The organism is Microbacterium sp. Leaf159 (genome assembly GCF_001423615.1).
In the GTDB taxonomy this organism is placed as follows: Bacteria; Actinomycetota; Actinomycetes; order Actinomycetales; family Microbacteriaceae; genus Microbacterium.
On the sequence record NZ_LMOU01000001.1, the window covers coordinates 1 to 50,945 of the forward strand.

The 50,945-nt window shown below is 68.3% G+C and carries 50 protein-coding genes, 1 tRNA gene and 1 pseudogene; 33 read left to right on the plus strand and 19 right to left on the minus strand.

What is annotated here, in order from left to right:
- Positions 1–99 precede the first annotated feature (99 nt).
- Positions 100–1,539, minus strand: coding sequence for a hypothetical protein (locus ASF80_RS18840; RefSeq protein ID WP_157520955.1), 1,440 nt, complete (start codon positions 1,537–1,539; stop codon positions 100–102).
- Between the two features lie 6 nt (positions 1,540–1,545).
- On the opposite strand from ASF80_RS18840, the gene ASF80_RS00010 reads away from it, so the two are divergent.
- From ASF80_RS00010 to ASF80_RS00085, 17 genes are all read left to right on the plus strand, one after another.
- Complete coding sequence (locus ASF80_RS00010; protein ID WP_056306882.1) at positions 1,546–2,436, plus strand: hypothetical protein; 891 nt, start codon at positions 1,546–1,548, stop codon at positions 2,434–2,436.
- Positions 2,436–3,473 (plus strand): HAD-IIA family hydrolase, encoded by a 1,038-nt coding sequence (locus ASF80_RS00015; RefSeq protein ID WP_056306884.1) that lies wholly within the window; start codon positions 2,436–2,438, stop codon positions 3,471–3,473. The genes ASF80_RS00010 and ASF80_RS00015 overlap by 1 nt, the downstream gene beginning before the upstream one ends.
- A 78-nt stretch (positions 3,474–3,551) precedes the next feature.
- Positions 3,552–3,728 carry a hypothetical protein gene (locus ASF80_RS19065; protein WP_164481733.1) on the plus strand — a complete coding sequence of 59 codons (177 nt, stop codon included), beginning with the start codon at positions 3,552–3,554 and terminating at the stop codon, positions 3,726–3,728.
- Positions 3,725–4,522 carry a TlyA family RNA methyltransferase gene (locus ASF80_RS00020; protein ID WP_056306885.1) on the plus strand — a complete coding sequence of 266 codons (798 nt, stop codon included), beginning with the start codon at positions 3,725–3,727 and terminating at the stop codon, positions 4,520–4,522. The genes ASF80_RS19065 and ASF80_RS00020 overlap by 4 nt, the downstream gene beginning before the upstream one ends.
- Positions 4,519–5,433: an NAD kinase gene (locus ASF80_RS00025; protein WP_056306886.1), complete on the plus strand. Its 915-nt coding sequence runs from the start codon at positions 4,519–4,521 to the stop codon at positions 5,431–5,433. The genes ASF80_RS00020 and ASF80_RS00025 overlap by 4 nt, the downstream gene beginning before the upstream one ends.
- On the plus strand, positions 5,430–7,121 hold the full coding sequence (gene recN / locus ASF80_RS00030; protein WP_056306887.1) for a DNA repair protein RecN: 1,692 nt from the start codon (positions 5,430–5,432) through the stop codon (positions 7,119–7,121). The genes ASF80_RS00025 and recN overlap by 4 nt, the downstream gene beginning before the upstream one ends.
- A gap of 17 nt (positions 7,122–7,138) precedes the next feature.
- Positions 7,139–8,836 carry a CTP synthase gene (locus tag ASF80_RS00035; protein ID WP_056306889.1) on the plus strand — a complete coding sequence of 566 codons (1,698 nt, stop codon included), beginning with the start codon at positions 7,139–7,141 and terminating at the stop codon, positions 8,834–8,836.
- Positions 8,837–8,850: 14 nt separating this feature from the next.
- Positions 8,851–9,429: an NUDIX domain-containing protein gene (locus ASF80_RS00040; RefSeq protein ID WP_056311552.1), complete on the plus strand. Its 579-nt coding sequence runs from the start codon at positions 8,851–8,853 to the stop codon at positions 9,427–9,429.
- Positions 9,430–9,431: 2 nt separating this feature from the next.
- Entirely contained in the window at positions 9,432–10,334 is a 903-nt protein-coding gene (gene xerD / locus ASF80_RS00045; RefSeq protein WP_056306891.1) for a site-specific tyrosine recombinase XerD, read from the plus strand.
- Positions 10,335–10,500: 166 nt separating this feature from the next.
- On the plus strand, positions 10,501–11,334 hold the full coding sequence (locus ASF80_RS00050) for a ParA family protein (RefSeq protein ID WP_056311554.1): 834 nt from the start codon (positions 10,501–10,503) through the stop codon (positions 11,332–11,334).
- Positions 11,318–12,205, plus strand: a complete 888-nt coding sequence (locus tag ASF80_RS00055; RefSeq protein WP_056306892.1) for a segregation and condensation protein A — start codon at positions 11,318–11,320, stop codon at positions 12,203–12,205. Before ASF80_RS00050 ends, ASF80_RS00055 begins: the two co-directional genes overlap by 17 nt.
- Positions 12,195–12,797: an SMC-Scp complex subunit ScpB gene (scpB, locus tag ASF80_RS00060; RefSeq protein ID WP_056306895.1), complete on the plus strand. Its 603-nt coding sequence runs from the start codon at positions 12,195–12,197 to the stop codon at positions 12,795–12,797. Before ASF80_RS00055 ends, scpB begins: the two co-directional genes overlap by 11 nt.
- Before the next feature lie 147 nt (positions 12,798–12,944).
- The gene (locus tag ASF80_RS00065) at positions 12,945–13,733 is read left to right on the plus strand and encodes a pseudouridine synthase (protein WP_056306897.1); all 789 of its coding nucleotides are present in this window, start codon (positions 12,945–12,947) and stop codon (positions 13,731–13,733) included.
- A complete protein-coding gene (locus tag ASF80_RS00070; protein WP_082488127.1) occupies positions 13,730–14,875 on the plus strand; it encodes a prephenate dehydrogenase in 1,146 nt (381 codons plus the stop codon). Before ASF80_RS00065 ends, ASF80_RS00070 begins: the two co-directional genes overlap by 4 nt.
- The gene (gene cmk / locus ASF80_RS00075; protein WP_056306899.1) at positions 14,868–15,542 is read left to right on the plus strand and encodes a (d)CMP kinase; all 675 of its coding nucleotides are present in this window, start codon (positions 14,868–14,870) and stop codon (positions 15,540–15,542) included. The genes ASF80_RS00070 and cmk overlap by 8 nt, the downstream gene beginning before the upstream one ends.
- Positions 15,535–17,055: a ribosome biogenesis GTPase Der gene (gene der, locus ASF80_RS00080; protein ID WP_056306901.1), complete on the plus strand. Its 1,521-nt coding sequence runs from the start codon at positions 15,535–15,537 to the stop codon at positions 17,053–17,055. The genes cmk and der overlap by 8 nt, the downstream gene beginning before the upstream one ends.
- Before the next feature lie 298 nt (positions 17,056–17,353).
- Positions 17,354–18,292, plus strand: a complete 939-nt coding sequence (locus tag ASF80_RS00085) for an NUDIX domain-containing protein (RefSeq protein ID WP_056306904.1) — start codon at positions 17,354–17,356, stop codon at positions 18,290–18,292.
- 161 nt (positions 18,293–18,453) lie between these two features.
- On the opposite strand, the gene ASF80_RS00090 is transcribed toward ASF80_RS00085, so the two are convergent.
- From ASF80_RS00090 to ASF80_RS00115, 6 genes are read right to left on the minus strand one after another with little or no spacing between them, the layout of a single operon-like run.
- Complete coding sequence (locus ASF80_RS00090; RefSeq protein ID WP_056306906.1) at positions 18,454–19,908, minus strand: HNH endonuclease signature motif containing protein; 1,455 nt, start codon at positions 19,906–19,908, stop codon at positions 18,454–18,456.
- Between the two features lie 37 nt (positions 19,909–19,945).
- Positions 19,946–20,332: an RNA-binding S4 domain-containing protein gene (locus tag ASF80_RS00095; protein WP_056306908.1), complete on the minus strand. Its 387-nt coding sequence runs from the start codon at positions 20,330–20,332 to the stop codon at positions 19,946–19,948.
- A complete protein-coding gene (locus tag ASF80_RS00100) occupies positions 20,332–20,997 on the minus strand; it encodes a lysoplasmalogenase (RefSeq protein ID WP_056306910.1) in 666 nt (221 codons plus the stop codon). Before ASF80_RS00100 ends, ASF80_RS00095 begins: the two co-directional genes overlap by 1 nt.
- Positions 20,998–21,035: 38 nt before the next feature.
- Complete coding sequence (locus tag ASF80_RS00105; RefSeq protein WP_056306912.1) at positions 21,036–21,491, minus strand: hypothetical protein; 456 nt, start codon at positions 21,489–21,491, stop codon at positions 21,036–21,038.
- A 20-nt stretch (positions 21,492–21,511) separates the two neighbouring features.
- Positions 21,512–21,709, minus strand: a complete 198-nt coding sequence (locus ASF80_RS00110) for a hypothetical protein (RefSeq protein ID WP_056306914.1) — start codon at positions 21,707–21,709, stop codon at positions 21,512–21,514.
- Positions 21,706–22,293, minus strand: a complete 588-nt coding sequence (locus ASF80_RS00115; RefSeq protein WP_056306916.1) for a GNAT family N-acetyltransferase — start codon at positions 22,291–22,293, stop codon at positions 21,706–21,708. The genes ASF80_RS00110 and ASF80_RS00115 overlap by 4 nt, the downstream gene beginning before the upstream one ends.
- Positions 22,294–22,411: 118 nt before the next feature.
- Here ASF80_RS00115 and ASF80_RS00120 point away from each other — a divergent pair.
- Positions 22,412–22,488 (plus strand) — tRNA-Pro (locus tag ASF80_RS00120).
- Positions 22,489–22,574: 86 nt separating this feature from the next.
- Here ASF80_RS00120 and ASF80_RS00125 read toward each other — a convergent pair.
- On the minus strand, positions 22,575–23,681 hold the full coding sequence (locus ASF80_RS00125) for a magnesium and cobalt transport protein CorA (RefSeq protein WP_056306918.1): 1,107 nt from the start codon (positions 23,679–23,681) through the stop codon (positions 22,575–22,577).
- Between the two features lie 49 nt (positions 23,682–23,730).
- Positions 23,731–24,345, minus strand: a complete 615-nt coding sequence (locus ASF80_RS00130; RefSeq protein WP_056306919.1) for a TetR/AcrR family transcriptional regulator — start codon at positions 24,343–24,345, stop codon at positions 23,731–23,733.
- A 120-nt stretch (positions 24,346–24,465) separates the two neighbouring features.
- Here ASF80_RS00130 and ASF80_RS00135 point away from each other — a divergent pair, with 120 nt between their 5' ends.
- Both ASF80_RS00135 and ASF80_RS19070 read left to right on the plus strand, forming a co-directional pair.
- A complete protein-coding gene (locus tag ASF80_RS00135) occupies positions 24,466–26,205 on the plus strand; it encodes a CocE/NonD family hydrolase (RefSeq protein ID WP_056306921.1) in 1,740 nt (579 codons plus the stop codon).
- 115 nt (positions 26,206–26,320) lie between these two features.
- Positions 26,321–26,488, plus strand: a complete 168-nt coding sequence (locus ASF80_RS19070; protein WP_164481734.1) for a hypothetical protein — start codon at positions 26,321–26,323, stop codon at positions 26,486–26,488.
- Positions 26,489–26,572: 84 nt separating this feature from the next.
- On the opposite strand, the gene ASF80_RS00140 is transcribed toward ASF80_RS19070, so the two are convergent.
- On the minus strand, positions 26,573–26,848 hold the full coding sequence (locus ASF80_RS00140; RefSeq protein WP_056306923.1) for a hypothetical protein: 276 nt from the start codon (positions 26,846–26,848) through the stop codon (positions 26,573–26,575).
- Between the two features lie 64 nt (positions 26,849–26,912).
- Positions 26,913–27,398 carry a MarR family winged helix-turn-helix transcriptional regulator gene (locus ASF80_RS00145; protein ID WP_235559835.1) on the minus strand — a complete coding sequence of 162 codons (486 nt, stop codon included), beginning with the start codon at positions 27,396–27,398 and terminating at the stop codon, positions 26,913–26,915.
- Positions 27,399–27,472: 74 nt separating this feature from the next.
- Here ASF80_RS00145 and ASF80_RS00150 point away from each other — a divergent pair, with 74 nt between their 5' ends.
- Positions 27,473–28,372, plus strand: a complete 900-nt coding sequence (locus ASF80_RS00150) for a VOC family protein (RefSeq protein WP_321163946.1) — start codon at positions 27,473–27,475, stop codon at positions 28,370–28,372.
- 66 nt (positions 28,373–28,438) lie between these two features.
- Here ASF80_RS00150 and ASF80_RS00155 read toward each other — a convergent pair whose 3' ends face one another.
- Complete coding sequence (locus tag ASF80_RS00155; protein WP_056306926.1) at positions 28,439–30,028, minus strand: amidohydrolase; 1,590 nt, start codon at positions 30,026–30,028, stop codon at positions 28,439–28,441.
- The gene (locus ASF80_RS00160) at positions 30,028–31,263 is read right to left on the minus strand and encodes an MFS transporter (RefSeq protein ID WP_056306928.1); all 1,236 of its coding nucleotides are present in this window, start codon (positions 31,261–31,263) and stop codon (positions 30,028–30,030) included. The genes ASF80_RS00155 and ASF80_RS00160 overlap by 1 nt, the downstream gene beginning before the upstream one ends.
- 182 nt (positions 31,264–31,445) lie before the next feature.
- On the opposite strand from ASF80_RS00160, the gene ASF80_RS00165 reads away from it, so the two are divergent.
- Both ASF80_RS00165 and ASF80_RS00170 read left to right on the plus strand, forming a co-directional pair.
- Positions 31,446–32,048, plus strand: coding sequence for a TetR/AcrR family transcriptional regulator C-terminal domain-containing protein (locus ASF80_RS00165; RefSeq protein WP_056306930.1), 603 nt, complete (start codon positions 31,446–31,448; stop codon positions 32,046–32,048).
- Positions 32,049–32,372: 324 nt separating this feature from the next.
- Positions 32,373–32,765, plus strand: coding sequence for a hypothetical protein (locus ASF80_RS00170; RefSeq protein ID WP_056306931.1), 393 nt, complete (start codon positions 32,373–32,375; stop codon positions 32,763–32,765).
- A 43-nt stretch (positions 32,766–32,808) separates the two neighbouring features.
- On the opposite strand, the gene ASF80_RS00175 is transcribed toward ASF80_RS00170, so the two are convergent.
- The 3 genes from ASF80_RS00175 to ASF80_RS00185 are packed head-to-tail and all read right to left on the minus strand — an operon-like array spanning position 32,809 to position 38,614.
- Positions 32,809–36,282 (minus strand): error-prone DNA polymerase, encoded by a 3,474-nt coding sequence (locus ASF80_RS00175; protein WP_056306933.1) that lies wholly within the window; start codon positions 36,280–36,282, stop codon positions 32,809–32,811.
- Positions 36,282–37,820 carry a DNA polymerase Y family protein gene (locus ASF80_RS00180; protein WP_056306935.1) on the minus strand — a complete coding sequence of 513 codons (1,539 nt, stop codon included), beginning with the start codon at positions 37,818–37,820 and terminating at the stop codon, positions 36,282–36,284. Before ASF80_RS00180 ends, ASF80_RS00175 begins: the two co-directional genes overlap by 1 nt.
- Positions 37,817–38,614 (minus strand): hypothetical protein, encoded by a 798-nt coding sequence (locus tag ASF80_RS00185; protein WP_235559836.1) that lies wholly within the window; start codon positions 38,612–38,614, stop codon positions 37,817–37,819. The genes ASF80_RS00180 and ASF80_RS00185 overlap by 4 nt, the downstream gene beginning before the upstream one ends.
- 132 nt (positions 38,615–38,746) lie before the next feature.
- Here ASF80_RS00185 and ASF80_RS00190 point away from each other — a divergent pair, with 132 nt between their 5' ends.
- The 5 genes from ASF80_RS00190 to ASF80_RS00210 are packed head-to-tail and all read left to right on the plus strand — an operon-like array spanning position 38,747 to position 42,018.
- A complete protein-coding gene (locus tag ASF80_RS00190) occupies positions 38,747–39,217 on the plus strand; it encodes a prepilin peptidase (protein WP_056306938.1) in 471 nt (156 codons plus the stop codon).
- A 35-nt stretch (positions 39,218–39,252) separates the two neighbouring features.
- Positions 39,253–39,465 carry a hypothetical protein gene (locus ASF80_RS00195; RefSeq protein WP_056306940.1) on the plus strand — a complete coding sequence of 71 codons (213 nt, stop codon included), beginning with the start codon at positions 39,253–39,255 and terminating at the stop codon, positions 39,463–39,465.
- Complete coding sequence (locus ASF80_RS00200) at positions 39,458–40,102, plus strand: CYTH domain-containing protein (RefSeq protein WP_056306942.1); 645 nt, start codon at positions 39,458–39,460, stop codon at positions 40,100–40,102. The genes ASF80_RS00195 and ASF80_RS00200 overlap by 8 nt, the downstream gene beginning before the upstream one ends.
- Before the next feature lie 54 nt (positions 40,103–40,156).
- Complete coding sequence (locus ASF80_RS00205; RefSeq protein ID WP_056306943.1) at positions 40,157–41,311, plus strand: type III polyketide synthase; 1,155 nt, start codon at positions 40,157–40,159, stop codon at positions 41,309–41,311.
- Entirely contained in the window at positions 41,308–42,018 is a 711-nt protein-coding gene (locus tag ASF80_RS00210) for a methyltransferase domain-containing protein (protein ID WP_056306945.1), read from the plus strand. The genes ASF80_RS00205 and ASF80_RS00210 overlap by 4 nt, the downstream gene beginning before the upstream one ends.
- 57 nt (positions 42,019–42,075) lie before the next feature.
- Here ASF80_RS00210 and lpdA read toward each other — a convergent pair whose 3' ends face one another.
- Positions 42,076–43,473, minus strand: coding sequence for a dihydrolipoyl dehydrogenase (lpdA, locus tag ASF80_RS00215; RefSeq protein ID WP_056306947.1), 1,398 nt, complete (start codon positions 43,471–43,473; stop codon positions 42,076–42,078).
- A gap of 9 nt (positions 43,474–43,482) precedes the next feature.
- A complete protein-coding gene (locus tag ASF80_RS00220) occupies positions 43,483–44,133 on the minus strand; it encodes a copper resistance protein CopC (protein WP_056306949.1) in 651 nt (216 codons plus the stop codon).
- Between the two features lie 99 nt (positions 44,134–44,232).
- On the opposite strand from ASF80_RS00220, the gene ASF80_RS00225 reads away from it, so the two are divergent.
- The 3 genes from ASF80_RS00225 (at position 44,233) to ASF80_RS00235 (ending at position 46,049) form a co-directional block, all read left to right on the plus strand.
- Positions 44,233–44,718, plus strand: a complete 486-nt coding sequence (locus ASF80_RS00225; protein ID WP_056306951.1) for an FHA domain-containing protein — start codon at positions 44,233–44,235, stop codon at positions 44,716–44,718.
- A complete protein-coding gene (locus ASF80_RS00230; RefSeq protein WP_056306953.1) occupies positions 44,718–45,404 on the plus strand; it encodes a MerR family transcriptional regulator in 687 nt (228 codons plus the stop codon). Before ASF80_RS00225 ends, ASF80_RS00230 begins: the two co-directional genes overlap by 1 nt.
- A 99-nt stretch (positions 45,405–45,503) precedes the next feature.
- Positions 45,504–46,049 carry a MerR family transcriptional regulator gene (locus ASF80_RS00235; RefSeq protein ID WP_056306955.1) on the plus strand — a complete coding sequence of 182 codons (546 nt, stop codon included), beginning with the start codon at positions 45,504–45,506 and terminating at the stop codon, positions 46,047–46,049.
- 81 nt (positions 46,050–46,130) lie between these two features.
- Here ASF80_RS00235 and ASF80_RS00240 read toward each other — a convergent pair whose 3' ends face one another.
- Positions 46,131–46,943 carry a ParA family protein gene (locus tag ASF80_RS00240; RefSeq protein ID WP_056311560.1) on the minus strand — a complete coding sequence of 271 codons (813 nt, stop codon included), beginning with the start codon at positions 46,941–46,943 and terminating at the stop codon, positions 46,131–46,133.
- Between the two features lie 93 nt (positions 46,944–47,036).
- Here ASF80_RS00240 and ASF80_RS00245 point away from each other — a divergent pair, with 93 nt between their 5' ends.
- On the plus strand, positions 47,037–50,444 hold the full coding sequence (locus ASF80_RS00245; RefSeq protein WP_056306957.1) for a pyruvate carboxylase: 3,408 nt from the start codon (positions 47,037–47,039) through the stop codon (positions 50,442–50,444).
- Positions 50,445–50,558: 114 nt separating this feature from the next.
- A pseudogene (locus tag ASF80_RS18990) lies at positions 50,559–50,945 on the plus strand (MinD/ParA family protein); the annotation flags it as partial.

The window sequence follows — 50,945 nt, forward strand, 5'->3', positions numbered from 1 at the left end:
AGCGCCGATGGTACTGCAGGGGGGACCCTGTGGGAGAGTAGGACACCGCCGGACTTCTTTTAAGCAAATGGCCACCCATCGTTGGGTGGCCATTTTGCGTTAACAACATCTAGAACAGGGAGCATCATGCCGGAAGACCAAGAGCGCCGTCCGCGTCGCAACGACGACAATGGATCGCGCGGTCACCGTCCTTCCGGCGGACGCCCCGACCAGAACCGCAGCAGCGGCCCCCGTCGCGATGACGCTCCTCGTTCGGGTGGGTACAACCGCGATAACCGTGATGGTGGTGCTCCTCGTTCGGGTGGGTACAACCGCGACAACCGTGACGGTGGTGCTCCCCGTTCCGGTGGGTACAACCGCGATAGTGGTGCTCCCCGTTCGGGCGGCTACAACCGCGATGGTGGTGCTCCCCGCTCGGGTGGGTACAACCGCGACGACCGTGACGGTGGTGCTCCCCGCACGGGTGGCTACAGCCGTGACAACCGCGATGGTGGTGCTCCCCGCACGGGTGGCTACAGCCGTGACGGCGGTGCCCCTCGCTCTGGTGGGTACAACCGCGACAACCGCGATGGTGGTGCACCTCGCTCGGGTGGGTACAACCGCGACAACCGCGACGGAGGAGCCCCTCGCTCCGGTGGGTACAACCGCGACGGTGCTGCTCCTCGCACGGGTGGGTACAACCGCGACAACCGTGATGGTGGTGCTCCTCGCACGGGTGGGTACAACCGCGATAACCGCGACGGTGGTGCTCCTCGTTCGGGTGGGTACAACCGCGACAACCGCGATGGTGGTGCACCTCGCTCGGGCGGGTACAACCGCGACAACCGCGACGGCGGTGCCCCTCGTTCGGGCGGTTACAACCGTGACGGCGGTGCTCCCCGTTCCGGTGGGTACAACCGTGATGGCGGTGCACCTCGCACGGGTGGCTACAACCGGGACAACCGCGATGGCGGTGCTCCCCGCACAGGTGGCTACAACGGGGACAACCGCGATGGCGGTGCTCCCCGTTCCGGTGGGTATAACCGCGATGGTGGTGCCCCTCGCTCCGGTGGGTACAACCGCGACGGCGGTGCTCCCCGTACGGGTGGCTATAACCGTGACAACCGCGACGGCGGTGCCCCTCGCTCCGGTGGGTACAACCGCGATGGCGGTGCTCCTCGCACGGGTGGGTACAACCGGGACAACCGCGATGGTGGTGCTCCCCGCACGGGTGGGTACAACCGGGACAACCGCGATGGCGGTGCGCCCCGTACGGGTGGCTACAACCGTGACAACCGCGATGGCGGTGCGCCCCGCACCGGTGGGTACAACCGCGACAACCGCGATGGTGGTGCGCCCCGCCAGGACCGTGACTCGTCTCGCTCCTACCCGCAGCGCGGGGGAGCGGGTCGCGAACGTCCCGTCCAGGCCGATGGTGATCGTCCGCGGTTCAACGACCCGCACATCCCTGATGAGGTCACTGCGCGCGATCTGCACACCTCTGCTCGCAACGAGCTGAAGACGCTGAGCAAGGAGAACGCCGACCTCGTCGCGCGTCACCTGGCCATGGCATCCCGTCTCATCGACGAAGACCCTGCACTCGCCCACGAGCACGCCCTCGCGGCGTCGCGTCGCGCAGGTCGTATCGCCATCGTCCGCGAGACGCTCGGCATCACGGCCTATGCGACCGAGGACTTCGCTCTTGCTCTCCGCGAGCTGCGCACGTACCGTCGCATCTCCGGCAAGGACGATCAGATCGCCCTCATGGTCGACAGCGAGCGCGGGATCGGTCGCCCCGACCGAGCGCTCGAGACCGGCCGCGCGATCGACCGTTCCGCTCTCACCACCCCCGTTCGCGTCTCGCTGGCGATCGCCATGTCGGGCGCACGTCTCGACCAGGGCGACCTGGAACTCGCACTCGGCGAGCTCGAGATCCCGGAACTCGACCCGGATCGCGCGTTCGAGTGGAGCCCCGCGCTCTTCGCCGCTCGCGCCGCGGTTCTCGAAGATCTGGGACGCACCGACGAGGCCGAGTTCTGGGCGCACCGCGCCGAGGTCGCTGCCGAAGCACTCGGTGTCGACGAGGCCGGCGACGAGGAGATCTTCATCGAGGACGGCCTCATCGAGGGCGACTTCGACGATGAGGATCACGCTGAGCAGCCCGGCGCTGACGACTCTCACGCTGATGCGGCTGAAGCCGTCACGGACGACGCAGATGCAGATGCAGATGCAGATGCAGACGCCAACGACGACGCAGACATCGAGCCCGAACCCTCGATCGACGACGAGGTGCGCGAGCTTCTCGGCGAAGACGACGATGAGTCCGAGTCCGATGAGTCCGAGTCCGATGAGTCCGGGTCCGATGAGTCCGGGACCGACGAGTCCGAGTCCGACGAGTCAGACGTTGCCCGGGAGGACGAGAAGCGCTCCGCGTCCGAGTCCTCCGAGGATGCGTAGTGGGGTTGTTCTCCAAGAAGCCTGCGCTTCGGACGCCTCTCGACGGGGTGGATGCCGTGCTGGCGGACCTCGACGGTGTCGTCTATGCGGGGCCGGGCGCTCTGCCGTACGCAGTGGAGAGCCTGAACGCCGCCGCGGCATCTGCGCGACTCGGGTACATCACGAACAACGCGTCGCGCACGGATGCCTCGGTCGCCGAGCACCTGACGAGCCTCGGCCTCGAAGTCGCGCCGGCCGATGTGATCACCAGCCCGCAGGCGGCGATGCGCCTGCTCGCCGGGATCGTTCCGCCACCGGCGACGCTGCTGATCGTCGGGGGAGCAGGACTCGTCGACGAGGCGGAGAAAGCCGGCTACACGGTGACCCGCAGCGCTGAGGATGCTCCGGACGCCGTCGTGCAGGGCTTCGCTCCCGAAGTGGCCTGGACCGATCTGGCCGAGGCCGCCTTCGCGCTGAAGGTGCCGGAGGAAGACGGCGGCATCCCCTGGATCGCCACCAACACCGACTGGACGATCCCGCGCGAACGCGGTGTCGCGCCCGGCAACGGGACGCTCGTGTCCGCCGTGCACACGGCCATCGGCCGTCTCGCGACCGTTGCAGGAAAGCCCGAGACCCCGATCTTCGAAGAGGCGACGGAGCGTTTCGGCGCGAAGAAGCCCCTGTTCATCGGAGACCGCCTCGACACCGACATCCTCGGTGCCGTCCGCGCAGGCATCGACTCCGCGCTCGTGCTCACGGGCATCGACCGCCCCAAGCACGTGCTCGCGGCTCCTGAAGGATCCCGGCCGACGTACATCCTCAGCGATCTTCGGGAACTGCATGAGCCGTACCCCGAGGTCACGTCGAGGGACGGCATCCATTCGGTGAACGGTGCATCCGTCCGTGTCGTCGGGGCTGACGTCGAGATCGTCGACGAGGGCGACTCGCAGATCGACCTGCTGCGCGCCGGTGCGGCCGCGATCTGGGCATCCGGAACTCCGGTGTTCGTGCTTCGCGTCCCCGAGCGTCTCTACGACGACCCGTTCCACCGTCCCTGATCAGCACCGGCGCGTGCCAGGTGGCTTCTGCCGCCGTGGCTCCGCCGACGTGTCGGCGCCGCCGCGTACAGTAGAACCGTGAGCGAAGAGACGACGAATGCACCGACCGACGGTCTGTGGAGTCGCCTGCGCCTGATCGAGGGTCAGCCTCTCGCTGCCCGGGCGGGCGCATACTCCGGGCTGCACGACGAGCTCTCCCGCCGCCTCGACAGCGGCACGAAGCTCGATCAGCGCGACGCGCCGGGTGCCCGATGACGCGACTCGACGCCGCCCTCGCCGCGCGAGGTCTCGCCCGTTCGCGCACCCACGCCGCCACTCTGATCGCAGAAGGCGTGGTGAGCATCGACGGCCGACCGGTGGTGAAGGCGTCGACGCCCGTCGCTGATTCCGCCGAGATCACCGTCGCGGCGACCGATCACTACGTCGGCCGCGCGGCCCACAAGCTGATCGCCGCACTCGACGGCTTCGCGATCTCTGTCGAGGGGCGCCTCGCGCTCGACATGGGAGCCTCCACGGGCGGATTCACCCAGGTGCTCCGCGAGCGCGGAGCTCGTCGGGTTCTCGCTGTCGACGTCGGGCACGACCAGATGGCGTCGTCCATCGCGGCCGACCCGGCCGTCGTGCTCGTCGAGGGCTACAACGTCCGTCACATGACGCCCGAGAACCTGACGGACGTCACGGGTGAGACCGAGGCTCCCGACCTGATCGTCGGCGATCTCTCCTTCATCTCCCTCGAGCTCGTGCTTCCCGCAGTCGCGGATGTCGCGGCTCCCACGGCCGACATCGTGCTGCTGGTGAAGCCGCAGTTCGAGGTCGGGCGCACCGCGGTGCGCGGCGGGCTCGTCACCGACCCCGCGACTCGCGCGGACGCCGTGGCTCGCACCGCATGGAGCGCATTCGACGCAGGGCTCGGGATGCTCGGCATCCTTCCCTCCCCGATCCTGGGGACCCACGGCAACTCGGAGTATCTTCTGCACCTCGCGCCGGGGCGCGGAAGCGATCCGTCAGAATGGTCGGACCGCATCAACACACTGGCAGGGAGACGATGAACGAGCGCAACATCCTGGTCGTCGCCCACGCCGGGCGCGAAGACACCGTCGACGCGGCCCGGAAGGTGATCGATGAACTCCGCGGCGCCGGTGCGCGTCCGGTGCTCGCGGCCGACGACAGCGTCGACCTGCGCGCGGTCGACCCTCGCTTCGCCGACGTCGACGTGCTCGGCGAGACGGTGCAGCAGGAAGAACTCGAACTCGCCATCGTCCTCGGAGGCGACGGTACGATCCTCCGCGCCGCCGAGCTCGTGCGCGGCTGCGCGGCACCGGTGCTCGGGATCAACATGGGCCACGTCGGGTTCCTCGCCGAGATCGATCGGGACGACATGGACGCTGCCGTGCGCCGCGTCATCGACCGCGACTACGAGGTCGAGGATCGTCTGGCGCTGTCCGTGCGGGTCAAGGACGTCGACGGCACGGTCGTCTACGAGACCTTCGCCCTCAACGAGGCGACGGTCGAGAAGGCCAGTCGTGAGCGCATGATCGAGGTCGTGCTCGAGATCGACGGACTCCCGCTGTCGAGTTTCGGCTGCGACGGCATGGTCGTGTCGACCCCGACCGGGTCCACCGCCTACAACTTCTCGGCAGGAGGCCCTGTCATCTGGCCGAGCGTCGAGGCCATCGCCGTCGTGCCGCTCTCAGCCCACGCACTGTTCGCGAAGCCGCTCGTCGTCAGCCCGGACGCCGCAGTGGCGATCGAGATGCTCGAAGGCACTTCGGGCGCCGGCATCCTCTGGTGCGACGGGCGACGATCGCACGATCTTCCGCCGGGCGCCCGCGTGGTGGTGCGGCGCTCGTCGCGCCCCGTGCGGCTCGCCCGTCTGCACCCCACCGAGTTCACGAACCGGTTGGTGCGCAAGTTCCAGCTGCCGGTCGCGGGCTGGAGAGGACAGGGGCCGACCGCATGATCGAGGAGATGCGGATGCAGGGGCTCGGCGTGATCGCCGATGCCGTGCTGCCTCTCGGCGCAGGGTTCACCGCCATCACCGGCGAGACCGGTGCGGGCAAGACCATGGTCGTTACAGGGTTGGGGTTGCTGCTCGGTCAGCGTGCGGATTCCGGTGCAGTGCGGGCAGGAGCGATGCAGGCATCGGTCGCCGGAGTCTGGATCGTCCCCGAGACCGGCGAGGTCGCCGACATCGTCGCGGACGCCGGGGGAGAGCTGGAGCCCGCAGGAGCGGGCGCTGCCGAGCTGTACGTGTCGCGCACTCTCAGTGCCGAAGGGCGCAGCCGCGCGAGCGTCGGAGGCCGCGCAGCGCCTGCCGGGGTGCTCTCCGCCCTCGCCGAGGAACTCGTCGTCGTCCACGGACAGTCCGAGCAGCTTCGACTGCGCTCGTCCGCGGCTCAGCGCGATGCTCTCGACCGCTTCGGAGGTGCCTCCATCGCCACAGCGCTCGAGGCTTACGCGTCGTCGTTCGCGCACTGGCGCGAGCTCGACGCCGAGATCATCGACATCACGGAGAACCGCGATCGGCGGGCCGAAGAGGCCGCGCGTCTGCGCGAGGCCCTCGCTCTGATCGAGGCCGCTGCGCCCGAGCCGGGCGAGGACGTCGAGCTGTCCGCGCGGGCCGAACGCCTGGCGAATGCCGAGGAGCTCCGTCTCGCCGCCTCCCTGGCCCACGGCGCGCTCTCGAACGAAGAGGGCGAGCCCGACGCATCCGCTCTGATCGCCGAAGCGCGTCGAGCGCTCGAGCGCGTCTCCGACACGTCTCTCACCGAGATCTCCGCCGGCCTCGCCGACATCGGCTATCGCATCGCCGATGTCGCAGGCCAGCTGTCCGCGTACCTCGCCGATCTCGACGAGACCGGCCCTCATGAGCTCGCAGCGGTCGAGGAGCGCCGCGCGGCCCTCGGCACCCTGATCCGCGCGCACGGTTCGCTCGACGAGGCTCTGGAGCTGTGGCAGACGGGTTCTGCTCGACTCGCCGAACTCGACGACGACGGCGAGCGACTGGATCGGCTCGAGGCGGAGCGCGACGCCGCTCGCACCGAACTCGACGCCCATGCGGATGCACTGACCGCCGAGCGCACGGCATCCGCCGCGAAGCTCGGCGTCGCCGTGAGCGATGAGCTGCACGCGCTCGCGATGCCCGACGCGCGACTCGAGGTCGCCGTCACGCCGGGCGCCGAGAGCGCGCACGGCCGCGATGACGTCGCGATCCTGCTCGCGCCGCATCCCGGAGCCGAGCCGCGATCGGTCGGCAAGGGGGCGTCCGGAGGAGAGCTTTCCCGTGTCATGCTCGCGATCGAGGTCGTGATCGCCGGGACAGACCCTGTGCCGACCTTCGTGTTCGACGAGGTCGATGCCGGCATCGGCGGGGCTGCGGCGATCGAAGTCGGACGACGACTCGCCCGACTCGCCGAGAAGTCTCAGGTCATCGCGGTGACGCATCTCGCACAGGTCGCGGCGTTCGCCACGAACCATCTGTCGGTCGTCAAATCCCACGATGGCGCGGTCACGGCGTCCAGTGTCCGCCGTCTGGAAGGGGAGGAGCGCGAGGCAGAGATGGCCCGACTGCTCTCCGGACTGACCGATTCGGATGCAGCGATCACCCATGCTCGGGAACTTCTCACCCTCGGCACCTCCACTGACTGATAGGATCGAAGCCCGTGATGAACTCTTCTTCTGCGGGGCCCAAGAACGACACGACCAAGCACATCTTTGTGACGGGTGGTGTCGTTTCGTCTTTGGGTAAGGGGCTCACTGCCGCAAGCCTCGGAAACCTTCTGACGGCACGCGGACTCCGCGTCGTCATGCAGAAGCTCGACCCGTACCTGAACGTCGATCCGGGCACGATGAACCCGTTCCAGCACGGCGAGGTCTTCGTCACGGACGACGGCGCCGAGACCGATCTCGACATCGGACACTACGAGCGCTTCCTCGACATCAACCTGTCGCAGGCCGCCAACGTCACGACCGGCCAGATCTACTCGCAGGTCATCGCCCGCGAGCGCCGCGGCGAGTACCTCGGCGACACCGTGCAGGTCATCCCGCACATCACCGACGAGATCAAGCGACGCATGCGTCTGCAGGCGACCGAGGATCCCCGTCCCGACGTGATCATCACCGAGGTCGGCGGCACGGTCGGTGACATCGAATCGCAGCCGTTCCTCGAGGCGGCACGCCAGCTCCGCCACGAACTCGGTCGCGACAGCGTGTTCTTCGTCCACGTGTCGCTCGTGCCCTTCATGGGTGCGTCGGGCGAGCAGAAGACCAAGCCCACCCAGCACTCGGTCGCAGCCCTCCGCCAGGTCGGCATCCAGCCCGACGCGCTCGTGCTGCGCAGCGATCGTCCGGTCAGCGAGAGCAACCGCAACAAGATCGCGCTCATGTGCGACGTCGACGCCGAAGGCGTCATCAACACCGTCGACCTGCCGAGCATCTACGACATCCCGTCGACGCTCAACGACCAGGGACTCGACACGTACATCGTGCGCCGCCTCGGCCTCGATCAGAAGGCCGCGGACGAGGTCGACTGGTCGCGTTGGAGCAAGGTTCTGCACGCGGTGCACAACCCCAAGCACGAGGTGACGATCGGCCTGGTCGGCAAGTACATCGACCTCCCCGACGCCTACCTCTCGGTCACCGAGGCGCTGAAGGCCGGCGGCTTCGCCCAGGAGACCAAGGTCAACATCCGCTGGATCCCCTCGGACCGCTGCGAGACCCCCGAGGGCGCGCAGGAGCAGCTCGCCGCACTCGACGGCATCTGCGTGCCCGGTGGATTCGGCATCCGCGGCATCGAGGGCAAGCTCGGTGCGCTGAAGTTCGCACGCGAGCAGGGCATCCCCACCCTCGGACTCTGCCTCGGCCTGCAGTGCATGGTCATCGAGTACGCCCGCGACGTGGCCGGCATCGCCGGAGCATCCTCGAGCGAGTTCGACCCCGAGACCACAGAGCCCGTCATCGCGACGATGGCCGAGCAGGTCGAGATCCTCGACGGCGGCGACCTGGGTGGAACCATGCGCCTCGGGCTCTACCAGGCCGCACTCGCCGAGGGATCGCTGGCGCGCGAGCTGTACGGAGCCCCGGAGGCCTCGGAGCGCCACCGCCACCGCTACGAGGTCAACAACGCGTACCGCACGCGTCTCTCCGAGGCCGGTCTCGTGTTCTCCGGGCTGAACCCCGAACTCGACCTCGTCGAGTACGTCGAGCTTCCGCGCGACGTGCACCCGTACTACATCGCCACGCAGGCCCACCCCGAGCTCCGCTCGCGTCCGACCGACCCGCACCCGCTGTTCCGCGGTCTGGTCGGAGCCGCGATCGAGCGTCACCGGTCGAGCGAGCTGTTCGACGTGGAAGCCGATGCATGAGTTCGGCGGAGCCGATGCCTGATCTCGACGCGCTGCGGGACGAGCCCTTCGAGCCCGAGGTCCTCCACAGCGAGGTCGGGTTCGAGGGCGTCGTCTGGAACGTGCGTGACGACCGCGTGCGCTACGGCGACGGCGAGATCCGCCGCCAGTATGTCGCGCACACGGGGGCCGTCGCGATCCTCGCGCTCGATGACGACGGGCGCGTGCTGCTGATCCAGCAGTATCGGCACCCGATCCGTCACCGCGACTGGGAGCTGCCCGCCGGCCTGCTCGACATGCCGGGGGAGGAGCCCGTCGAGGCTGCTCGCCGCGAGCTCGCCGAGGAGGCCGACCTGGTCGCCGCCGACTGGGAGCCCCTCGTCTCGTCGTGGACCACACCCGGCGGCAACGACGAGGTGATCCACATCTTCCTCGCTACGGGTATCTCGGCAGCACCGTCCGCGCATGCGCGGGAGGACGAAGAGGCCGACATCCGCGTCGAATGGGTTGCTCTCGACGACGCGGTCAGCGCCGTGCTCGACGGCCGCATGCGCAACGGCATCCTCAGCATCGGTGTGCTCGCGGCCGCGCAGAGGCTGCGCGACCGGAGCTGAGCATGCAGCTCGATCGTGCGTTGGACACGTACCTGCGTCACGTCACGATCGAACGCGGGCTGAGCGAGCACACGATCTCCGCCTATCGTCGAGATCTCGGCGGTTACCTCGAGTGGTTGGATGCTGCGAGCATCGTCGACACCGCCGAGATCACGCCGGCGGTCGTCGGACGCTTCATCGCAGATCGCTCCTCCGCCGACCCGGCACCGGCCGCGACGAGTCTCGCCCGACTGCAGTCATCCGTGCGGGGGTGGCACCGGTTCCTCGCCCGCGAGGGCATCGAGAGCGACGACCCCAGTGGCCGGCTGAGACCACCCAAGGCTCCGCAGCGCCTGCCCAAGGCGCTGACCATCGATCAGATCGAGCGGCTCCTCGCCGCCCCGTCGGGCGATGACCCCCTCGGCATCCGCGACCGGGCCCTTCTCGAGCTGCTCTACGCGACCGGGGCGCGGGTGTCGGAGGCCGTGGGCCTCGACGTCGACGACCTCGCCCACGGCGATGTCCTGCGGCTTCGGGGCAAGGGGTCGAAGGAGCGCATCGTCCCGATCGGATCGTTCGCCCGCACGGCGGTGGATGCGTACCTCACGCGGGTGCGGCCAGGGCTCGCGGCGAAGGGGAGAGCGTCGGCCCGCCTGTTCCTCGGTGCGCGCGGTGCCCCGCTGTCTCGGCAGAGCGCGTGGCTCGTGATCCGTGCGGCCGCCGAGCAGGCGCAGATCACCGCAGAGGTCTCGCCGCACACCCTGCGCCATTCTTTCGCGACGCATCTGCTGCAGGGCGGCGCCGATGTGCGCGTCGTGCAGGAGCTGCTCGGGCACGCGTCGGTGGCGACGACCCAGATCTACACCCACGTGTCGGTGGACACCCTGCGCGACATCTACGCGACCTCCCACCCCCGAGCACGCTGACCCGCCACGCGCGGGCGGCACGGCGAAAACGCGGGATCGCCGGGGCTGAGGCGTCGATCCCCCCGGGCGATCGCTAGAATCGACCAAGCACGAAGGAGCAGGAGAATCGGTGGCTGAGAACGCGGCGAAGTCCAGGGCGAAGACGTCGAAGACCGACGACACACCCATGGGACCCACCGGGCGTCCCTATCACGGCTTCGCGACCCCGGAACCGCTCGCCTCGCACGGTCCCGCTCGCATCATCGCCCTGTGCAACCAGAAGGGCGGCGTCGGCAAGACGACGACCTCGATCAACCTCGCCGCGGCACTGGCCGAATACGGGCGCAAGGTCCTCGCCGTCGACTTCGACCCGCAGGGTGCGCTGTCGGCCGGTCTCGGCATCCAGACGCACGACGTGCCCACGATCTACGATCTGCTGCTCGACACCAAGCGTGACGCACACGATGCGATCGTGCAGTCGGGCGTCGAGGGGCTCGACGTGATGCCCGCCAACATCGACCTGTCCGCCGCCGAGGTGCACCTCGTCAACGAGGTCGCGCGTGAGACGATCCTCGCCCGCGTGCTGCGTCAGGTGGCGGGGGAGTACGACGTTATCCTCATCGACTGCCAGCCGTCGCTCGGTCTGCTGACCGTCAACGCGCTGACCGCGGCGCACGGCGTGATCATCCCGCTGGAATGCGAGTTCTTCGCGCTGCGTGGCGTGGCCCTGCTGATCGAGACCATCGACAAGGTGCGCGACCGGCTGAACCCGTCGATCACGATGGACGGCCTTCTCGCCACGATGTACGACCCGCGCACGCTGCACTCGCGCGAGGTTCTCGAGCGTGTGGTCGAGGCGTTCGGCGACGATGTGCTCGAGACCGTGATCGGTCGTACGGTGAAGTTCCCCGACGCATCGGTGTCCGGTGTGCCCATCACCGAGTTCGCTCCGGAGCACGCCGCCGCCCAGGCGTACCTGCGGCTGGCGCGGGAGCTGGTCGCCCGTGGCGCTGTCGCCTGAGGTCGAGCCGTCCGACACAGCGGCTGAGGCCGCAGCCACGGCTGCCGAGGGACCGGCACCTGCCGATCTCAGCGATCCACCGGTCGCCGATCCGGGATTCCGGGTGTCGTTGACGAACTTCGACGGACCCTTCGACCTGCTGCTCACCCTCATCTCGAAGCATGAGATGGACATCACCGAGGTGTCGCTGAGCGCCGTCACGAACGAGTTCATCGCATATCTCAAAGAGCTCGACGACGACGAGGAGCTCGACCAGGCCTCTGAGTTCCTCGTGGTCGCGGCGACCCTGCTCGACATGAAGGTCGCGGGGCTCCTGCCGCAGGGCGAGCTGGTGGATGCCGAGGCTGTCGCACTGCTCGAAGCCCGCGATCTGCTCTTCGCGCGCCTCCTGCAGTACCGTGCCTTCAAAGAGGTCGCGTCATGGTTCGCCCGCTGCCTGCAGCGCGAGGATCGCCGCCATGTGCGGGCCGTGCGTCTGGACGAGAAGCATCGCAAGAAGACACCCGAGCTCGTCTGGTCGCTCAGCGCCGACGACTTCGCCGCTCTGGCGCTGCTGGCGTTCGCGCCGAAGGAGATCCCGCATGTCGGGCTCGACCACCTGCACGCGCCGCTCGTGAGCATCCGGGAGCAGGCAGCGATCGTCGTGACCCTGTTGCGCACTGCCGAATCGGTGAGCTTCCGCGAGCTGGTCGCGGGCGTGACCGAGCCGGGGATCGTGGTCGCGCGATTCATCTCCGTGCTGGAGCTGTATCGCCACGCCGCCCTGTCCTTCGAACAACTGGAACCGCTCGGCGAGCTGACACTCCGCTGGGCCGCCGACTCCTGGTCGGACGAGACTCTGGCATCGCTGGGAGCCGACTATGACCGATGACGTGACAGAAGCCCCGACCGACGAGGTCGTCCGTGAATCGCCTCTCTCCGAACGGATCGAGGCGATCCTGCTGATCATCGACGAGCCGATCGGGCTCGTCGCACTCGCGGCCGCAGTCGGCTCGCCCGTCGCCGCAGTTCGTCAGACGATCGAGACGCTCGTCGACGACTACGACGGCAAGGGGCAAGGACCGCGGCGCGGTTTCGAGCTCCGCGAGGTCGGCGGCGGGTGGCGTCTCTACGTCCGCGAGGATCACGACGACGTGGTCGCCGAGTTCGTCGGTGGCCAGGCGCCTGCGCGGCTGTCGCAGGCGGCGCTCGAGACGCTCGCGGTGATCGCCTACAAGCAGCCGGTCACTCGCAGCCAGGTGGCGTCGATCCGTGCGGTGAACGTCGATTCCGTGGTGCGCACGCTGCTTGCGCGCGGCCTCATCACGGAGCTGTTCTCGGACTCCGAGACCGGTGCGATCAACTACGGCACCAGCGACGCACTCCTGCAGCATCTGGGCATCAACTCGCTCGACGAGCTGCCCCCCATCTCTCCTCTGCTCGACGACGGCGCGGACGGCTTCGACGAAGGGACCATCCGATGACGTCATCCGATCCGATCGGATCGAACGCGGTCGGTACGGCACAGCGTCGCGGTTCCGATGAAGGGACCATCCGATGATCCCGGTACCGATGACGGCCGTTCGCGTGGCCACGACGCAGAGTTTCAGTTTCAACGAAGGGACCATCCGATGAGCGGCTTCGAGACACCCGAGGGCGTGCGCCTGCAGAAGGTGCTGTCAGCGGCGGGCGTGGCCTCGCGGCGCGTGATCGAGCAGTACATCGTCGAAGGACGAATCCGTGTCAACGGCGTGACCGTGACCGAGCTCGGTCGGCGCGTCGACCCCGAGAACGACCTCATCGACGTCGACGGCACCGCTGTGCAGCTCGATGTGTCGAAGCGCTATGTGATGCTCAACAAGCCCACCGGCGTCGTGAGCAGCCTGCGTGACGAGAACGGCCGCCCCGACCTCCGCCGGTTCACCGATGACTACGAGGAGCGCCTCTACAACGTCGGACGTCTGGACGCCGAGACCAGCGGCCTGCTGGTCCTGACGAACGACGGCGACCTCGCACACGTGCTCGCGCACCCGTCGTTCGGCGTCACCAAGGTCTACATCGCCAAGGTCGAAGGCGAGGTGACGGCTCAGACGATCTCGAAGCTCACCAAGGGGATCGAGCTCGAGGACGGGCCGATCGCCGCAGACAAGGCGCGCCTGCTGGACACCTCCCGCGGGTCGAGCCTCGTGGAGCTGACCCTGCACTCGGGGCGCAACCGGATCGTGCGCAGGATGCTGGCCGCGGTCGGCCACCCTGTCACCGAGCTCGTGCGTCGGCAGTTCGGCCCGCTGCACCTGGGAACCCTCCCGGTTGGGAAGACGCGCGAACTGACTAAAATCGAACTGGGCGCGCTCTTGACTCTGTCGCGCCGTGATTCCGGTGTCGCCGAGGCGCCAGGCGAGCAGCAGGAGAACGAGTGACCGATACGACGAGTGCGCCCACGGGGGCCCGGAGTTCTGTCGCGCCGCGAATCGCGGCCAGGCTCTCCGGAACCGTGCGCGTCGTCGGCGCCGGTCTGCTCGGTGCGAGCATCGGCCACGCGCTCCGCGCCAAGGGCATCGACGTCGTCCTCGCCGACACCTCACCCGCACAGCTGCGCCTGGCGATCGACTACGGCGCAGGTCGTGCCGTGGCCGACGACGACGCACCGACGCTCATCGTCGTCGCCGTGCCGCCTGATGTCACGGCCGACGTGATCGAGGCGGAGCTTGCCCGATTTCCCGATGCGGTCGTCACCGACGTCGCGAGCGTGAAGCTCGAACCCTTCCGCAGCCTGCGCGACCGCGGCGTCGACATCACCCGCTACATCGGCTCTCACCCGCTCGCCGGACGCGAGCGCGGCGGAGCGATCTCCGCGCGCGCCGACCTCTTCATCGGTCGTCCCTGGGTCGTCTGCCGCGATGCCGACACCAGGGCTGCAGACCTCGCTCTCGTCGAGGCCCTCGCTCTCGATGTCGGCGCGATGCCGCTCGAGATGACCCCGGAGGAGCACGACCGCTCCGTCGCTCTCACGTCGCACGTTCCGCAGGTCGTCGCCAGCCTCCTCGCCGGACGGCTCGCGGTGGCCGATGAGGGCGCGCTGCGCCTGTCGGGCCAGGGAGTGCGTGACACGACGCGCATCGCGGCATCCGCTCCTGAGCTCTGGGTGCAGATCCTCGGTGCGAACGCCGAGCCCGTCGTGGAGATCCTCGACGCTTTGGCAGCCGATCTCCGTGAGGTGTCGGATGCGCTGCGCGCGCCCGAGGCGCCCGGTGCCCGGCGCGTGGTCGCCGAGACGATCCGGCAGGGCAATGACGGCGTCGAACGTCTGCCGGGCAAGCACGGTCAGAACCAGAGGTTCGAGTCCCTCGTCGTCATGATCGACGACACCGCAGGTCAGCTCGGTCGACTGTTCGGTGAGCTCGGCGAGCTCGGTGTGAACGTCGAGGACCTCCGCCTCGAGCACTCGCCGGGCGCTCAGTTCGGTCTCGCCGAGATCAGCGTCGAGCCCGCTGCACTGCACGGGGCGATCACCGGACTCCAGGAACGCGGCTGGCGGATTGCAGGTACCACCAATGACTGACTTCATCGCCATCGACGGACCCGCCGGCTCCGGCAAATCCAGCGTCTCCAAGGCCGTCGCCCGCAAGCTCGGATTCGGCTACCTCGACACCGGTTCCGCCTACCGTGCACTCGCCTGGCATGTTCTCGACCGGGGTGCGGACACGGCGGATGCCGAAGCGGTCCTCGCCGCCGTCGCCGAGTTCCCGGTGCGACTGGGCCTCGATCCTGACGACCGCACAGTTCAGGTAGGAGACGCGGATGTCACCGACGCGATCCGCGAGCCGTCGGTTTCCGGCGCCGTGAGCGGTGTCGCGCGCGTGCCCGAGGTGCGCGAGCAGGTCAATCGTCTGTTCCGTTCTCTCGTCGCCGACGCGCCGTACCCGGCCGTCGTCGTCGAGGGGCGGGACATCACGACCGTCGTCGCCCCGGATGCGCCTGTGCGCATCCTTCTCACGGCCGCTCCCGAGGTGCGCGCCGCACGACGTGCCGGCGAGCTCGCCGGCGAGAACGCCGAGGCCGTCGCCGCCGCATTGCACAAGCGCGACGCATCCGACAGCGCCGTCGTCGACTTCCTGAACGCCGCAGAGGGCGTCGAGGTCGTCGATTCGACGGAGCTCGATTTCCCACAGACCATCGACGCCGTCCTCACGGTGATCGAACGAATCCGAGGAGTACAGCATGGCTGACGACGAATACGAAGGCGGCCCCGACCAGCTCGCCGAGAAGATGGAGCAGCTCGACGAGCAGCTCGCCGAGGCGCGCGCCGAGACGCTGCGCGCCGGTCTCGCCGACTATGACCTGGACGACGAGGATGCTGCGCTCCTCGCCGGGATCACGATGGGCGAGGACGGGATCCAGTTCTTCCCCGCACTGCCGGTCGTGGCGATCGTCGGTCGACCGAACGTCGGCAAGTCCGCTCTCGTGAACCGCATCCTCGGCCGCCGTGAGGCCGTCGTCGAGGACACCCCCGGTGTGACCCGCGACCGCGTGACGTACAAGGCCGAGTGGGCCGACCGTCGCTTCTCGCTCGTCGACACCGGCGGCTGGGAGCCCGACGCTCGCGGTATCGACCGCTCCGTCGCCGCTCAGGCCGAGGTCGCGATCGATCTCGCCGACGTCGTGCTGTTCGTCGTCGACGCGATGGTCGGCGCCACGTCGACCGACGAGCACGTCGTGAAGCTGCTCCGCAAGAGCGGCAAGCCCGTCTTCCTCGTCGCGAACAAGATCGACGATGCCCGCCAGGAGCCCGAGGCCGCGGCTCTCTGGAACCTCGGACTCGGCGAGCCGCACCCGGTCTCGGCCATCCACGGTCGTGGAGTCGCCGACCTGCTCGACGCTCTGCTGAAGACGCTTCCTGATGTCTCCGCGGTCGCGAAGGCGGAGATCGGAGGACCTCGTCGCGTTGCGATCCTCGGTCGCCCGAACGTCGGCAAGTCCTCGCTGCTCAACAAGGCAGCAGGTGAGGAGCGTGTGGTCGTCAACGACCTCGCGGGTACGACCCGCGACCCGGTCGACGAGATCGTCGAGCTCGGCGGCAAGCTGTGGCGTCTGGTCGACACCGCCGGCATCCGTCGTCGCGTGCACATGGCGCAGGGTGCTGACTTCTACGCCTCGCTGCGCACCTCGGCCGCTCTCGAGAAGGCCGAGGTCGCAGTCGTCGTCCTCGATGTGTCCGAGACGATCAGCGAGCAGGACGTGCGGATCATCGATCTCGTGCTCGAGTCCGGTCGCTCGCTCGTGCTCGCGTTCAACAAGTGGGATCGTCTGAACGACGACGATCTCGAGAACGCCGACCGCCGACGCTACCTCGAGCGTGAGATCGAGCAGGACCTGGCGCACGTCGCCTGGGCCCCGCGCGTGAACATCTCGGCCAAGACGGGTCGTCACCTCGACAAGCTGGTGCCTGCGCTCGAGACGGCTCTCGAGAACTGGGACCGTCGCATCCCGACCGGCAAGTTCAACGCCTTCCTCGCCGAGCTCGTCGCCGAGCACCCGCATCCGCTGCGTGGAGGAAAGCAGCCGCGCATCCTGTTCGGTACCCAGGCGTCGACGCGTCCGCCGACGTTCGTGCTGTTCACCACCGGCTTCCTCGACCCGGGATACCGCCGATTCATCCAGCGTCGCCTCCGCGAGCTGTACGAGTTCGACGGAACCCCGATCGTCATCAACATGCGTGTCCGCGAGAAGCGCCAGCGCTGAGTCGCAGCCGAGACGTCAGTTGTGCCCGCGCGAACTCGCGCGGGCACAGCTGTGTCTGCGGGCATCCACACGAATGCGCAGGACATGCAGCGCTGCGGTTACGGCCGTTCCGGCGTCCGGCGTCCCGCGTGCTGCGTGCATCCGCCCGAATGCCCATGACGTGCGATCTGCCGATACGGCTGTGCCCGCGTGCTTCGTGCATCCGCCCGAATGCCCGATGTGCAGCCTGCGCGCACGGCTGTTCCCGCATATGACCCGCGCGGATGCCGTTACCCGGATGCTGTGACAGGCTGAAGGGGTGACTGTCGTACCTCCCGCTGCCGGTGAACCGCGTCGCCCGGACGGGCCGCGGAACCCTGGCGATGCCTGGGTGATCGCGCCGTCGGGGGAGAAGTACTGGGGACGCTTCGGCGCAGCCGGTCTGCTGGCGGTCGATCCGGACCGCGGGATTCTGCTGCAGCACCGGGTCTCGTGGAGCCACTTCGGCGGCACCTGGGGTCTGCCGGGTGGTGCTCTGCATGCGGGCGAGAGCGCGATCGTGGGTGCCGTGCGCGAGGCGCAGGAGGAAGCGGGTGTGCCAGACGGCTCTGTGCGGCCCCGCTTCACGAGCGTTCTCGATCTGGATGTCTGGTCGTACACGACCGTGATCGCCGACGTGGTGCGGCCGTTCGAACCGGTGATCAGCGACCCGGAGAGTGTGGCTCTCGAGTGGGTGCCGGTCGACGAGGTTGACTCGCGTCCGTTGCACCCGGGGTTCGGCAGCGCCTGGCCTGTCTTGCGGGAACTGCTCAGCCTGCGCCCGGCGCTGGTCGTCGACAGCGCGAACGTCGTCGGTTCCGTGCCGGACGGATGGTGGAAGGACCGTGCCGGTGCGGCGACGCGTCTCGCCTCGCGCCTGGATGGGCTTGTTGTGCCGGCGTCTGACCTCGGCCTTGGCGGAACGACTTGGTTCCCGGAGATCGCTCTCGTGGTGGAAGGGCAGGCGCGAGGGATCACTGCCCCTTTGTCGGATGCTGATGCGGAAGTGCCGGAGCTGCTGCCGGCGGGTGGCGTCTCGGTCGTGCGCGCCGAAGCGGCAGGAGACGATGCGATCGTCGCCGAGGTCGAGCGACGAGCGAGTGCGGGACAGCATGTCGTGGTCGTCACGAGCGACCGCGAGCTGCAGAGTCGGGTCGAGGCGGCAGGCACCGTGCAGATCCACTCGGCCGGCTGGCTGCAGGAACTGCTGCCGCAGTAGCCGGTGCCGGGTGCGGCGCGCAGACTGACGCGGAGTGAGACCCATCTGTCTCGGTGTGGGCGCGAGCGCGAAGCACTGCTCGGTGGGCTCGGGCGCGATGTGTTCCTCGGGGGCGTGGGGTCGATGCATCCCTCGGCGCGCACGATCACGCGACAGAGCCCTCAGACGAACATGACCCGTCGACGCGGTGGGTCGGCGTAGCTCCGACCGAGTGGACTCGTCCAGGTGACTGTCCCATCGGGAGTCTGCTGGGCGGTCCATCGAAAGCGTTCATCGATGTCAGGGTGCTTGAGCGAGTGGTGCGTGGCGCAGAAATGACTGAGATTGTCGATGCGTGTTCGTCCGCCGCGGGCATGGTCGTGGTTGTGGTCGATCTCGCATCGGTGCACCGGCATCCTGCATCCGGGGAACCTGCAGTGCTCATCTCGCGCTCGAAGGAAGCGCTTCATCTGCTCTGTGGGGGAGTATGAGTCGGTCTCGGCGACCAGGCCGGTCGCGTCGAGGAACAGGCGCGCCCATCCCTTGCAGTGGCCTGCGAGCCCGCGCGCGACATCGGGATCCAGTGGTCCGTGACCGTCGAGTTCGGCCGGTCGGTCGTCGTCTCCGGCGAGAGTACTCGCGGCAACGGTGACCTGGATCCGGGCCGAGATGTTCTCGAGCCCGGTGCCGTTCGCTTCACTCGGATCGGCCGTAAGTAGGAGGTCTGCGAGGACGTCAGCGCGGATCTGGTCGAAAGTGCGTACGTCACCGGAGAGATGCTCGATGTCGGGGCTGGACGGATCGGTCATCGGGTCGATCAGACCGGCGAGCGGATCGACGACGAACGTGCCGTCGGCGGCGATGACTCCGGCTTCGAAGTAGGCGTCGTATCGCGGGTCTTCGGGAGAGAGGTCGGAGAGGCGGAGCGAGTTCTCGGTGTCGTCGAGAGGCTTGAGGATCGGCTCTCGCTCGTCGCGGGTGCGAGCGATCTGTCGCGCCATCTGCGTGAGCCGATCGGAGATCGCCACCGCGACCCATTCGGGCAGAATCGCTGTGAGCGCCGCCAGGCCGTCGCCGACGGACCTGACGCTGACGCAGCGTTCGGTCGCTGCGCGCCGCTGAGTCTCGACGACGGTCTCGCCCACGAGGCCCGCCGCGACCTTGCGAGCGTGGGGCTTCGTGCGCGAAGCAGTGTCCTGTTCGGCGACCACGAGCACTGCGGTCTCGTAGAGCCCCATCGTCGCGGCTTCCACACGGCCGTCTCGGATGGCGTCGTCGACGATCTCGCTGGCGCGCACGATCTCACGGACATGGTGCGCACTGATCGAGCCCGCGGCAAACGAAGCCTGTATGGCAGGGAGCGCTCGTGACAGGGTGCGCGCGTCGGTGAAGGCGTATTCGATCGACCCCTTCGGGATGTGCCCGGCCGCGGAGTACTCCGCGATCATCGAGCGGTAGATCGCATCGCGGTGGTGAGGGCTTTCGGAGACGTCGCTGTCGTGCACGCCTATGCGCTCGACGAGGAGTGCATAGGATTCAGCCTCGAGGGCAGCGATCCGACGTCGCGTGTCGACCCACTCGTCAAGCAGTCGGCAGCGCTCCTCGAGATCGAGGTCGAGATCGGTGCGCTGAGCCATACCTCAGTTTAGGATATATGTTCGAATGATCCCAGGGTCAGCCGTGGAATATGCCGTCATCCTCCGCGCCGCGCCCGCGCAGCCGGTCGATGTCCCGGCGCTCGCGTTTCGTGGGCCTGCCCGCGCCTCGATCGCGCAGTCCGAGTGCCGCCTGAGGCTCGCGCTCCGGCGTGCGGTCTTCGTATGCCAGCGCGGCGAGAGGCGCGCCGACGCGCTTGACGAGCAGCTGTCGCACGAAGAGGATGCGGTCGAAGCCGGCGATGCGCACGCGCAGTTCGTCACCGATGCGGATGTGCTGTGCGGCCTTGACCTTGTCGCCGTTGACGCGTACATGCCCCGCGCGGCATGCGGTCGTCGCGGCCGAACGTGTCTTGTAGACGCGGATCGCCCAGAGCCAGCTGTCGACCCGTGCGGCATCAGCCATCAGGCTCCTCGCTTTCTCAGGGTGATCAGCGCACCGGCGATGATCAGCCCCTGCCCGATCGTATAGGTCGCCATGATCGCCGGGCTGCTCCAGGAGGGGAGTGAGTCAGGGAGGAAGAGTCGCAGAGCCAGAAGGGTGTCGCTGGTGAGGAAGAACGCACCACCGACGGCGACGAGTGGGTGACACCGGGTCGAGAGCGCGGCGGTCGCGCCGAGGACGAGCCCGTAGACCGCGACGGCGATGAGCAGCGCTCCCGTGTGCGGGCCGAGGAAGGCGAGCATCGCGACCCACCATGCGGCGTATACCAGCGCCCACCACGGCATCCGGCCGCGGCTGAGATGGCGGATGAAGAGGGCGATGTATGCCAGATGCGCGATCCCGAAGAAGAGGAGCATGAGCGGCACCTCGGGAGCGTCGGGGAAGAGTGCTCCCGCGCTGTCGCCGAGCCAGGAGAACACGATCGCCGCGAAGAGCAGGGCCAAGGCGGCGCGTGAGCGGATCGCGCGCATCGACACGAGCACGGGGAGCGCGAGCAGCGGCATCAACAGCAGCTTGCTCGGGCCTGCCGCAGGGCTCTCGAGAGCGAGCAACGCCACATGGATCGCCGACACTGTGATGTACGGGACGAAGGCCCACAGAGGCGGGGAGGTCGGGCGGCGCTGCATCCTCCCATCGTATGGCGGGCGGGATGGCGTCTGCCCGTTCAGGACTCGACGGTCACCTGCGTGATCTGACCGTCGGTGCCGAGATGCACTGCGGGCCAGTAGCCCTCGGGGAAGTGCTCGCCGCACGAGTCGATGAAGTGCAGCACGATGGTTCCGTCGGCGGAAGCCTCGAGGGTCTCGAGGGTGAGATCGGATGCGGCGTCGTCGAGCTCGTGCTGCTCAGGCGTTCCCGTGCTGAAGGCCGCGACGATGGCGTCGGAGGCGAGGCGACGGAGAACCGCGAGAGCGGCGATGGTCTCGTGGACGTGGGGGAGCAGGGCGCTCGCCTCGTCCGAGTTCGTGCCCTCGATCATGAGGTCGAGAGGTGCGCCCTGAGCGACGGTTCCGCCGGCGTACCAGTCATGAGTGAGGACCGTGCCGTCGGAGAGCTCGGTCGTCGCGCGGATGAAGGTGCCGAGCTCGGGGTCGTCGATGGTCGGATGCTCTTCGCTCATGCTCCCACGCTAGTCGTCGGTCAGGGTGCGAGCGAGCGGCTCTGGAGCTCGAGGCACTCTCGAAGGATGCGGATCGCCTTCGGCCCCACGCCGTGAATGGCGAGGAGCTCCCGCTCTGAGGCGCCGTCGAACTGATCGAGACGCGTGAAGCCGTGCAGGGCCAGCTCACGTCGCGCGACCTTGCCCATCGACGCTGGGAGCTCCGAGTCGTCGGTCACGCCGTCAGCTCCAACGCGACGAGGGCTCGGCCGGGCTTCATCTCGGCCTGCTCTTCGAAGCCGGCGGCCAGGAATGTGCCCAGCGTGCCGTGGAAAAGATCGTTGGTGCGCTTCTTCTCGCCTCGGGTGTCGACCGGGTAGCCCTCTATGAGTCGCGCTCCGGATGCTCGGGCGAAATCGACTGCGGCACGCAGCAACTCGTGGTTGAGTCCTGCACCTCGATGCTCGCGGCGGACGACGAAACACGTCACCGCCCAGACCGAGACGTCGTCGTCGAACGGCTCCGCCGTGGCGGCGGCGATCATGCGGGTGCGCGGAATCCGCGCCTGCATCGAACGCGGTCCGATGCGGATCCACCCCGCGGCCTCGCCGTCGACATAGGCGATCAGGCCCGGAGGGGGACCATCGGCGATCTCGTCGCGGAGCATCTCCGTTCGCTGCGGGGTCGTCGTCTCGTTCCAGTCCTTGTTGCTCAGCATCGGCCAGATGCACTGACAGCTGGCGCCGTCGCCGCCGCCGGTGAGCGCATGCTGCACATCATCCCATCGGGCGGTCGTCGCCACCTCTGTCGTGATCGTCACCATGCATGCGACGGTACGCCGGGCCTCCGACACCCCGCAACGCCCGGCGGTCGCTCGGTTCGCGGAGCGCGCGCGAGTGGGGCTAAGATAGGGGAGTTGCCTGCGCGAGAGTGCAGAACAACGGGCTGTGGCGCAGCTTGGTAGCGCACTTGACTGGGGGTCAAGGGGTCGCAGGTTCAAATCCTGTCAGCCCGACCACAAAGACTGTTCGCAGATCGATTGCAGAACAGCGAGAGAAAAGGGAAGGGCACCTGCGTCGAGCAGGTGCCCTTCCCTTTTGCCTCTTACATCCACTTCTGGCGCTTGAAGATGACGTAGAGCACGAGTGCGAATGCGATCATGCCGCCGATGGCGAGCGGGTATCCGAAGGACCAGTGCAGCTCGGGCATGTTGTCGAAGTTCATGCCGTAGATCGCGCCGATCAGTGTCGGGGCGAACAGGATCGCCGCCCATCCGGAGATCTTCTTCATGTCCTCGTTCTGCCGCTGCGCGACCAGGGTGCCGTTGACGGTGAGGATCTGCGAGAGCGACTCGCGGAGTTCGCTGACCTGCGTCTCGACGCGGCTGAGATGATCGGCGACGTCCTGCAGGTAGGACTGCAGCGGTTCGGGGATGTCGTAGCGCCGGAAGCCCTTCCTCAAGGCGGCGAGCACCTCGGAGAGGCCTGACGTCGCCTGCTGCAGGTCTATGACCTCCTGGCTCAGGCGGTAGATGCGTTCGGTGACGGTCGCGTCTCCGCCGAACACCTGGCGCTCGATCTGTTCGCGGTCGATGGCGAGCCCGCGAAGGACGGGGGTGTACCCGTCGACGATCGCGTCGAGCAGCCTGTAGACGATGGCCTCAGGTCCGTGGTGCAGCAGCTGCTCGTCGTCGAGGAGGGTCTGGTCGCCGCGGTCGGCAGCGCCGGAGGCGTCGTCGGCGTCGAGCCCGTCGATCCAGCGGCCGTCCTGGCAGAAGACAGCCACGGCTCGGGGCCGCACGAGTACATGGAACTCGGCGAAGTCGACGTCTTCTGTCGCGTCGATGTACCAGGCGGATCGGATGACGAGGAAGAGAGTGTCTTCGTAGCGCTCGAGTTTCGGGCGCTGCCCGGCGTGCAGGAGGTCTTCGACGAGCAGCGGGTGGAGGTGCCAGGTGCTCGCGAGCTCGGCGATGTCCTCGGGGGTGGGCTTGGGGTAGAGCAGGAGTGCGGTGCGGTTCTCGCTGGCATTGGTGAACGCCTGAGCGCTCTCGACGGTGGTATCGCGCGGCGCCCTGACGAGGTGCCCCTGATCGACGTAGCGCGTCCGCAGGGTCGTCGCTCCAGCTGCCGACGACGCTGCGCTCTGCGCCCGGCGGCGGAAGACCCCACCACGGCGGGGGATCGCCTCGTCGTTCGCTGATTGCATCATGCCGGTTCCTCTCGCTCACTTCGGAGTATGCCGCACTCGCGGCGCGGGCTCAGTCCCCTCGAGGTGCGAGCACTTCTTGGAGTGCGGGTCCGACGACCCGCACGAGGTCCTCGATGCCCGCGTCGACGAGCGTGGGGACGCCGATGATGCGGCGGGCCGTGACGATGCCGACGAGCATCGCAGAGGCGAGGCCGGTGCGGAGTGCGGCATCGGTATCGCTGTGGGCTCGCGTGCCGTCGCTCAGGCGGGACTGGATGAAGTCCCGGAGCAGGTCGTTGGCGTGCTGATTCACGATGGCCCCTCGGAGCATCGCCATCAGCGGCTCGGATTCCTCTTCAGGGCCCTCCCACGCGCGCAGGTAAGCGCGGACGACGCGTTCTCCGAGATGCTCGTCGGGTCCGTCGAAAGCGGTGTCGAAGCGTTCCAACGCGGATGCGGGCACGGCCATGACGGCGGCGAAGAGCTCGTCTTTCGACCGGAAGAACTGCATCACCTGCGACGCGTCGACCCCGGCGTCCGCTGCGACGCGACGGATGGTCGTCGCGGCGAATCCGTCGGCAGCGAAACGTGCACGCGCGGACTCCAGGACGGCGAGACGCGTGCTGCCGGGCCCGGGGCGACGGCCGGGGCGCCGGGCGGCCGTGGACGATTCCTGTGCATTCACAGTCTCAATCTACGCCTCGTTCCGGTAGTTCTCAACAGGTGTTGAGTTTTGTGGAGATCGGACGTACGCTCGCAGCGACCCGAGATCCTGGGCCGCATCCGCCGAGATGAAGGAACCGCCATGTCCACCGAACAGAAGATCTTCACGCCCTCGTACCCCCTTCCGGCCGGGCGCACCGGACTCCTCACGGGATTCGAGCCCGGAACGCGCACTCTCGAAGCCGGCTACCGGGTCGCACCCCCGTTCCGCCCGCTGCCGGTGGATGTCATCTTCGAGAAGGACGTCGCCGTCCCGCTGCGCGACGGCGTGACGATCTACGTCGACGTCTTCCGTCCCATCGGCTCGGCGAAGGTGCCGGTCATCATGGGGTGGAGTCCGTACGGAAAGGCGCAAGGAACCTCGATGAGCGTCATGGGCGTCTTCGGCCTCGTGGGGCTGGCGAACTCCGTCGTCTCGGGGTTGGAGAAGTTCGAGGGGCCCGATCCCGCGTACTGGTGCGCGCAGGGCTATGCCGTATGCAACCCCGACATCCGCGGTGTCGTGGATTCCGAGGGGGACAGTGTGCTCTGGGACCGGCAGGACGGCCGCGATGCGTACGACCTGATCGAGTGGCTCGCCGAGCAGGAATGGTGCAGCGGGAAGGTTGGGATGACCGGCACCTCCTACCTCGCGGTCTCCCAGTGGTTCACCGCGGCCGAGCAGCCGCCGCACCTCGCCGCGATCAACCCGTGGGAGGGCGTGAGCGACGTCTACCGCGACCTCGTGATGCGAGGAGGGATGCCCGACACCGGTTTCGCACGCCAGCTGCAGGAGGGCAGCTTCTTCGGCAAGAACCGCAAGGAGGACATCCTCGCCGAGGTCGAGGAGCATCCGCTGTTCGACGGTCTCTGGGCCGAAAAGGTTCCCGCCTTCGATCGGATCACCGTTCCGGCGTACGTGGTGGCCAGCTATTCGAACACGCTCCACACCGCCGGCACCTTCCGTGCGTGGCGCCGCATCGCCTCCGACGAGAAGTGGCTGCGCATCCACAACGGCCAGGAGTGGCCGGACTACTACGACGAGGGGAACGTCGAGGACCTGCGCCGATTCTTCGATCACTACCTGAAGGGTGTCGACAACTGCTGGGAGACGACGCCGCGAGTGCGCTACTCGGTGCTCGACCTTCGCGGGGGAGACAGGATCAGTGTTCCGGACGACGAGTTCCCCCCGGCCGAGACGGTGTCGACGAAGTTCTACCTCGACGGCCGCGGCCGGCGCCTGGTCACCGACGCTCCGGCCGAATCGTCTGCCGTGACCTATGACGTCGACACGAACCCGAACGCGGCGTCATTCCTCATGCGATTCGACCGTGACACCGAGCTCGTCGGTTATCCGAAGGCGCACCTGTTCGTGGAAGCCCGCGACGCCGACGACATGGATCTCTTCGTCCTGATCCAGAAGCTCGACGCCTTCGGGACGCCCCTGCAGCAGTTCACCGTGCCGAACCAGAGCGCGATGGCGCATGACCTCACCGACCACGGTGCCACGATCCTGAAGTACAAGGGGTCAGACGGACGTCTGCGCATCTCCGCCCGTCACCTCGACGAGGCGTTGACGACCGAGGATGTTCCGGCTCACTCGTTCGATCGGGTCGAGAAGCTCACCCCGGGTGAGGTCGTGGAGGTCGACATCGATCTGCTCCCGCTGGGGCTCGCCTTCGGAGCGGGCGAGCAGCTGCGATTCATCGTCAGCGCGCGTAACCTCCTGGGAACCCTCATGCCCGGCATCGACGAATACGCCCCCGAGAATCGGGGTGCACACGTCATCCACACCGGTGAAGGGCGGGCCTCGTACCTGCAACTGCCCGTTCGCGCGGCGTGACGGTCGGCTTCTGAGTGCTGCAGTGCTGACCGCATCCGGATTCTCCCGCCCGTCAACCCCCTCCGCCGATCGGCAACGCGCGCGTAGCGTCGGTCTCTCCGACAGAGGAGATGCGATGAGTGATCTGCAGAACACGCACGGAACATCCGGCGGCGACGATGAGGCGGACACCGCCTCCGGTGGCGCCCCCGAGGAGTCGACGTCGAAGAGCACCGAGGAGATCCTCGAGGACGAGACCACCGACGACGACGGCAAGCCGCTCGAGAACCCGTCGGGCGGCTGAGTCGACCCGCACTTTCCCATGAAGACCCCTATCCGACCTTCGGGCCGGATGGGGGTCTCGTGCGTGCGAGAGCTGGGGCGGGAGTTACGCCGTGCGCACCGTGAGCATCCGCCAGCCCTCGGGGACCTTCGCCCGGAGGGATGTCATGTCGTCGGCTTCGATCTGCTCGATGCCGTCGACCCGCTTGAACGTGCCCATGGCCTCCATCTTCGCCTCGCCCTTGAGCATCCGCACGGGGGCCGACGCCAGATCGAACCCGGGCTTGCGATGCTGCTCGAGCTCCACGAGCACTTCTGCGAGGGTCGTCCCGATCACGTCGGCGGTGCTGGACTCGACGGGGCGGATCAGGGCGATGAGCATCGTCCCAGCCTATGCCGCGATCGCAGCGCTGCCCGGTGCCGCACCGGTGCGGGTCGCCGAGCGTTCACCGAGGCACAGGGGAGCGATGCTCTCCATCCGTGAGGCGCCCGGTGATCGCACTCGTGATCTCAGCGAGCGACTCGAGCTGCGACGGCGTCAGCGCATCGATCACGAGCCGTCGGGCCGTGTCTATGTGACCGGGCATCGCACGGATCAGCTGCCGTCGCCCCTCGGCGGTGAGGCGGACGTTCGTCGCGCGCCTGTCTTCGGGGCTGGGGAAGCGGTCGACGATGCCGCGCGTCGCGAGCCGGGTGCACACGTGCGAGAGCCGGGGGAGCGTGGCGTTCGTCGATGCGGCGAGCTCGGTCATCCGCAGGGTGTTCTCTGGTGCGAAGCGCAGGGAGGTCAGCACCATGAACTCGAAATGCGTCAGGTGTGCATCCTTCTGCAGCTGTGAATCCAGTGCGGCGGGCAGCAGTTGGGACACGGCGATCAGCCCGAGCCACGCGTCGGACTCGCGCTCGTCCATTCGAGGAACCCGGAATACCATGGGCTCATCGTACGTTACTTGTAGCGACAATTAATTGCGACGACGGCCCGATCTCGGGCGGAACGGAGCCGATCATGACAGGAACGATCGACGCCTGGCGTGCCCCGGCCGTAGCCACGGCAGGTTCCGCGCCCGATGGCGCGCGCATGAACGCGGTCGAGCTGCTGGTCCGAGACCTCGATGCGATGACGGCCTACTACCAGCAGGCCGTGACCCTCGACATCCTCGACCAGTCCGGAGCGACCGCGACACTCGGTCGTGCCGGCGAACCGATCATGCGGCTGCGCCAGGAGAAGGCCCTTCCGGCGGCCGATCCCCGTGCCGCCGGGCTCTATCACACGGCGATCCTGTTCCAGGATGAGTCGCGCCTGGCCGCCGCGCTGCTGTCTGTGGCCCAGCGCGCCCCGCAGACCTTCACGGGGTCCGCCGATCACCTCGTCAGCGAGGCGTTCTACTTCACCGACCCCGAGGGCAACGGCCTGGAGCTCTATCACGACCGTCCGCGCGAGCAGTGGCAGGTCGCGCCAGACGGCTCGGTGCGCATGGACTCGCTCGCACTCGACCCGAATAAGTTCCTCAGGCAGTGGCTGACGCCGGATGCCGCGGACGACGGCCAGACGGCGACGATCGGTCACGTGCACCTGCAGGTCGGCGACATCCCGACGGCCCGCCGGTTCTACTCCGACATCCTCGGATTCGACGTGACCGCAGCTCTCGGGAACTCCGCGCTGTTCGTGTCCGCGGGCGGGTACCACCACCACATCGGCATGAACACCTGGCAGAGCGCCGGAGCAGGACCACGTGCGGCTTCGCTCGGTCTCGGCGACGTGCGAGTGACCGTGCCCACGCGCTCCGACATCGACGAGCTCGCCGACCGACTCTCGTTCCACGGCATCCCGTCGGAGGACGACGGGCGCGCGCTGCGGCTGAGCGACCCGTGGGGAACCCGGCTGGCGCTCAGTCCGGACGAGTGACCGGAGCTGACGGCCGGCGGACGGAGGAGCCCCAGTCGGACAGGCCGCGGCTCCTCCGTCTCGATCTCAGGCCTCGTACGCCGTGCGTCCGGCGATCACCGTCTGCACGACCCGCGCCGTGAGCAGCGAAACGTCGCCCGCGGTGAACGGATCGGTGTCGAGCACCGCGAAGTCCGCTGCCTGACCGACAGCGATGCGACCGCGCCAGGCTCCGTCGCCGATCGATGCCGCGGCATCGCGGGTGGCATGAGCGATCGCGCGATCGAGCGGCAGCGCGAACTGCGGATGCACAGCCGCCACGTCCGGGTCCAGGGCCGATGCCCGCGTTGCGGCGACGTACATGTTCGCGAGAGCCTCGTGCGGGGCGGTCGGCGCATCGGTCGAGAACGCGAGCAGCGCTCCGGCATCCTCATACTCCGGCCAGGCGAACGCACGATCGGCGCGGTCGTCGCCGAGCTGTGCGGCCCAGTTCGCGAAGATCGCCGGGTCCGCATGCACCGGCTGCATGGATGCCGTCACGCCGAGCCGCGCCATCCGCTCGGCCGTCCCGGGCGCCGCGTACTCGAGGTGCTCGATCCGGTGACGGCGTGGGCGGGCTCCGTTCACGGCGATCGCGTGCTCGATGGCGTCGAGTGCGAGGGTGCTCGCCTCGTCGCCGATCGCATGCATCGCCACCTGCAACCCGGCGGCATCCGCGGCAGCGACCACCGGCAACAGGCGCTCGGCGGGCCAGATCGGAGCAGCGTTCGTCCCGTCTGCGTATGGTGCCCGCATCGCGGCTGTGCACGCGTCGATCGTGCCGTCGAGGACGAGCTTGATGCCGATCACGCTGACACCCGTCGTGGCGGTCTCGGCGTGCTGCGCCGCCTCGGCGACCTGAGCCAGGTTGGCCTCGTCGTCGCCGGTGTTCGCCACGAACCAGTGCGCGGCGATCCGCAGCGGCAGTCCGCCGCGTTCTGCTGCCCGCCCGAGTGCGTCCAGGGCGAGACCGTCGAAGGCCATGTCGACGGCGCCGGTGACCCCCGAGGCGAGATACGCCTCGATGACCCGCTCGACGGCGGCATCCCGCTGCGCGTCCGTCGTCACCGCGTCGCGGTGGGCCCACGCGTGCTGCTGCGCCGCAGTCTCGTAGAGCATCCCGGTCGCATCTCCATCGGCATCCCTCTCGATGCGTCCGCCGATCGGATCCGGCGTGTCGCGGGTGATTCCGAGAGCGATCAGCGCGGCCGAGTTGACCCAGCAGGAGTGATAGTCGTTCGCGTCGAGGTAGACCGGGATGTCCGAGACCACCGAGTCGATCATCGCGGCCGTCGGAGCGCCGCCTGGTATCGCGTCGAAGAGCCATCCACGTCCGCGCAGTTCTCCGTCGGCGCTCTGTCTGGCCGCGCTCAATCTGCTCTGGATCTCCTCGAGCGAGCCCGCATCGGTGAGCCCCACCTGGCCGAGCGCCTCGCCCATCATGAGCAGATGGGTGTGCGCATCGGTGAAGCCGGGGAGCACGGTGCGGCCACCGAGGTCGACGGTGTCGTCGGCAGGAGGTGCATCGACCTCTGCGCCGACGAAGGCGAACGACTCGCCGTCGACGACTACGGCATCGGCCCAGGCGGCGTCATCGGCGGTGAAGAAGCGGGCGTTGCGGAACAGGGTGCGGGGCATCAGTGGGACTCCGGGGTGGTGATGGCACGCTCGAGGCGTGTGGAGAGAAGGGCGATCGCGCTCGCGGGCACGGCGAGGACGAAGCTCGCGATGCCGAGGGCGACGGCGAAGCCCTGGAATCCGAGCACGCTCACGAGCGCGGCGCCGATCACGGGCGTGAGCGCCGAGCCCACCAGGTAGACGGCGAGAAGTGGTCCCGACCAGCGACCGTCGGCGTCGAGCGCCGCCGAGGTCGACACGAAGTACATGAAGGCGATCGCGTACACGGTGTTCCAGGCGATGAAGACGACGATGAACGCGGTGGGGTCGGTCATGAACCCCTCGACGATCTTGAGCACGCCTCCGGCGACCAGCAGCACCGCCAGCGGCAGCGCGCGTCCGAGTCGGGATCCCACGATCATGAGCAGCAGCGATCCGATCAGACCGCCCGCGGTGGCTCCGCTGAGGGCGATGCCGAGCCCCTCGGGGGTCAGCCCTGTCTGCTCGGCGCCCATGACTCCGGCCATCGCCCAGAGGGAGTCCTCACTCGCCGCCCACAGTGCGAACACGACCAGCAGACCGAAGCCGGCGATCGTGACCGTGCGTGAACGGGCGGGGGAGAGTCGGACCGTGCCGGTCGGCGGCACCTCGATCGGCATCGCCTCGGCCACAGCGGCCGCTGCCTGAGGATCCACGACCGGGGCGGCAGGCAGCCACGCAGAGACGACGAGACCGAGGACGCTGAACAGGGCCAGCGCGCCGAAGACATCGATCGGGGCGAGGCCGACGAGGGGGATGACCGCGAGGACGATCGTGATCACGCCGCGGTTCGCGAGACCGTTGAAGCCGGCGACGCGGTCGGGGTTGCGGAAAGCGGCGAGGGCGGCGCCGGAGGCCGCTACGGCGCCGCCGGCGCCCGCACCGCCGAGGAGGAGCGCCGGAAGCATGAGCGAGGGGACGAGTGCGGCCGTGGCGAAGCCGAGGGCCGCGATCGCGAGCCCCGCCCGCGCGACGGTGCGTCGGTGCGCTCCGGCGCAGAGGGGCGCGATGGCGAGGCCGGTCACCGCGGTGAGCAGCAGAGTCGCGGTCACGAGCCAGCTCGCGGCGAGCACGTCGATGCCGAGTCCGGTCTGCGCGGCCGTGATCATGTAGGGCGAAAGGTTGACGCCGAGGTATCCGGCGATGCCGATCGCAAAGGTCGCGGTGGCGGTGGGCAGCCGAAGGGGGACTCGGGTGCTGAGGTCGATGGCGGTCATGAATCTCCCACGGAGAGGGGCACGGCGATGTGCGCGGAGGTGATGCCGGAGTGCGTCGGGTGGAGCACGGTTTCATAAACGAATGGTGTTCGTCAACGAATGGTGTTCACTATTATGCACAGGTGGGATGCCGCGGGGAAGACCTTTCTCGCCACCCCACCGGATCAGAGAGCGAGCGTGCGATGCCCAGGCCGTCGAGTCCCCTTCTGTCGCCCGAGATCATCGGCGCGGCTGGCCTCGAGCTGTCGAGGGCGGGAGAACCCTTCGGAGTGAACGCGATCGCCCGCAGGCTGGGAGTGCGCCCCTCGTCTCTGTACAACCACGTCGACGGCATGGACGGCATCATCGAGCTCATGCGCGGCAGGCTCATCGAGGACTACCGCGTCGAACCGCACGGCGAACCCTGGGATCGGTTCCTCATCGAACTGCTCCGGCGGCAGCGTCACATGTACGCCGATCACCCGGCGCTCGTGCCTCTGCTGATCGGCAAGACCATCACCCATCCCGCGGTGATCGCGGCATATGACGACCTCGCGACCGTGCTCGTCGAGGGCGGCTTCCCCGAGGACGAGGTGCTCACCGTGATAGCGGTCATCGACGCCTTCGCGATCGGCTTCGGTCTCGACCTGGCCTCACCGGACGAGGTGTGGGAGCCAGGGGAAGGCACGCGCACACTCCGTCGGGTGCTCGACGGGGCGGAGCGAGGCACCGCGAGGGCCGACCGCACGTTCGAACTCGGTGTCGGGTTGCTTCTCGACTCGCTGCGCGCGCGCCTCGTTCGCTGATCCGATATCGGGACGGCGACGGCGGATGATCGCACGCGCGTGCGCCCCGAGCTGAGCGGGACTGGTTGCCCTCTCGAGTCATCCAAACCCCATTTTGGATCGCTCGAGAGGGCTCACCGTCCTTCCCGGACGGTAGGGGAGGCGGCGAAAGACTTTCGCTGCTCTCTCGACTGATATCCCCAGATGTTCAGCCGGTAGCCCCCGCTACTTCTTGCAGAATATCGCTTAATCGGCTTGTCCGCCATTTGGGGGACAAAGAAATCTACGAATATTTCTTCCGAGACTGGGGCTTGCCGCGAGAACGTCCACTCATAGAGTGGTTTCATGGATAGAAAGCTCGTTGTCAACGCGCCCCTCGCCATCGCGCATGGGCACCGCGTCGAGGTGTCGGAGCGCATCGACGAGCTGACCGGGGAGGCCGTGATCCTCTCTGTCATCGACCTCGACACCCGCATCCGGTATCGCCGGCCGGAAGAGCCGCGCGGGCAGGTCAGCCGGTGGCTGGGCCGCGTCGTCGACTGCACGGTGACGATCGGCGCCGGCCACGGATCGCACACCTCGCTCACGGTCGAAGCCGATGGCGACGGACGTGGTGCGACCAGTGCACGGACGGCTCTGCACGGCGCGGATGCCGCGGTGGACGCGGCGAAGGCTGAAGCCGACCGGTGGGGTGGCGGGGACCGCGTGCCCGAACCGGAGCCTGAGCGCTTCTGGTGAGTGCTCTGCGGATCCCCTGAGCGGCGGTGCGCCGACAGCACGCTCATCGGAAGTCCCGCGAGCGATGGGTCACTCCGGTGCGTAGGTCCTCGAAGGCATCCGCGAGGACGTTCACGACGCCCTCCGCCGAGCGCTCGAGGATGCCGCGGATGATGAGGGCGGGCGAATCGCGCGCCACCCGGTGGTAGCGGCTCCACACTCCCGTCGAGCAGATGACGTTGACCAGGCCGCTCTCATCCTCGAGGTTGAGGAACGTCACCCCCGCTGCGGTGGCCGGTCGCTGACGGTGGGTCACGAGCCCGGCGACCTCGATGCGTCGTCCCGTCTCATGGCTCTGGAGATCGGCGGAGGTGAGCACACCCCGCTCGCGGAGGAGAGCGCGGAAGTGCGCCATCGGATGGTCGTCGGTCGAGACGCCGGTCGCCCAGAGATCGGCGGAGAGGCGCTCGTAGCTGGACTGATCCGTGAACAGCGGCGGCTGCACCGCGACGGTCGTTCCCGGGAGGAATAGCGAACGGTCTTCCGCTGCCGCTCCGGACAGCCAGATCGCCTCCCGGCGCTGGAGCCCGAGGCACTCGAACGCCCCGGCGGTCGCCAGAGCCTCCAACTGCGCAGCCGTGGCATCCGTCCGCCTCACCAGATCGTTGAGATCACGGAAGAGGCCGCCGGACTCGCGCTCGGAGACGATCCGCTCCGCCAACGGCAGACCGATGCCGCGGACTCCGCTGAGCCCCATGCGCACCGCGTACCCGCCGTCCCTGCGGTGCGCCGCCGATTCGTCGGGCAGCGACCTGTCGAAGCGAGGCACGCGTGGTTGCAGCGGTTCGGGGCAGGAGTCCAGGCCGGTCGGAGCTCGCAGGGGCGCCCCCTCGAGCGGCTCCAGGGTCTCGGTCGCCCCCGAGGCGTGCAGATCGGGACGACGGACGTCGACTCCGTGTCGACGGGCGTCTGCGGTGAGCGTCGATGCGGAGTAGAAGCCCATCGGCTGCGACCGCAGCAGACCCGCGAGGAACGCCGCCGGGTAGTGCAGTTTGAGCCAGGAGCTGGCGTAGACGAGCAGGGCGAAGGACAGCGAGTGCGATTCGGCGAAACCGAAGTTCGAGAACGCCTGGATCTGCGCGTAGATGCGATCCGACTGCTCGGCGGAGAGCCCGCGCCGGGTCATCCCCGCATAGAGCTTGTCTCGGACCTTCTCGATCTTCTCGAGTCCCCGCTTGGACCCCATGGCTCGGCGGAGCAGGTCGGCCTCGTCTGCCGTGCAGTCGCCGATGGCCGTCGCCATCTGGATCAGCTGCTCCTGGAAGATCGGGATGCCCAGCGTGCGCTCGAGGATCGGCTTGAGATCGTCGTGCGGATAGGGGATCTCGAGCACCACCGGCTCTTCGCCCCTGGCAGCCCTGGCCCGGTTCTCCTCGTCGAGTGCGTCCTTCGCCATCTTCCGTCGGACGAAGGGGTGCACGGCGCCGCCCTGGATGGGCCCTGGGCGGATGAGTGCGATCTGGATGGCGAGGTCGTAGAAGGCACGCGGCTGCAGGCGGGGGAGTAGGCCGATCTGGGCACGCGACTCGACCTGGAACACCCCGATCGAGTCCGCACGGCAGAGCATGTCGTAGACCGCCGGCTCTTCTTTGGGTAGCGTCTCGAGAGTCCACCGCTCACCCGTGGCGTCATGGATGAGATCGAAGCAGTGCTGGAGGGCCGCCAGCATCCCGAGACCCAGCAGGTCGAACTTGACGAGCCCCATCCAGGCCGCATCGTCTTTGTCCCACTGGATGACGGTGCGGTTCTCCATGCGCGCATGCTCCACGGGCACGACCTCACCCACGGGCCTCGCGGTCAGCACCATGCCGCCGGAGTGGATGCCGAGATGCCGAGGCGCCTTCAGCAGCTCGCCCGCGTAGTCGAGCACATTCGCGGGGATGTCGTGTTCGTCGGCGACCTCGAGACCCGCGCTCCAGCCGTCGACCTGCCGGGACCAGGCATCCTGCTGACCGGGCGAGTGGCCGAGAGCCCTCGCCATGTCGCGTACGGCGTTCTTCGGCCGGTACTGGATGACATTCGCCACCTGCGCCGCGCGTTCCCTCCCGTACTCGCGGTACACCCACTGGATGATCTCCTCGCGGCGGTCGGAGTCGAAGTCCACATCGATGTCCGGCTCCTCCTGACGTGTGGTCGCGAGGAAGCGCTCGAAGGGCAGGCGATAGAGGATCGGGTCGACGGCGGTGATCCCGAGCAGGTAGCAGACGGCGCTCGCCGCAGCCGAGCCACGGCCCTGACAGAGGATGCCGCGACGCTTCGCCTCGGTGACGATCCCGTGCACGATGAGGAAGTAGCCGGGGAAGTCCTTCTCCTCGATGACGTCGAGCTCGCGTCCGATCCTGCGGCGACCGTCGGCATCCAGACGGGGATACTTCGTCGGCACGGCCTCCCACACCAGGTGTCGCAGCCAGCTCATCGGAGTGTGGCCGTCTGGCACCTCCTGCTTCGGGAGCGCAGGGCGCGCTCGGCGGAGCGGGAAGGCGGATGCCGCGGCGAGCTCCAGCCCGTAGGAGATCGCGCCGGGGTGACGCCGGAAACGCGCCGCCATCTCCGCACCGCTGCGCAGATGCGCCCCTCCGTGTGCAGGGAGCCAGCCGTCGAGGTCGTCCATGCTGCGCACGGCCCGCACCGCGGCGACGGCTTCGGCGAGCGATGCCCGCTCGGGTGCGGCGTAGTGCACGTTGTTCGTCGCCACCACGGGCAGTCGCACCCGCCTGGCGAGGTCTGCGAGAGCATCGTTGCGGCGGGAGTCCTGCGGGTCGCCGTGGTCGAAGAGCTCGACGGCGACGTGGTCCTGCCCGAACAGATCGACCAGGCGGCGCAGCGGGGTGTGCGCGTCTCCGGCTTCGAGTCCGCGGCGGACGCCGCCCTTGCGGCATCCGGTGAGGATCGTCCAGTGCCCGTCTGCGGCGGCGGCCAGCTCGTCGAGGTCGTAGACGGGGCGGCCCTTCTCTCCGCCGCGGAGATGGGCGGCCGTCATCGCGCCGGAGAGCCGGTGGTAACCCTCCAACCCGTCGGCAAGCACGAGCAGATGGTCGCCGATCGGATCGGGGGTGCCCCGCTGCGGCGCGTCGAGTCCGAGCGAGAGCTCGGCTCCGTACACGGTCTGCACCTTCACATCCATCAGCTCTGCGACCTCGGCGAAGCGGGCCGCACCGTAGAAGCCGTCGTGGTCGGTGAGTGCCAGAGCGGTCAGGCCCAGCCGCTCGGCCTCGGCGAGGAGGTCTTCGGGTGAGGAGGCCCCGTCGAGGAAGGAATACGACGAATGCGCATGCAGCTCGGCGTAGGGGACGGCGCCCGTCGGCCGCTCGACCGTGGTCGGAGGATTCCTCTTGCGTCGGGTGCTGATGGGGCCGGGGTCCGGTCGTGTGCCCGGTCGCGTGCTCGGCGGCGTCCCGCCGGTCGGGTAGGGCGACTCCTCACCGCTGAGGGTGCGTTCCAGCTCGTTCCATGACAGAGGCGGATTGTGCCAGCCCATCAGCGATACCTCCCCTCGGCCCACCAGCGATCGCCCGTGCAGAAGACGAGCCAGGCGCGGTCATGATCGTCGATGATCTGCAGGCGGTGTCCTCGCTTTCCGCCGCCGGCATCCCATCGGCGCTCGTGGATGGGCCACGGGCCCGCCCACGCCTGCACATCGTCACCGTCTATGCGGGTCGGTGCCGCGGAGAGCGCCCCTCGCTCGTCGACGAGGACAGTCGCACCATCGGGAGCGAGCACTCCGATCGGCCGAGGCGGTCGGAACACCTCCGCAGGAAGGGGATCCGGAAGGCTCCCCGGCCAGGGGCGCCCGGGGTCACGCGGTGCGACCGCGCGCTCTCCCCAGGGTGTGAGCACCTGTCGGTCGGCGAGCCAGCGCCCGCCGGAGAGCGCTGCGGTGACGACGCCCTCGTGGCCGAGCATCGTCTGCACGCGGGAGATGGCGTGGTGCAGGCGCTCGTCGGTGCCTGAGCCGAAGAGTCCCGGCTGGTGGTGTGCGGCATCATCGACGGCCACAGGGGTGATGCGCACCAGTTCGATGCCGCCGAAAGCCCGTGCCTCATCGATCGGCTCCTTGGCGGACTCGGCCCCCAGAGCTTCGAGCTGCCAGCGCACCCTGTCTACGAGGTCGGCGGCATCGAAGCAGGTCGGGTGCAGCCAGGGGCGGGAGAACACGGTGCCGTTGTCGTCGATCAGGTCGATGCGCACCTCGGTGCATACGACCGATGCGTCGCCGAGAGCGAGCATCACCGCATCTGCCGTCTGCCGGACCGCGAACGCCACCTGGTCGGCTCCGGCCAGAGCGGGCTCGAACTCGACGGAGCGCACGAGCTCGGGGTCGGGCGGTCGCGGCACCACGGCGCGGGAGTCCGCTCCGGCGGCGAGGGCGTGCAGACGGGCGCCGCGCTCGCCGAAACGATCACGCACCTCGATCTCGTCGAGGCCGGCGAACTCGCCGAGCGTGCGCACCCCCAGTCGGATAAGAAGACCGGTGAGCTGTTCGTCGCGCAGCACGCTCACGGGCAGCGGGTCGAGGAAGTCCTTCGCGTGCCCCGCGGGCACGACGGTGCAGGGGGTGCGGCCCCTGGCGGCGAGCTCTGCCGTGAAGGGGCCGTCGGCGATGCCCACGCGAACCTCGGGGAAGCCGGCGTCGGCGAGGACGTCGATCAGCGCCCTGCCTGCTTCGGCCTCACCGTCGTGGTACCGGGAGATGCCCCGCGCGCGCACCGCCGCGAGCCCAGGACGCAGCAGGGCCGCACCGGGAGCGTGCTTCTCGATGAGCTGAAGCACCGGCAGGAAGGCCCGCTCATCTCTGGCGGCATCGTGGGGGAGCACTCGCAGCGACGAGATGTGCCCCTGTGCGACACGGCGACGCTGACCCGCGCGTACCCCGTGCTCCCTGGCCGATGCGGTGCAGGCGATGACGGTGTTCGCCTGTACCAGGGCTGTCGGCGCATGCGGTGGGGGTCCGCCCAGAGCAGCTCGCAACGGCCAGTCGGGGAACCACAGGACCAGGACGCGGAGAGGCGAGGTCATCCGGCCACCGCCAGGCGTGGGTACTCGAGCGGGGTGCCGGCTCCACCGCGCAGGCCGTGCAGCGTGGTCGGCTCGGTCGTGATCTCTCCGACGCTCTTCTCGGTCGGCAGCTCTTCGACCGCTCCGTGTGTTCCGGGAAGGCGCACACGAACGCTCGAGGACAACGGGCTGTGCCGCGTCCTCGCGGTCACGGTCGCCGTCGATCCCTCGATCAGCCCCCACCCCTCGCCGACCCCGAGCCAGTGCTGGTCATGGAGCCGGATCGCGCCCTCGCTCTGCGGCCAGGCACCTGTGGCGGTGGACTCGGTGACCAGGAGCGTGCTCCCACGGTCGCGGAGTCGGGCGCTCAGGCGGGACACATCGGCATCGCGTGCCCTGCTGCCCGGCTGCACGGCGATCAGCGGGACGACCTCGGCGAGTGCGGAGGTCGCGGCGAGCCAGCGGTCTCCCGGCTCGGGGACGAGGATGAGTCGGGCGAGCTCGATTCCGAAGGCGGCTGCGGCCTCGACCCCCAGCGTGGGCATACCGACCACGGCGCACCAGAGCCCCTTGCTCGACGCGGCGGCGAGCAAGGCGAGGATGAGGCTGGGCGAGGGGGAGACGGTATAGGCCGTGCCGGTCTGCAGCCCCTCTTCGGGAAGCAGGGAGGAGAAGGCCGGATCGAGGGGCAGCAGCGGATGCTCGCTGCGTCTGCGCTGCATGCGGCTGATCTCCCGGCGCAGCCGAAGCACCTCTCCGGCGCGGGAGTCGCCAGCCGGAGAGAGCGCGGTCACCGCATCGAGCCCGATCCCCATGAATCCATCCTCGAATATATGTACTAATAAAGCAACTGGAGATGATCACGATAGTTCGAACCTCCGACATGGAAGCGGACGGTTATCCACACCCGGTCGAGGACGGCATCCGTCTTCTCCTACCCTTCCGGGATGGATCTCCGCAGCGTGCTCGTCGTGACCGTCCACCTGATGCTGTTCGCGGTCGGCTGCCGGCTCGTCGTGGTCGACATCCGCACCCATCGGCTGCCGGACCGGATCGTCCTGCCGACCCTCGCTGCCCTCCTCGCGCTCACGGCGGCCGACGCCCTCGTGCTCGGCGACAGCGGTGCGCTGACCAGAGCCGCACTCGGGATGCTGATCCTCGGCGGCTTCTACGCGATGCTCCGCCTGCTCGGGCGAGAGGGGATGGGCGGGGGAGACGTCAAGCTCGCCGCCGTGATCGGTCTGGTGCTCGGATGGCACAGCTGGCAGGCGCTCGCCGTGGGCGCGGCTTCGGCCTTCGTCCTCGGAGCGCTGTACGCGCTGGCGCTGATGGCATCGCACGCGGCCGACCGATCCACGCGCATCGCCTTCGGGCCGTGGATGATCCTCGGCACCCTCCTGGGCATACTCGGGGGATGACCCCTCATCCGCGACGACGGGGATAGGGTGAGCACATGGCACTCGCACGACTTCACGGCGGCCCGCTCGACGGGCAGATCATTCCTCTCGACGACGCGGACGACAAGCTGATCGTCCCCTACAGCGAGACCCAGGTGGTGTACAACCGACGCGGTGAGGAGCAGAACACCGGCGACGCCGACGGCCCCACCGAGATCGACTACTGGTTCGAGGAGTCCCTCGAGGACCTCACCCTCACGGATGACTGAGAGCGGCACTCCTTCGCAGTCCGGCTCCGAGCCGACCAGGGTCGTCGAGGTCGAGCGCAAGTACGACGTCGACGAGGCCACGCCTCTTCCCGAGTGGGACGGGCTGCCCGGTGTCGACGCGGTGTCCGAGGGCGAGGTGCGCGAGCTCGACGCCCGCTATCTCGACACCGATGACGCCGAGCTCTCGCGTGCCGGAGTGGCGCTTCGTCGCCGCACCGGCGGCCCGGATGCCGGATGGCACATCAAAGGACCCCGCGAAGGTGACGGGCGTCTCGAGATCGGCTGGCCTCTGGGCGACGACGACAGCATCCCGGATGCGGTGACCGACACCCTCTCCCGATGGACGACGGGGCGGTTGACGCCGCTCGCGCGCATCGAGAACAGCCGCACCGCCTATCTGCTCTCGGGGGCCGACGGCGTGATCGCCGAGTTCGTCGACGATCGGGTCCGCGCGACCGACCTCCGGCAGGACGTCCTGCGCGAGTGGCGTGAGTGGGAGTTCGAACTCGGCCCGGCCGCCCCGGCGGATGCGGCAGGGCGCGAGGCTCTGTTCGATGCCGTCGAGAGGGCGATCTTCGCCGTCGGCGGTCGTGAGGCGGAATCCGGCTCGAAGCTCGCCCGTGCTCTCGGTTTCTGACACACGGCGCAAGCCCCTTCCGTCTCGACGCGCGATGGTGCTTGAGTGACTGACATGAGCCGTTCCGCCGTCCTCCGCTCGCTGCAGACGATCGTTCCCGACACTGTCCTCGAGCAGAACGAGGTGCGCGAGATCTTCGCCTCGCAGCCGGATGTCGGAAGGCTCGCGCAGCGGATCATCGGAGCCTCATTCAACGGTTCGGGTATCGACACGCGGCACACGGTCATCGACGAGTTCTCGTCGCATCCGCAGCCGGACGAGCCGATCTTCTTCGAGCGGGAGAAGAACCTTCTCCGCTCGCCCGGGACCAAGGCGCGCAACGACCTCTACGTGCGGGAGGCGTCGCGTCTCTTCGTCGAGGTCGCGCGCCGCGCCCTGGATGCCGATCCGGACGTGTCCGCCGCCGACATCACGCACGTCATCACGGCATCGTGCACGGGCTTCCACGCCCCCGGCCCGGAGTACGAGATCGTGCGAGGGCTCGGGCTCCCGGACAGCGTGCAGCGCTATCACCTGGGGTTCATGGGGTGCTACGCGTCGATGCCGGCGCTCCGCGCCGCGAGCCAGTTCTGCGCGGCCGACCCCGACGCCGTGGTCCTGGTCGTCAGCGTCGAGCTGTGCACGGTGCACCTGAGATCGACCGAGGATCCGGACCTCATCGTCGCCAATTCCCTCTTCGCCGACGGAGCGGCCGCGGGCATCGTCACGGCTCGTGATCTTCCCACGCCGGCTCCGGGGGTCCGTCTCGACGGCTTCCACACGGCGATCGCCGCAGAGGGCGAGCAGGACATGGCGTGGACGATCGGCGACAACGGCTTCGAGATGATCCTGTCGACCAGGGTGCCGCAGATCATCGGCGAGACCATCGTCGGGGCGATCCGCCCGCTCTACGCCCGCGAAGGAGAACTCGCCGAGGCCTTCGACGAGGGACGGGTCGGGGATCGCGTCGAGCACTGGGCCATCCATCCCGGTGGCCGGAGCATCCTCGATCGGGTGCAGGAGCGACTGAATCTCTCGGATGCTCAGCTGCATCCCGCGCGCGAGACACTGCGGGTGAACGGCAACATGTCGAGTGCGACGATCCTGTTCGTCATCAAGCGCATCCTGGATGACGGCGCAGCCGAGGGGTCGCGCGTCGCGGCGATGGCCTTCGGGCCGGGGCTGACAGCCGAGAGTGCCCTGATGACGGTCGCCGCCGGCGTCGCATGAGGCACGACCTCTCGATCCGCGCATCCGATGCGCGAGAGCTCATGGACGACCCCGACGCGGACATCGCGATGCTCGAGCGCACCTACGAGCGCTTCCGCCTCGTGAACGCCCTGGTGTCGGGTCCTGGGGGGTTCTATCGACGAGACATCCGTCCCCGTGCTCGGCGCGGTCCTCTCCGCATCCTCGACATCGGGGCCGGCGGCGGCGACGTGTGCCGGATGATCGCGGCGAAGCTGCGCCGCGACGGACTGACCGCCGAGATCACCGCGCTGGACGCGGATGAGCGCGCCATCCGGTGGGCCGCCGGTCACGACGGGGGATCCGGCGTGCGGTACCGCTGCGCTCTGTCGGAGGAACTCGTCGCGGAGGGGGAGCAGTACGACGTGGTCTTCTCGAACCACCTGCTTCATCACCTCACGGAGCAGGAGCTGCAGAGCCTGCTGCTCGACTCGCGACGCCTCGTCGGCGAAGACGGGATGGTGGTGCATCGCGACATCGCCCGAAGTCGGGCCGCGTACGCGCTCTACGGTGCGATGACCTGGCTCTTCTCAGGAACGCTCTTGCGAGGATCGTTCATCCGAGAGGACGGCCTCATCAGCATCCGCCGCTCGTACACGCCGAAAGAGCTGACGTCGATCGCGCCGTCCGGATGGACCGTGCGGTTCGCTCTTCCGTCGCGGCTCGAGCTGCGGCGCGCCGGACGGTGACGCACGAAGGCCCGGTCACGCGTGAGCGTGCCGGGCCTTCGTGCTGATCGGGTGGGATCAGAAGTTGATCATGTGACCCGCGAGGCCGTGGAAGCCCTCCTGCAGTGCTTCCGACAGAGTCGGGTGGGTGTGCACGTTGCGGGCCAGCTCGAGAGCCGTGAGGTCCCACTTCTGGGCCAGCGTCAGCTCGGGAAGGAGCTCGGAGACGTCGGGGCCGATCATGTGGGCGCCGATGAGCTCGAGGTGCTCGGCATCGGCGATCAGCTTGACGAAGCCGACGGGCTCACCGAGTCCGTGCGCCTTGCCGTTCGCCATGAAGGGGAACGTCGCGACCTTGATCTCGCGCCCCTCGTCTTTGGCCTGCTGCTCGGTGAGGCCGAACGAGGCGACCTGCGGCGAGCAGAACGTCGCGCGGGGCATCATGCGGTAGTCGCCGAGCGTCTGGGTCTCGGCGCCGCCGATGGTCTCGGCCGCGACGACACCCTGGGCCTCTGCGACGTGCGCGAGCTGCAGCTTGGCGGTGACGTCGCCGATGGCGTAGATGCCCTCGACGTTGGTGCGCATGTGGTCGTCGATGTCGATCGCGCCGCGCTCGGTGAGCTTCACTCCGGTGGCCTCGAGTCCGAAGCCCTCGATGTTGGGGGCGAAGCCGACGGACATGAGCACCTTGTCGGCCTCGATCGACGACTGCTGCCCGTCCTTGCCTGTGTAGGAGACGGTGACGGAGGAGCCGTTGTCGACGACGGACTCGACCTTGGTGGAGGTGAGGATGTCGACGCCGTAGTTCTTGTACTGCTTGGCGATCTCCTTCGACACGTCGGCATCCTCGTTGGGGAGTGCGCGGTCGAGGAACTCGATGATGGTGACCTTGACGCCGTAGTTCGTCATCACGTACGCGAACTCCATGCCGATGGCGCCGGCGCCGACGATGACGATCGACTTCGGGAGCTCGCGGCTGAGGATCTGTTCCTCGTAGGTCACGACGTTGTCGCTGAGCTGCACGCCGGGGAGCAGGCGGACCTTCGATCCGGTCGCGATGATCGCGTTGTCGAAGGTGACCTCTTCGGTGGTGCCGTCGGCCTTGGCGACCGAGATCGCCTTCGGGCCGGTGAAGGTGCCGCGACCGTCGTATTCGGTCACCTTGTTCTTCTTCATCAGGAAGTGGATGCCCTTGACGCGACCGTCAGCGACGACACGGCTGCGGTCGAACGCCTTGCCGTAGTCGATCGTGAACTCACCCGAGATGCCGAAGAAGTCGGCCTTGTGGTTGAGCGTGTGTGCGAGCTCCGCGTTCTTCAGAAGAGCCTTGGAGGGGATGCAGCCGACGTTGAGGCACACACCACCCCAGTACTTCTCTTCGATGATGGCGGTGGACAGACCGAGCTGCGCGCTGCGAACCGCAGCGACGTATCCGCCAGGACCTGCACCGAGGATGACGACATCGTAGTGTGGCATGCCTTAAGCCTATCGCTCCGTGGGGGCGTCGGAATCGGTCGATCCGGGGCTGCGGCGACCGCGGATCACGAGCCAGACGACGATGCCGACGATCACGAGCACACCCGTGATCGCGAGTACCCAGATCATGGTCGTCGCGGGGGACGAGTCGCTCTCCTCCGGTGCGGACGTGGCGTCCGTTCCGGGGCCGGCGGTCGCGGCGGGAGTCGGCTCGGCGGTCGTGGGCGATGCCGTCGGCTCCGCGGTCGCGATGCTCTCCGTGCCGGTGGTGACGGTGAAGTCGAACTCGCCGGAGGTGGGGTGGCCGTCGCTCGATACGACCTTCCAGATCACGTGATAGGCGCCGGCCGGCGCCTCGGATGCGAGCGGCTGGGTGACGATCGCACCGTTCAGGGTCGGCGCACCATCGGTGACGGGGCTGCCCGCGGGGTCTGTCACGACGATCTCGGTCGCGCCTTCGCCGTCGATGAGCTTCGCGCTGAAGGTGAGGGTGAGCTCGGCCGGAAGCGTCTCGACCATGCTGTCCGCCTCGGGGGACGACGCGAGGAGGCTGTCGTGCGCTGAGGCGGAGAGCGGCGCGAACAGCACCAGGAACGCTGTCAGAAGGGCTGCTGCGAGAGCGATCGGGGCTGCGGGGAGGCGGCGAGCTGTGGTTTTCACATGCTCAGCCTATGAAGCATCGGTATGCGATGGCTGAGTGTGAAGGGAGCTCCCGCACGGGGTCGCTGATCAGTTAGTCTGGAGGACTAGGAGGGCAAAGTGACAGACAGCGAAACCCGATCGGGCGGAGACGCCGCGATCCATCGTGCCGGCGAGCAGAGGCACGACGTGACGCAGACGTTCGGGCATGACTCGGACCTTTCCTTCGTGCCCTTCGGCGCGGAGTTGACGGATGTGGAGCAGGCCGCGATCTCGGCCCTTCCCTCCGGTTCCGCATTGCTGCTGGTGCGCTCCGGAGCACTGGCGGGTGCGCGTTACCTGCTCGACACGGACGTGACGACCGTGGGTCGCCACCCCGAGGCGGACATCTTCTTCGACGATGTGACCGTCTCGCGTCGTCACGCCGAGGTCACCCGCACCGGCTCGACTTTCGAGATCATCGATCAGCGCTCCCTCAACGGCACGTACGTGAACGGTGAGCGCGTCGACCGCAGTGCTCTGGTCGACGGCACCGAGCTTCGCGTCGGCAAGTTCCGGCTGAACTTCTTCGCCTCTCCCGTCGATCGCGTCGCGGCGATCGACTGATGGCGGCTTCCCCCGCCCGCGAACGCTCGGCGTCCGCGGGCCTTCTGAGCATCGGTCAGGTCCTGGCGCGACTCACGCCAGAGTTCCCCGAGCTCACCTCGAGCAAGCTCCGCTTCCTCGAGGTCCAGGGGATCGTCACGCCGTCGCGCACCGAGTCGGGCTACCGCAAGTTCTCGCAGGCAGACATCGAGCGGCTGCGCCTCGGCCTCACCCTGCAGCGGGATCATTACCTTCCTCTCAGCGTCATCCGCGAGCAGCTCGACGAGGCCGAGGCGAGCGGCGAATCCGCGACTCTCGTGCCGCCGCCCTCGATCACCCCGACGCCGCGTCGCTACCGCCGGAGCGAACTCCTGTCAGCGGCAGGCGCGGGCCCGCAGCTGCTCAACGACGCGATCAGCACCGGTGTGATCGTGGCGCAGGAGAGCTACCCGGAATCCACGGTCACGCTGCTGCGCGGTCTGGTCGCTCTCGACCGTCACGGCATCGAGCCTCGGCACCTTCGCTCACTGCGACAGGGCGCCGAGCGCGAGGTGGCGCTGATCGAATCGGCACTGTCTTCGCTGCTGCGTCGCACCGACGCCGCGTCGCGTGCCAAGGCGAGCGACATGGCCCCCAACCTGGCTTCGAAGATCGACGAAGTGCGTTCGCTCTTCGTCAAAGACGCGATCGCACGGTTGCTTTCGTAACGAACTGATTGCGACACACCTTCGGAGTCGCACGGATGTCATTGCTGGTGCCGGAGGGCTGCTCTAGCGTGGAGGTAACGGCTCCAGGGAGGATTTCAGATGAATGCGGATGAGCGTGCAGGCGACCCGCGGTTCGTACCCGAACTCCTCTTCACCGACGGCCTGCCGGCGATGGATGACGAGGTCGGCTATCGCGGTGCCGTAGCTGCTCGTGCAGCGGGCATCACCTACCGTCAGCTGGATTACTGGGCACGCACCGAGCTGGTGGAGCCCACCGTTCGCGGCGCAAGCGGCTCCGGCTCGCAGCGTCTCTACGGTTTCCGTGACATCCTCGTTCTCAAGCTCGTGAAGAGCCTTCTCGACACGGGCATCTCGCTGCAGCAGATCCGCACCGCGGTCGACGAGCTCCGGCGCGCGGGCATCCGCGATCTTGCGGGGACGACCCTGATGAGCGACGGCGCCTCGGTCTACCTCTGCACCTCCAACGACGAGGTCATCGACCTGGTCAGCCGCGGTCAGGGCGTCTTCGGGATCGCTGTCGGCAAGGTGCTCCGCGAAGTGGAATCCACGCTGGTCGCGTTCGATGCGACGTCGCCGGACCCGGTCGACGAGCTGTCGGCGCGTCGCACCAAGCGCTCCGCCTGAGCATCCGCGGCCTCGAGCCGCGCACAGACGAAGAAACGGCCACCCTCGCGAGAGGATGGCCGTTCTGGTGTCTGCGGTCGGTCAGGCCTGTGCGCCCGATTCCGCGACCTGGATGCGTCCCGTACGGATGATCCGGTCGAGCAGCTGGTCGAAGTCCGAGGCGAGTTCCTGAGCCGAGTCTCCCGGCCAGATGTGGAGCGGCTTGGCCGCGCCCTGTGCCTGCTGCAGCGATGTGCGCTCCGGCAGCTGCGGGGAGAGGACGAGCGGGCCGAACATGTCGCGCAGCTCCTTGATGCGGAACTGGTGCTCGATCGACTGCGGGCGCACACGGTTGACCACGATGCCGAGCGGCTGCAGGCGAGGAGAGAGACCTCGACGGATCTCCTCGATCGCACGGAGAGCGCGGTCTGCGGCGGCGACCGAGAAGAGGCCGGGCTCAGTCACGACCATGACGCGGTCGCTGGCGGCCCATGCCGTGCGGGTGAGGGCGTTCAGCGAGGGCGCGCAGTCGACGAGCACCAGGTCGTAGTCGGCCTCGACGGCTGCCAGCGCCTCTTCGAGCTTCCAGACGTCGCGCACGCTCGGGTGCGGTCCGTCGAAGTTGATCGCGGAGGGGCTTCCGATCAGCACGTCGATGGTCCCGGGGTGCACCTTGGCCCAGCCGCTGGAGGTGATCGCCTGACGGACGACCTTCTCCTTCGGGTTCGCCAGGACATCGGCGATGTTGAGCCGACCGGCCACCTGGATGTCCATTCCGGTGGACACATCGGACTGCGGGTCGAGGTCGACGACGAGCGTTCGGACACCACGGGCGAAGGCCGCTGAGGCCAAGCCGAGGGTCACGGTCGTCTTGCCGACGCCTCCCTTGAGAGAGCTGACGCTGAGTACGTGCACGAACACCACGTTACCTTCCCCTAGGCTGGGTGCACACTCAGCCCCGCCCCATGCGCGACGATTCAGGCGTGCATCGAGCCCCCAGAGGTGTGCATGTTCCAGAAGATCCTTGTGGCGAACCGCGGCGAGATCGCGATCCGTGCCTTCCGTGCGGCTTTCGAGGTCGGTGCCAGGACCGTCGCCGTCTTCCCTCATGAGGACCGCGGGTCGGTCCATCGGCTCAAGGCCGACGAGGCGTACGAGATCGGCGAGCGGGGCCATCCCGTGCGCGCCTACCTCGACGTCGATGAGATCATCCGCGTCGCGAAGGATGCCGGGGCGGATGCGATCTACCCGGGCTACGGGTTCCTCTCCGAGAACCCGGAGCTGGCGGAGAAAGCGGCCGCGAACGGAATCACCTTCATCGGCCCGCCGGCGAAGGTCCTCGAGATGGCAGGCAACAAGGTCGAGGCCAAACGCCACGCGCTCGAGGCCGGCGTCCCCGTGCTCCGCTCGACAGAGGCGTCCGACGACGTCGACGCTCTCGTCGCGCAGGCTGCCGACATCGGGTTCCCGCTCTTCGCCAAGGCCGTCGCCGGTGGTGGCGGCCGCGGCATGCGTCGCGTCGAGACGGCCGCGGAGCTCGCCCCCGCACTCGCCGAGGCGATGCGCGAGGCCGAGAGCGCCTTCGGAGACCCCCGGATGTTCCTCGAGCAGGCCGTGCTCCGGCCGCGCCACATCGAGGTCCAGATCCTCGCCGACAAGTCCGGTGAGACCGTGCACCTGTTCGAGCGCGACTGCTCGGTGCAGCGTCGCCACCAGAAGGTGGTCGAGATCGCACCGGCCCCGAATCTCGATGACGGCATCCGCACGGCCCTTCACGGCTACGCGGTCGCGTTCGCCCGCTCGATCGGGTACGAGAACGCCGGGACCGTGGAGTTCCTTCTGGAGACCGCGGGGGAGCGCACCGGCGAGGTCGTCTTCATCGAGATGAATCCGCGCATCCAGGTCGAGCACACGGTCACAGAAGAGGTCACCGATGTCGACCTCGTGCAGAGCCAGATGCGCATCGCCGCCGGTCAGACTCTCGCCGAGCTGGGACTCGAGCAGAAGAACCTCCAGGTGCGGGGCGCAGCCCTGCAGTGCCGCATCACGACCGAGGACCCGACGCAGGGGTTCCGCCCCGACACCGGGAAGATCACGACCTACCGCTCGCCCGGCGGCGCCGGAATCCGCCTCGACGGCGGCACGGTCCACCAGGGCGCGCAGATCAGCCCGCACTTCGACTCGATGCTCGCCAAGCTCACCTGTCGAGGGCGTGACTTCCCGGCGGCGGTCGCCCGCGCGCGGCGTGCGCTGGCGGAGTTCCGCATCCGCGGCGTCTCGACGAACATCCCCTTCCTGCAGGCGTTGCTTGACGATGACGCCTTCATCGCCGGCGACGTGAGCACATCGTTCATCGACGAGCGCCCCGATCTGCTCCGAGGCCGAGAGTCGAAGGACCGCGGCACGAGGATCCTCAACTGGCTGGTCGACGTCACGGTCAACAAGCCGCACGGCACGCATCCGGGGTCGCTCGACCCGCGGACCAAGCTGCCGGCGATCGACCTCTCCGTCGAGCCGGCCGCGGGGTCGCGTCAGCGGCTCCTCGAGCTCGGCCCCGAGGGATTCGCCAGAAGTCTGCGTGAGCAGAGCGCTCTGGCCATCACCGACACGACTTTCCGTGATGCCCACCAGTCGCTGCTCGCCACCCGGGTGCGCACGAGGGACCTCGTCGCCGTCGCCCCGCACATCGCCAGGATGACGCCCGGACTGCTCTCGGTCGAGGCCTGGGGCGGCGCGACCTACGACGTCGCACTGCGGTTCCTCGGAGAAGACCCGTGGGAGCGTCTCGACAAGCTCCGGGCAGCTCTGCCGAACGTCGCGATCCAGATGCTGCTCCGAGGACGCAACACTGTGGGGTACACCCCGTACCCGACTGCTGTGACCGAGGCCTTCGTGCAGGAGGCGGCCGCAAGCGGCGTCGACATCTTCCGCATCTTCGATGCACTGAACGACGTCGAGCAGATGCGTCCGGCGATCGAGGCCGTCCGGAACACCGGCACGGCAGTCGCCGAGGTGGCACTCTGCTACACGGGCGACCTGCTCAACCCCGCCGAGGATCTCTACACGCTCGACTACTACCTGAAGCTCGCGGACCAGATCGTCGCGGCCGGCGCCCACATCATCGCCATCAAGGACATGGCAGGACTGTTGCGCCCCGCGGCAGCGGCGAAGCTCGTCGCAGCACTGCGAGAGCGCTTCGACCTCCCCGTGCACCTCCACACGCACGACACCCCCGGCGGACAGCTCGCGACACTTCTGGCCGCCAGCGCTGCGGGCGTGGATGCGGTGGATGCGGCATCCGCACCGCTCTCCGGCACGACGAGTCAGCCGTCGCTCTCGTCGCTCGTCGCGGCGCTCGCGCACACCGACCGTGACAGCGGCATCGACCTCGGCAGCGTCTCGGACCTCGAACCGTACTGGGAGGCCGTCCGTCGGGTCTACGCTCCGTTCGAGTCCGGTCTGCCCGGACCCACGGGGCGCGTCTACCGTCACGAGATCCCGGGTGGCCAACTCTCCAACCTCCGGCAGCAGGCGAAGGCGCTGGGTCTCGCAGACGACTTCGAGCTCATCGAGGACATGTACGCCGCCGCCGATCGCATCCTCGGACGTGTTCCCAAGGTGACTCCGTCGTCGAAGGTCGTCGGCGACCTGGCGCTGCACCTCGCGGCGGTCAAAGCCGATCCTGCCGACTTCGAGGCGAACCCCGAGAAGTACGACGTGCCGGATTCCGTCGTGGGATTCATGGCCGGCGAGCTCGGTGACCTCCCCGGCGGCTGGCCTGAGCCCTTCCGCACGAAGGTGCTCGCCGGTCGGTCGGTGCGCATCGGACTCACCGAGATCTCGGCGGAGGACGAAGCGGCGCTCGCGGGCGACAGTGCCACCCGTCGGGCTCGTCTGAACACCCTTCTGTTCCCGGCTCCGATGCGCGAGTTCACTCAGATGAGGGAGCAGTTCGGCGATCTTTCGGTGCTCGACACCAGCGACTACCTCTACGGACTCGTGCAGGGGCAGGAGCATCTGGTCGAGATCGACCGAGGAGTGCAGCTGTTCGTCGGCCTGGAGGCCATCGGCGACGCGGACGACAAAGGCATGCGCACGGTGATGACCACCCTCAACGGTCAGCTTCGGCCGGTGTTCGTGAGGGACAGGGCGGTCGCCGTCGACACCCATGAGGTCGAGAAGGCCGACACCTCGGTCGCCGGTCACGTGGCCGCCCCGTTCTCAGGCGTGGTCACGCTCAAGGTCGAGGTCGGCACCGCGGTGCGGGCCGGCGAACCGGTCGCATCCATCGAAGCGATGAAGATGGAGGCGGCCATCACCGCCTCCGTCGACGGCGTGATCGAGCGCCTCGCCATCGGGGCGACGCAGCAGGTCGAAGCAGGAGATCTTTTGGTCGTCATCAGTCCGGCGCACTAATCTTGTGCGGGCGAGGCCGCGCTCGACGCAGCGCACCCGAGGCCCGCACAAGCTTGGAGCGACAACGTGACCCCGAAGAACGTGGCAGAACCGCCGGACGAGGAGTCCAGAGGGGTGCTCGACGACGCCGCATCCCTGGACACTGCGGGCATCGGCATCCTCGGCAACACCGCTCAGGTGAGCGTCATCCTCCCGAAGGACGACGATGACGACCTCGAAGACGACAGTGTCATCGACGGCGAGGTCGTCGCTGATCTGATCATCGACGAGCCCGTGGCCGCTGCCAAGGCGGCCGCAGACACCGCGGCTGCGGAGATCTCTCAGCCGGTGCTGGGATCTGCCCCGATGATCATTGAGCTACCCGCGGAACCTGTGGGCGCGGTGGCAGCGGCCGATGAGGATGCGGCGCCGGAGCCGGACGACGAGGCTGACATCGCCGCTGAGGCTGAGGCTGAGGCTGAGGCTGAGGCTGAGGCTGAGGCTGAGGCTGAGGCTGAGGCT

What these genes read in the sequence shown, in the direction of transcription:
- ASF80_RS00210 (WP_056306945.1), top strand. Translation starts at nt 41,308, where the DNA reads ATGAGGCACGACCTCTCGATCCGCGCATCCGATGCGCGAGAGCTCATG.
- ASF80_RS00090 (WP_056306906.1), bottom strand. Translation starts at nt 19,908, where the DNA reads ATGGCTCAGCGCACCGATCTCGACCTCGATCTCGAGGAGCGCTGCCGA.
- ASF80_RS00105 (WP_056306912.1), bottom strand. Translation starts at nt 21,491, where the DNA reads ATGAGCGAAGAGCATCCGACCATCGACGACCCCGAGCTCGGCACCTTC.
- ASF80_RS00245 (WP_056306957.1), top strand. Translation starts at nt 47,037, where the DNA reads ATGTTCCAGAAGATCCTTGTGGCGAACCGCGGCGAGATCGCGATCCGT.
- ASF80_RS00065 (WP_056306897.1), top strand. Translation starts at nt 12,945, where the DNA reads ATGAGCGGCTTCGAGACACCCGAGGGCGTGCGCCTGCAGAAGGTGCTG.
- ASF80_RS00040 (WP_056311552.1), top strand. Translation starts at nt 8,851, where the DNA reads ATGCCTGATCTCGACGCGCTGCGGGACGAGCCCTTCGAGCCCGAGGTC.
- ASF80_RS00140 (WP_056306923.1), bottom strand. Translation starts at nt 26,848, where the DNA reads ATGCTCATCGCCCTGATCCGCCCCGTCGAGTCCAGCACCGCCGACGTG.
- ASF80_RS00135 (WP_056306921.1), top strand. Translation starts at nt 24,466, where the DNA reads ATGTCCACCGAACAGAAGATCTTCACGCCCTCGTACCCCCTTCCGGCC.
- xerD (WP_056306891.1), top strand. Translation starts at nt 9,432, where the DNA reads ATGCAGCTCGATCGTGCGTTGGACACGTACCTGCGTCACGTCACGATC.
- ASF80_RS00230 (WP_056306953.1), top strand. Translation starts at nt 44,718, where the DNA reads ATGGCGGCTTCCCCCGCCCGCGAACGCTCGGCGTCCGCGGGCCTTCTG.
- ASF80_RS00185 (WP_235559836.1), bottom strand. Translation starts at nt 38,614, where the DNA reads ATGGGGATCGGGCTCGATGCGGTGACCGCGCTCTCTCCGGCTGGCGAC.
- ASF80_RS00205 (WP_056306943.1), top strand. Translation starts at nt 40,157, where the DNA reads ATGAGCCGTTCCGCCGTCCTCCGCTCGCTGCAGACGATCGTTCCCGAC.
- ASF80_RS00180 (WP_056306935.1), bottom strand. Translation starts at nt 37,820, where the DNA reads ATGACCTCGCCTCTCCGCGTCCTGGTCCTGTGGTTCCCCGACTGGCCG.
- ASF80_RS19070 (WP_164481734.1), top strand. Translation starts at nt 26,321, where the DNA reads ATGAGTGATCTGCAGAACACGCACGGAACATCCGGCGGCGACGATGAG.
- ASF80_RS00125 (WP_056306918.1), bottom strand. Translation starts at nt 23,681, where the DNA reads ATGATGCAATCAGCGAACGACGAGGCGATCCCCCGCCGTGGTGGGGTC.
- ASF80_RS00095 (WP_056306908.1), bottom strand. Translation starts at nt 20,332, where the DNA reads ATGGCTGATGCCGCACGGGTCGACAGCTGGCTCTGGGCGATCCGCGTC.
- der (WP_056306901.1), top strand. Translation starts at nt 15,535, where the DNA reads ATGGCTGACGACGAATACGAAGGCGGCCCCGACCAGCTCGCCGAGAAG.
- ASF80_RS00160 (WP_056306928.1), bottom strand. Translation starts at nt 31,263, where the DNA reads ATGACCGCCATCGACCTCAGCACCCGAGTCCCCCTTCGGCTGCCCACC.
- ASF80_RS00165 (WP_056306930.1), top strand. Translation starts at nt 31,446, where the DNA reads ATGCCCAGGCCGTCGAGTCCCCTTCTGTCGCCCGAGATCATCGGCGCG.
- ASF80_RS00100 (WP_056306910.1), bottom strand. Translation starts at nt 20,997, where the DNA reads ATGCAGCGCCGCCCGACCTCCCCGCCTCTGTGGGCCTTCGTCCCGTAC.
- ASF80_RS00035 (WP_056306889.1), top strand. Translation starts at nt 7,139, where the DNA reads ATGAACTCTTCTTCTGCGGGGCCCAAGAACGACACGACCAAGCACATC.
- ASF80_RS00235 (WP_056306955.1), top strand. Translation starts at nt 45,504, where the DNA reads ATGAATGCGGATGAGCGTGCAGGCGACCCGCGGTTCGTACCCGAACTC.
- ASF80_RS00190 (WP_056306938.1), top strand. Translation starts at nt 38,747, where the DNA reads ATGGATCTCCGCAGCGTGCTCGTCGTGACCGTCCACCTGATGCTGTTC.
- cmk (WP_056306899.1), top strand. Translation starts at nt 14,868, where the DNA reads ATGACTGACTTCATCGCCATCGACGGACCCGCCGGCTCCGGCAAATCC.
- ASF80_RS00150 (WP_321163946.1), top strand. Translation starts at nt 27,473, where the DNA reads ATGACAGGAACGATCGACGCCTGGCGTGCCCCGGCCGTAGCCACGGCA.
- ASF80_RS00020 (WP_056306885.1), top strand. Translation starts at nt 3,725, where the DNA reads ATGACGCGACTCGACGCCGCCCTCGCCGCGCGAGGTCTCGCCCGTTCG.
- ASF80_RS00175 (WP_056306933.1), bottom strand. Translation starts at nt 36,282, where the DNA reads ATGGGCTGGCACAATCCGCCTCTGTCATGGAACGAGCTGGAACGCACC.
- ASF80_RS00170 (WP_056306931.1), top strand. Translation starts at nt 32,373, where the DNA reads ATGGATAGAAAGCTCGTTGTCAACGCGCCCCTCGCCATCGCGCATGGG.
- ASF80_RS00200 (WP_056306942.1), top strand. Translation starts at nt 39,458, where the DNA reads ATGACTGAGAGCGGCACTCCTTCGCAGTCCGGCTCCGAGCCGACCAGG.
- ASF80_RS00025 (WP_056306886.1), top strand. Translation starts at nt 4,519, where the DNA reads ATGAACGAGCGCAACATCCTGGTCGTCGCCCACGCCGGGCGCGAAGAC.
- ASF80_RS00050 (WP_056311554.1), top strand. Translation starts at nt 10,501, where the DNA reads ATGGGACCCACCGGGCGTCCCTATCACGGCTTCGCGACCCCGGAACCG.
- recN (WP_056306887.1), top strand. Translation starts at nt 5,430, where the DNA reads ATGATCGAGGAGATGCGGATGCAGGGGCTCGGCGTGATCGCCGATGCC.
- ASF80_RS00115 (WP_056306916.1), bottom strand. Translation starts at nt 22,293, where the DNA reads ATGGTGACGATCACGACAGAGGTGGCGACGACCGCCCGATGGGATGAT.
- ASF80_RS00010 (WP_056306882.1), top strand. Translation starts at nt 1,546, where the DNA reads ATGGCATCCCGTCTCATCGACGAAGACCCTGCACTCGCCCACGAGCAC.
- ASF80_RS00195 (WP_056306940.1), top strand. Translation starts at nt 39,253, where the DNA reads ATGGCACTCGCACGACTTCACGGCGGCCCGCTCGACGGGCAGATCATT.
- scpB (WP_056306895.1), top strand. Translation starts at nt 12,195, where the DNA reads ATGACCGATGACGTGACAGAAGCCCCGACCGACGAGGTCGTCCGTGAA.
- ASF80_RS00145 (WP_235559835.1), bottom strand. Translation starts at nt 27,398, where the DNA reads ATGGTATTCCGGGTTCCTCGAATGGACGAGCGCGAGTCCGACGCGTGG.
- ASF80_RS00155 (WP_056306926.1), bottom strand. Translation starts at nt 30,028, where the DNA reads ATGCCCCGCACCCTGTTCCGCAACGCCCGCTTCTTCACCGCCGATGAC.
- lpdA (WP_056306947.1), bottom strand. Translation starts at nt 43,473, where the DNA reads ATGCCACACTACGATGTCGTCATCCTCGGTGCAGGTCCTGGCGGATAC.